The following is a 57,671-nucleotide window of genomic DNA, read 5'->3' as shown; positions in this document are numbered from 1 at the left end:
TTTTAAAATTGTACAGTAACTTAGGTTACAGAAGGATTAATAATACACAATTTTTTCACTTCCGTTAAAACACGCTGCATTCTTAAATCTGATAATCCTATATTTTTCATTTTCTCTGTTGCATTAATTAGTTCCTTTACTAAAATAACATCCAATTCAATTAGCTGATGCTTTTCTTTTTTATTTAATGTTGTTAATGCAGTCACAGGATATAAAGCCAAGGAATCTATATTTGCTTTTAATCCATTATTTTTTGGATAATCCCAACTTAACAAAGTTAAACCAACACATTTCGCATAATTAATGGCATCTTCTGTAAATCTGGTATTGGTTACCAACCAACCTTGTTTTAAATGTGTTTTATTGTCTGAATTAGAATTCCATTGCTCTTGAATATCTAAAAATCTAGAATTAATATATAAGGGAACTTTAACGTTACTTGTAGCTTTAGCATCGGAATGAAACTTACATTCAATAGCATATACATTTCCATCTTTTTCTGCCAATACGTCCATTTCATGAGTCACGCAAGCACCATTTAAAATGACACTTACTTTAGTTTTATATCCTTTTTCTTTTAATAACGCACCAACCAATCTCTCAAAAGGAAAACCTGTTGGCCCTAAATCGAAAATAGCACGTTTTAAGCTGTAACGAGAAGCAGACACTTTGTTTTGTTCTTTTAATAAGGAGAAGGCTTTTTTATAGATTTCATTGGAAGACATACCATCATAGATATCTGGTTGCATTCTTTTCACTATAGTTTCAACTAATTCTTTAGATGCTTTAGCTGATTGAAGGGATTGTCTTAATTTTTCGAATGAAAAAAGTTCGATCTCATCATTACTCTTTTTAATATAAATTTGTTTTTCCATGATACTTAAACGTTTTAAAATCTTAGAATTTCTGTCATAATTCCAAATCGAATAATTGATAATTGATGCTCAAAATATATATTGTAATAATCCATTCCGTGATAAAACTGAACAAACAAACCTATATCTTCTAAAAACTTTGGATGGTAATAAAAGGTAAGACTTGCATTGCATCTATCTAAATCAAAAACATCCAAGTCTTTATAATTATCAAGCATAAATGTTGTTTCCACTTTTAAAGAAAAATTAGCTCTATTGTTCTTCGATATTTTAAGAGGAAACTTAAACGATGTAAATGCATTATGCCATCTTAAACCACTATACTTACCTTGTAACTCATCAAGCATCCAACTTTTCGGATGAATTTCCATTGCACTTTTTAAAGTTTTTATTGCTTTAAGCTTGTTACTATATGCCGTTTTAAGAAAGCCAAATTCAACAAAATTAGTAGCAAAATTTCCTGTTTGTAAGTTGATTGCGTCCTCTTCGTTGTAAAAGTTACCATCTTGTCCGTTAGAATGATGTGCTATTTTTCCGAAGAAAACCAAATAGCTAAGTGCTTCTTTTTTGTTAGCTAGGTAATAAAGGGAAATCTGAGGAATGTAACTTGGTGTACGAACAGGATACGAATCTTCTTTATACATCCTAATGGTAATTTGCGGTGTTAACACTGCCATTAGTTTAGAATCCTTTCGTTTTCTAATAACAAATGACGGATTTAGATTTGCTTCAAACATTAAAGATTCTATATTTCCAATATCTGTTGGGAATGTGATATAACTATCTGTTTGATTGATTAATGCTATTTTGTACAAATCGAGATGTGGTATTGTATCCACATCTTTTTGCGAAAAAACAACATGTGATGAACACAAACACATAAACAAGATGTACACTTTCATTTTTATAACATGTTTACTTTAATATTGTCTTTTTATTCTTTATCCTTTGTGCCACTAACTATTCTTGAAATAATTCCTTTTTGGTTCGTAAATTCTGCAATTAATACTCCTGTTAAATGGATGACTATAAATGCTATCAAATAGTAAATACCAAGTACGTGGATTTCTTCCATTGGTTTTTTTAATTCTTTTGGTCCTAATTCTATAATTAATCCTGTAACAAGTGAAACAATGACACATACATAAAAAAGGATATAGGTCCATTTCTGAATTTTCGTTTTTGTAGTTAGTTTTGTTTCAAAAGGATTTTGAAACTTCATTTGCCCGAATGCAGGAAGTATTAAACGAATACTAAATAATCCTACCAATACATAACCAATGTAAATATGCCAATCCCACATGGGTTGTCTTATTTTTTTTGCTAATGTAATGAGCTGGTCTTCCGTTAAATTCTGCCCTGTATTACTCAAATAATCTTGAATAATAGCTGCAACGTTATACTTATTCATCCATGTTAACCGCAAAAATATCGTGATTAACAATAGTAAAAATGAAATAGCAATTCCCCAATGAATAATTCGATATACTTTAGAATACTTTGTATTTTCCATAATATTAATTTTTTATTCTGTTAAATTATTTTGATTTATTTTTATACTTTGGTTTTAGTACTTATCCTACTTTCTTTAAAATTGAAATATGCCAGAAGAGAAAAACCTAAAGTCACCAACATTCTAAAAACCATGGCTTTTATAGTTTTTACTTCGTGAATTCCTCCATTGTTGATGTAAAATTGCAAAGCAACAAAGGCAACAATTAATACAGCCAAAGCAGCTATTAAGATCCCAAAAGTCCATTTTTCTCTTTTTAAAAAACCATAAACAGCAATTAGATATAAAATGCTACAAATAAAATTTACCCAAACTATAAACAAGACATAGTTTCCTTCTTTTGCCCTAATACCAAACCAATCAAAAATCACAGAGCTACTTAAAAATAAAGTGAGCAATGCAAACAGTGCTAAAATAATAGCACTTACAGCGGTAATAATCTTTCTGTTTTTCATGTGATATTTATTTATTTATTAGTTGATTCACCAAGCCACCATTTTGGTTGGACTTGTTTTTTAATTAATCCGAATTTTTTAATAGAATGTGTTTCAATATGTGTCATTAAATCTTCCACAGAATCTGTTACAAATAGCAGTTTCATATCTTCTGGACTAATACTTTCATTTTCTGCCATTAAATGAATATGTTGGCATAATTCTTTATGATATTGCGAATCGAAAATAACAACTGGGAAATTTTGAATTACTTTAGTTTGAATTAAAGTAAGTGCTTCAAACAATTCGTCTAAAGTGCCAATTCCGCCAGGCATAACCACAAAAGCATACGAATATTTTACTAGAATAACTTTGCGTAAAAAGAAATATGGAATGTTAATCCATTTATGTAAATACGGATTTGGCTTTTGCTCAAATGGTAGAATAATATTGCAACCAACAGAATTTCCACCAGCCTCAAAAGCACCTTTATTGGCAGCTTCCATAATTCCTGGACCTCCACCTGTCATTACTGTAAATCCGGTTTTTGCTAAGGCTGCACCTATTTTTTCGGCATTTTGATAATGATCAGAATCTTTTGTAAATCTTGCAGAACCAAAAACAGTCACGCATGGACCAATAAAATGCATTTTCCGAAAGGCTTTTATAAAATTGAAGAACACTTTTAAAGCAAAGGATAATTCTTTAAAACGCGATAGAGGCCCTCTAACAAACAAAGATTCATCTGTAGATAGTTTTATTTTTTTATTAGTCTTCATACACGATATTTTTAGTTTGTTTTTTTATAACTCCAAACTGCTAATCCATTCATAACTATAGCATAAAGCAATGTTTTTAATAGCTGTGGAAGAATATCCATAAACCCAGAACCTTTAAGCATTACCATTCGCATCACTTCTACAAAGTATTTTATTGGATTAAACTCTGTAACTATTTGAGCCCATTCTGGCATACTTTCTATTGGCGTGAATAACCCACTCATTAAAATAAAAATAACGGTAAAAAACCAAGCGATAAACATAGCTTGTTGCTGGGTATCTGTAAAATTAGAAATGAATAAACCGATCCCTAAAATCACTAAAATATAAATAGAGGTATAAAAATACATGAGTGGTAAACTTCCAAGCATTGGTACATTAAATATGAGTTTTGCTAAGATTAATCCAACCGTTAATAACCCCATTCCTATGACCCAAAATGGAAAGAGCTTCCCAATAATAAACTGACTTTTTTTAATTGGAGTTACGTTAATTTGCTCTAAAGTTCCTATCTCTTTTTCACGAACGATATTCATCCCTGAAAGAAACAGCGTAATCATAGTTACCAATAAAACCAGTATTCCTGGAACCATAAAGGTTTTGTAATTTAAGGTTTCATTATACCAGAATAATGGAATGGTTTCTATATTGACTGGCTGTATTTGTTTATCTGAAACTTGAAATAAGTCTACTTTTATATTTTGGTTAAAGCTTTGTACAATTTGGGTTACATATACATTTTCTACACCTGCAGCTGCGCCATCAATTGCGTTAATGGTTATTCCTAAATTGTTGTATTTCTCTTTTTGTAAATCACGTTCAAAATATTGCGGAATTTGTAGAATAACATCTACTTTTCCTTTAAGCATTGCTGCACTTGCTATTGCTTCCGAAGGGAAATCTGTTAAAACATTAAAATAGGTGGAAGCATTAAATTTTTCTACTAAAGCTCTGGATGTGGAAGAATGATCGTTATCTATATATCCGAATTTAATATGCTGAACTTCAAAAGTAGCTGCATTAGATAAAATAACGAGTTGTAATAATGGCAAAACAAAAATGATAGGAAGCATGCCTTTATTTCTAAAGATTTGCTTGAACTCCTTTTGTATGATGTATAAGATTGTTTTCATGTGTCTATATCTATTGTTTTTCTATGGTCACATGCTGTTCGCTATTATTCATTTACTTGTCTGATAAAATTTTGAACATGCTCGATTTATATAACTTCCAGCGCAGGCCGGAATCTCTTTTATTAATTTAAAATACCTTCAAGGTTTTTAAAACCTCGCAGGAAAACGTACTTTTTTACTCTAATCTTATTTTATATTTCTTCACACTTAATGCAATAAAAAATATAGTCATTCCCAATAAAATCAAGGTTTCTTTCCATATAAATTGCAATCCTACTCCTTTGAGCATAATCCCTTTAATAATGATGATAAACCATTTTGCGGGAATAATATTACTTATAACTTGAAGTGGAACAGGCATACTTGAAATAGGAAAAATAAAACCTGATAATAAAATCACTGGAAGCATGAGTCCCATTAACGAAATCATCATTGCTGTCTGTTGTGTTTCTGAAATAGTGGAGATTAAAATCCCTAAAGCTAATGCTGAAATAATAAACAAAACGCTTTCTATTGCCAATAAAAAGAGACTTCCTTGTACTGGCATCTTGAAAATAAAAATGCTTAATAAAACAATAACTACTGCATTAATTATAGACAGAAAAATATACGGAAACACTTTACCTATAATTACCTGAATTGGTTTTATTGGCGACACTAAAAGAATTTCCATGGTACCTAATTCTTTTTCTCTAGTAATAGAAATGGAGGTCATCATTGCAGAAACTAACATTAAAATAATAGTCATTACACCAGGAACAAACATGTACACACTTTTTAATTCTGGATTGTAAACCATGCGTGTTTGTGGAACTATTTGATAAACTATAGTAATCTCTTTGTTTAATTCTTTTTGATATTTCTGAAGAATAGCATTTACATAATTACTTATCGTATTTGCAGTATTTGGGTCTGTGGCATCTGTAATAATCTGAATGCTTGCATTATGATCTTTAATTAGGTTTTTGCTGAAATTCTTTTCAAAATTTAGAACTGCTTTTACTTTTCCTTTTTTGAAAATAGTTTCAATATCTGATTCCTTTTCGATGATTTGATTAATACTGAAATATTTTGAAGCTGAAATTTTACGGATAATTTCTTGGGTAGTTGCATCTTTTGAATGATCTAAAATAGCGATATCTACATTATTGATTTCATTAGTAATTGCAAAACCAAAAAGCATGATTTGAGCAATAGGCATTCCGAAGAGTATAAACAACGAGCGTCTATCCCTAAAAATGTGGTAGAATTCTTTTTTTATGAAGCCTATGAATCGTTTCATTTCTTATTTTCTTTTTCCGCAGTTTTCACCGATTACCACAGATTTGTTAATCAAACTATATTTTTTTCTGCGTAAATCCGAGAAATCGCAGGAAACTATTTTTATAACCCGTTTACTTTTCTGCAATTCCCTTTTGTTATATCAGCAAAATTGAAGTTTACTATATAGACTTTAAAAAGTCCTCCTCTAATTATATAGGATAATTCATTTCCTGTTCTTTTTTCCATAGGTCATTTATTTTTTTCATTTCTCCCACTGATTACAACGATTACCACAGATTCTTTTAGTCTCATTTCTGCGTAAATCTGAGAAATCCGCGGGAAACTATTTTATAACCCGTTTACTTTTCTGAAAATCCCTTTTATTATACTAGCAAAATTGAAGTTTACTATATAGACTTTAAAAATCCTTCCTCTGATTATATAGGATAATTCATTTCCTGTATTTCCTTCCATAAATTACTTGTTTTTTCTCCCGCAGTTTTCACCGACTACCACAGATTCTTTTAGTCTCCTTTCTGCGTAAATCTGAGAAATCCGCGGGAAACTACTTTATAACCCGTTTACTTTTCTAAAAATCCCTTTTATTATACTAGCAAAATTGAAGTTTACTATATAGACTTTAAAAATCCCTCCTCTGATTATATAGGATAATTCATTTTCTGTTTTTTCTTCCATAAATTACTTGTTTTTTCTCCCGCTGATTTCACCGATTACCACAGATTCTTTTAGTCTCCTTTCTGCGTAAATCATAGAAATCCGCGAGAAACTACTTTATAACCCGTTTACTTTTCTGAAAATCCCTTTTGTTATATCATCAACATTGAAGTTTACTATATAGACTTTCAAAATCCCTTCTCTGATTATATAGGATAATTCATTTTCTGTATTTCCTTCCATAAATTACTTATTTTTTCTCCCGCTGATTACAACGATTACCACAGATTCTTTTAGTCTCCTTTCTGCGTAAATCTTAGAAATCCGCGAGAAACTACTTTATAACCCGTTTACTTTTCTAAAATTCCCTTTTGTTATATCAGCAAAATTTAAGTTTACTATATAGACTTTCAAAATCCCTTCTCTGATTATATAGGATAATTCATTTTCTGTTTTTTCTTCCATAAATTACTTGTTTTTTCTCCCGCTGATTACACCGATTACCATAGATTCTTTTAGTCTCCTTTCTGCGTAAATCTGAGAAATCCGCGGTAAACTATTTTTTAGACATCTGCAAAAAACTTCGTCATCCTCTTGCCAGTTTTAAAAACACATCATTCATATTATCTACCTGAAACTGTTCTTTCAATTTTTTAGGCGTATCTAAAGCTTCTATTTTACCATTTACCATAATGGAAACTCTGTCGCAATATTCTGCTTCATCCATATAATGCGTGGTTACAAAAACGGTTGTTCCTTCGCTAGCTGCTTTGTAAATCATTTCCCAAAACTGACGTCTAGTAATTGGATCTACGCCACCTGTTGGCTCATCTAAAAACACAATTTTAGGATCATGAAGTAGTGCAACAGAAAAGGACAGCTTTTGCTTCCAACCTAATGGTAATGCACCAACTAGTTTGTTCGCAACTTTTTCTAACCCTAATTCTTCAATTAAAACAGTAGATTTTTCTTTGATGCTTCTTCTTGATAATCCATAAATCCCCCCAAAAAAAGCAATATTTTCTTTAACGGTTAAATCGTCATACAAAGCAAATTTCTGACTCATATAACCAATGTTTTTCTTGATGTCTTCGGCTTGTTTATACACATCAAATCCTGCAACCTGTGCTTTTCCCGCTGTCGGTTTAGAAATACCAATCAACATTTTCATAGCTGTAGTTTTCCCTGCTCCATTTGCTCCTAGAAATCCGAATATTTCACCTTTCTCCACTTCAAAAGTAATGGCATCTACAGCTGCAAAATCTCCGTACATTTTGGTTAATCCTTCTACTTGTATGACTTTGTTCTTGTTCATATTCATTTCCCACGAAAATGGGAATCTTATTAATTTACCTGCTTTTTTTTTATACCTACAAGATTTTAAAAACCGCGCAGGATATTTTAGAAACCTGTCAGGCCTAATTAATTTATTTTGCTAATTCCATAAAGGTATCTTCAATAGTTGCTACTGTTTTTACTATTTCCACATTGGAAATATTTTTCGATTCTAAATACACTTGTAAATCTTTCGGATTAAAATCTGCTCTACGATCGGTATAATGCACAAACTCACCAAAAGGATAAACACTATGGTTATACTCGTATGCTTTTAAACTATTAATTAGCGAATACATATTATTTGCACGTACGTTGTAAATTTGTTTTGGGTAATGTTTTACAATCGCCTGAGGTGTATCTATCTGCAAAATTTCCCCATCTTGAATTAAGGCAATTCTATCACACAAAGCCGCTTCATCCATATACGGTGTAGAGACCAAAATGGTGATTCCTTTTTGTTGTAAACGTTTCAACATTTCCCAAAATTCTTTTCTAGAAACTGGATCTACTCCTGTGGTTGGTTCATCTAAAAACAACACTTTAGGTTTGTGAATTAATGCACAACATAAAGCGAGTTTTTGCTTCATTCCTCCAGATAATTTTCCTGCTCTACGATCTTTAAAAGGTTCTATTTGAACGTAAATCTCTTTTATTAAATCGTAATTTTCTTCTATCGTGGTTCCGAAGATAGTTGCGAAAAAACTCAAATTTTCTTGGACCGTTAAATCTTGATAGAGTGAAAACTTCCCTGGCATATAGCCAACGCTATTCCGAATCTTTTTATAATCTAGAACCACATCAAAACCAGCAACTGTTGCGGTACCTTTATTAGCAATTAAAAGGGTTGTTAGAATTCTAAACAACGTTGTTTTACCTGCGCCATCCGGACCAATGAGTCCAAATATTTCACCCGATTTCACTTCAAAAGAAATGTCTTCTAAAGCTTTTACATTTTTATAAGATTTGCTAATATGGCGGACAGATATACTCACAAGATTTTAATTTTGAACACTAATTTTAGTTTCCATTGTAATTTTTGAAGTAATAGAGTTTGAGATTAAACAAGCCTTTTCCGATTTCTCTAAAATTCGTTCTGTGCGTTCTCTTTTAGATTCTTCTGTAATCACAACTTCTGGAAACAATAATACTTCACTAATTACAAACTTGCCATCCACTTTTTCTAGAATACCTTTTGCCCCACATTTAAAGCTTACAAATTCTAATTTTGAATATTCCGCAATGGCTAAAAAAGTAGTCATTAAACAACTGCTTATTGCTGCTGTAAATAAATGTTCTGGAGTCCAAATGTTGGGCATTCCGCCTGGAAATTCTGGTGGTGTTGCCACTTCGATGCAATTCGTTTCGTTAGTTCCGTTATTTTTCAATTCCGGAGAACACAGCGTTCCTTTTCTGTCTTGCGTCCAATTTACATTGACGTTATACATATGTTTTTCCATAATGCTTTATTAAAATTATTTTACTGATTTTTATTGCTAATTTTCTGTGGAATTATGTATCCATAATTCCGCAGGCATTCCTATTTTTAGGCTACCATCATTTTTCACATCCACTTTTACAGCATAAACTAAAGCAACACGTTCTTCTTTCGTTTGAATTATTTTTGGTGTGAACTCTGCTTCTGAAGCAATCCAACTAATTGTCCCTTTAAAGGATTGCATAGCGTCTGCATCATCGATTTTAATTGTGACTTCTTGTCCGATTTTAATATTTGCCAATTGTGTTTCACTAATATAAACGCGTAATTGCATGGTGTTTAAATCTGCAATTTTATACAGTGGTTTTCCAAAAGCTGTAATTTCATTTGGCTCTGCGTATTTGGTTAGAACCGTTCCATTTACTGGATTAATAATTTTACTTTTTTGAATTTGATCTTCGATTTGTTTTACCTGAACATCTATGGATTTCAGTTCGTTTACCACTGGACCATTCTGTATTTCTACACTTCTAATTTGGTTTCTAATCACATCGATTTCTCCTGAAACATCATCCAATTGTTTTTGTGTTCCTGCATTATCTTTTAATAGATTCACAGCCCGATTTTTGTTGGTGTTTGCTGTTTTTAATTTTGCATTTAGCACTTGAATTTGAGATAAAACACCTTTTGATTTTGAACTAATCACAGCCTTAGCCACTTCTAGTTGTTCACGTTTTAATGCTAACGGAATGCTGTCGATATAACCTATAAATTGTTCTTTTTGAAGCACATCTCCTTCGGTGACATTAAACTGTATTAGTTTTCCATTATTCTCCGCTGAAATAGTGATCTCTATTGCTTCAAAATTTCCATAGCCATCTGCTCTTTCACTATCATTTCCGCAGGAAAATAAGCTAGAAGCCATGATGCTTAATCCTAATATGTATTTGTAGTTCTTCATGATTATTTTATTTTCTCCCGCGGATATACGCAGAATTTTTTAATTGATTATGCAAACTTTTTCTGCGTTAATCTGCGCTATCTGTAAGATTTTATTTCTTTTCTCCTTTAATAACATTGTAATTTGCTTTTGCAAGTTGTAACTGAATTTTATGTCGTACCAAAGTATTTTCATCTTCATATAAATTGGTCAATTCTGTGATATATGCTGAAGACGTAATCACGCCATTTTTAAGTTGTGAATCTGCTGTTTTCAAAACTTCCTTTCTAAGATTTATTACCTCTAAATCAGAAGTAATAAAAGCTTCCGTTTTATCTATTTCTTTTTGTTGTTGATTTAATTTAATGTTTGTATTCAGTTTAAAAATTTCTGTTTCATTATCTACAATATCTTTGTTGATAGCTAAGGATTGTCTTTGTTTTTTATTGGAATTCCAGTCGAAAACATGCCAATTCAGTTTCACACCAACAGTATAAAATGGTTGAAAGGAATTATCCAACATATTCAATCCAGGATTGCCATATCCACCAGTTGCAAAACCAAGAAGTTTTGGTCCATTTTGCTTAGACATTAGCTTTTCTGAATTTTGAATTTCTTCTTTTTTAAGCTGAAATAATTCTAATTCTGGTCTACTTAAATCTTGCTCTAATTGTGTTTCTACTATTGGATTTTGGAATTGTGTTGCAGTATTTAAAGGAAGATTTATTAAACTGGAAAGTGTTTCTATATGTGTTATTTTATTACTTGCTAATTCTTGAAACTGTTGGTTAATTTTTAATAATTCTGCCTCTAATATTTTATCAGAAGTTGGCAGAATAACGCCATACTTAATTCCGGATTGGACTTCTTTTAATTTTGCTTGTAATTGTGCTTGTTTTGCTCTTAATAACAACTCCGATTCTTGAATTAGCAAAACTGAAAAATAGATTTGGTTGATTTGCTGTTTTAGTTGATACAAGCTGACTTCTACTTGCTTTAGTTTTGTTTTTAACTGAGCAGATTTCAAATGTAATGAAGCATCTGTTGCGCCTCCATTATAAATCAATTGATTCACAGAAACCGTTGCACGATATTGATCTTTATTTAATCCTTCCATATTTGCATTTGGAATAGGAATTTCAATCACGTCTGACTGATAGGTTGCTTGTGCATCCAAATTAATTTGAGGTAATTTGGAAGTGGCTATTACAGCTGCATCTAATTCGTTTTGCGTTTCTAATAGTTTTGTTTGTTTTGCTAACGGATAATTTGACGTCACAAATAGGTAACATTCCTCCAACGTGATACTTTGTTGCGCAACACTAGGGAAAACAGTTAAGAAAATTAGAAGGATTAATAATTGTTTCATTTTATGTGTTCTTTATAGAATGGATAATAAAATTAGCAACTTCGGTTTTACGATCTTCCATTAATTGCTTGTATGCTTTATCGTCTGTATTTGTAAATGCTTTTATTAAAGGTTTGGCTACAAAAGGAAAAATATTTAAAGCCAATATATTAATGAATAAATGTTCCGCACTAATTGGTTTTAGTATCCCATTTGCAATTTCTTTATCTACTTGTTTCTTGAACTTTTCAATATTTGGAAAACCATTGGTGTCTTTCATTTTAAGAAGAAACTCTGGATTTCTATTCAATTCTTGAAGGATGAAATTTGGCAAATAAGGATGTTTAACAATGAATGTTATATAGTCTGATGTAAAGTTCTTCACCTTCGCTTCAATAGAAGAATCATCATTTAAAATAGCATTTAATTGTGGTGCTAATAAGCTAAATGCATTCTTAAAAACCGCTTCAAACAACAACTGCTTACTTCTATAATAATAATGAAGCATCGCTTTGTTAATACCTGCTTTATCGGCAATCTCTTGCATACGAGCACCATCCATTCCTTTAGACTGAAATATATTTTTAGCCGCATTTAGAATCTGCTCTTCTGTGTTTTTGTCTTTTGATTTTTTCATTATAACTACATGGTTTAACCAAGTGGTTAACAAATATATAATGAATTGTAATTGTAAAAAATGATTTATATCATGTAATCTGAATAAATCGCTATTTGTTCAGCTTTTTATAGATTAAATTAATAACTAGTACTCCTAAAGCGCCTCCTAAAGCAGAAACAATACCATTAATTATAAATAATGATGTATGAAATGTTCCGTTTTCCATTATCGATAGCGGATCAAAACCTAGTCTTCCAAAGGATTTAATTAGAAATATGCTTCCAAAAACACCTGCAATAGTATTTCCTATCACACCAAAGGAATATTTTTTAAACAACACTCCGGTACTATTAGCAGCTATTATTCCGATTAGAATACTGATTAAAGAAATTAATGTTTCTGTCATAATAGTAGGTTTGTACTAATGTCCATAATCCATTTTATCAACCTTTCCTCCCATCAGTCTTTTTTGAATAATCATGTACACAAAAAGAAGAATAAAGCCAACAATTCCCCACGTTAAAGCCACAGATAAACCATACTCAGGAGCTGCAGTATTATAAATAGTTAAATCTTCATGAATATTATTCACAGAAGGTAATATCACAGGAAATAGCGATGCTAATGAAGATGTAATTCCTCCAACTATTAATAAGGTAGATAATACAAAAGCATGACTATCTTTCTTTATTTTTTTAATAAAAAACAACCCAATTAATCCTATTAAATAAAGAAGAGGAAACACTAATAAATAAGGTCTGTCTATAAAATTATCTAAAGCATTCGGATTCACTATTTGCCATACAAAAAGAGAAAATACAGTAAGAATAGATAAGGTAATATTTAATTTTAAAATAACGTATTTAAGCTTTTTATTAACGCTGGAGTTTGTTTTTAAAATTACCCAATTCGCACCATGAATTGCTAAGGTGACCACCGAAATTAAACCAATAACAATGGTAAACCAATCGATAACTCCGGGGTTTTCGGTTAGCGGACTAAAGCTACTATTCCATAATGGCAAGAAAAAATAATGTCCTTCATGAGCAGAGATTCCGTTTTCTACACCTCCTAAATTGACACCTCTTACGATATTACCTAAAGCAATTCCGAAAAACAAGGCTAATAACAAACTAGAAACCCCAAAAGAAGTATCCCAAATATCTTTCCACATTTGATATTTAAACTGACCTCGAAATTCTAAACCAATCGCTCTAAAAATAATTAACCACAAAACGATGATTAATGGTAAATAGAATCCGCTAAAAACAGATGCATAAAAAGTTGGAAAAGCCATAAACAACATGCCACCGGCAGCCACCAACCAAACCTCATTAGAATCCCAAAAAAGACCTGCAGATTTAGCAATTACTTCTTTATCTTCTTCGGTTTTAGCAAAGAATAAATGAATAATTCCTGTTCCAAAATCATAACCATCTAAAACAAAAAACATCGCTAAAACAATTCCTATTATTATATACCAAAATATTTCCATAATTAATGTGTTTTCGGTTTTGGACCTTGATTAATAGTTTTACCAACTAAGACTAAAAAAAGCAATCCTAGTAACATATATAAAGCAACAAAACCCAATAAAGTAAATAAGGTATTACCAGAAGAAACTGTTGGAGAAACACCATCGCTTGTTTTTAATAAGCCATATACCAAATAGGGTTGCCTTCCTAATTCTGCGGTATACCAACCTGTAATATTTGCGATATAAGGAAACGGAACTAAAAACATAATAAACCAAAGTAATGGCTTAAAAGTGAACAATTTTTTTCGCCATAAAAGGAAAAGTGCCAATACCATAACCCCTATAAATATGGTCCCTAAACCAACCATTATATGATACGAATAATAAAGTGCTGGAATATTACTTGGCAATTCTTCCTCTTTAAACTGATCCATTCCTGGGATTTGTTTATCCCAATCCTGATGTGTTAAAAAGCTTAATATATTTGGGACAGCAATTTTATTATCCAATTTTTTCTCTACCATATTTGGCTGACCAACCAATACAATTTCTGCTCCAGCTTCTTCGGTTTCAAAAATGCCTTCCATAGCTGCAAAAGATGCTGGTTGGTATTTTGCTACATTTTTAGCATTCCAATCTCCTGTTGGAAAAGCAACTAAAATGCTAGAAACTAATCCGAAAGCAACACCTGTTTTCAAGAATAGTTTACCATATTCCACTTGTTTATTCCTTAAAATATAAAAAGCGCCTATACTTGCTACAACAAAAGAAGAAGTAACCACAGAAGCCATTTGATTATGTAAAAAAGCAGGTAATAACCACGGATTAGTAAACAGCGCTGAAAAGTTTTCTAAGACAAATTTTCCATTCTCTAAAATTTCATAACCTACCGGATGTTGCATCCAAGCATTGGTTGCTAGAATGAACCAACCACTTGCCCAGGAACCTAAAAACACTAAAAATCCCGTTAAGAAATGTAGCTTTTGTCCCATCAATTTTTCACCAAAAATAAAGAGTGCTAAAAAAGAGGATTCTAAAAAGAAGGAAAACATCCCTTCCATTGCTAATGTTTGTCCGATAATCCCTCCCGTTAATTCCGAAAATTTCGCCCAATTGGTACCAAATTGAAATTCCATAGGAATCCCGGTTACCACGCCCATGGTAAAATTGATAGCAAAGATTTTCATTAAAAATTTTGCTGCATTATTATATTTTTCAATTTTGGATAGTAAATATTTTCCTTTAAGAAAGACGATCAATAAAGATAATCCCATGGTTAATTGCGGAAATATATAGTGAAATGTGATAGTAAATGCAAATTGCAACCTATCGTAAAAGATCATGTCTTCCATATTCTAATTTTAGACTATAAAAATACAACACAAACGCGTAACGCTATGTAACTTTTATTACAAAAAAGCCTCTAAAAGAGGCTTTTTAAAATTAAGAAATAATAATTCAGACCTTTTTAAGAATCGTATCTAATACTAAGTCTTTATCTAATTTTTTCGTACCGAAAAACCAATCTATATAATTGGTACTAAAAGAACTTTTAATACCATTAAAATTTTTCATTTGTGCCTTTAGTGTTGCACATTAAATTCTTTAACCGCATCGCTAAGATCATATACCGCAACATTATCTATTGCATTTGAAATAATACTGCTACCTGCTGCACTTCTATATCCACCAGCGCAATGCACTACAATGGGTTTATCTGTAGGAATTTTGTTTTTAGAAGCTCTTAACTGATGTAGAGGAATTGAAATAGCATTTTTAAAAATCTTACCTTCCTCCACTTCACTAGTATTTCGAATATCAATAATAGTATATTGATTTGGGTGTTTTTTAAAGTCTTGTATATCTAATGATTTGAATGTTTCAAATGTATTAGCACCTAAAGTTATAACCGATTTGATTTGTTTTTCGTAACCAATTTTAGCTATACGGCTAAGAATGTTTTTTCTATCATCTATAGAATTAATTACTAAATGAAACGCTTCCTTAGGTGCTACAATAGAACCTAGCCATGTTTCCACTTTGTCCTCTTCGGTTTCTGCAATAATATTAATACTTCCTTTAAGATGATTTTTTTTAAAACTGGATGCACTTCTTACATCAATAATTAAACTGTTATCCTCCTTAAAATCTGTTATTCCAAACGAGAAAGGTACATCGCAAAATGCAGTTTCAAAATTATCTGCACCTTCCTTATTTATAGCAACGTTAAATCCGAAATAAGAAGGAATAAAAGGTTGATCTTTTAAAATGTGATTTTTAAACTGATCTACCGTTAAATCTTTAAAAGCCCAATTTTCATTACGTTCTCTTCCTAAGGTACTAGATGGATCTGCACTCATATTTTTACCACATAAAGAACCAGCTCCATGCGCGGGATATACTAGTGTAGCATCTGTTAAGTGATTAAACTTATCTTTAATTGTATAGTACATACTTTGTGCTAATTCTTCTCTTTTTGCTTTCATATTACCTGCTTTTTCTCTTAAATCAGGTCTTCCAACATCCCCTATAAATAAAGTATCTCCAGAGAACATGACATGATTATTATCTGCATCTGTAGCAATGATAGTAATACTATCTGGAGAATGTCCGGGAGAATTAATTGCAGCATATGTAATATCGCCAATTTTAACAGTATCTCCATCATCAAATGCCTGGTGTGTATACATAGCACCAACCAATTTACTTACATAAATTTTTGCGCCAGTCTCTTTATGTATTTGCAAGTGACTACTCACAAAATCTGCATGTGGATGTGTTTCAAAAATCGCTGATATTTTTGCATTATGTTTTTCTGCTAATTCGTAATAAGGTTTTGGATCTCTTGATGGATCCACAATAGCCATTTCATTATTACTTATTATAGCGTAAGAATAATGAGCCAATGGTTTATCTTCAAACTGTATAACATTCATAATTTTTATATTTTTATGTGTATTAATAGGATAAAAAAATTAGTGATCTTATAAATTTAAAACTAAAATGGTAAAACAGCATTATATTTTTCTATTTTGATAAGAATACACTATTACTAATGAATTAAATAAAAAAAGAGCCTTTAATATAAAGACTCTTTTTAAGTTTAAAATTATTTTACTTTTTAAGAATCGTATCTAATACTAAGTCTTTATCCAATTTCTTTGTACAGAAAAACCAGTCTTTACAATCTAAACCTTCTGTTGATGTCATTCTTTCTTCAGCAACACCACATGATCCGGCAGGAGATACAATAACATCATCTCCAGGATTCCAATCTGCCGGAGTTGCCACGTTAAATTTGTCGGATGTTTGCATTGCAATCAACGCTCTGTATAATTCATCAAAATTACGTCCTAAACTTAATGGGTAATAGATTAATGCACGAACTGTACTTTCTGGATCTACAAAAAAGACCGCTCTAACCGCTTGTGTTTTACTTTCTCCAGATTGAATCATTCCATATTTTTTGGCAACATTCATAGAGATATCTTCAATTAAAGGAAATTTAACTTCAATGTTTTTCATTCCGTTAAATTCAATTTTCTCCTTAATAGTTCTTAACCAAGCGATATGACTGTATAAACCATCAATAGATAAACCTATAAGGCTACAGTTAGCTTTTTTAAACTTATCCTCTAAATGTGCAAATGTCATAAACTCTGAAGTACAAACTGGAGTGAAATCTGCTGGATGGCTAAATAATATGGACCATTGCCCTTTATAATCTGAAGGGAAATTAATTTCACCTTGCGTTGTTGTAGCTGTAAATTCAGGAGCCTTATCTCCAATTCTTGGCATGGTAAAAACTTCTTGTTTTTCTGTTGTTTCTAAAGTATTCATAGTGGTATCGATTTTATTTATTAATAGTATAAAATTACACCACAACCAATTATTGGTCTGTAACATTTGTCACTTAAACTACAGCAAATTCTTATGCTATTATAAGGATTGACAATAGTGGATAAAAATATCCGAATTATTTATAAACATGATAAAAATCAGCTTTAAAAGAAATTCTGGATCTTATTTTTGTTGTAATGAAATTAAGCACACAAATATTCGCTATTGGTTTAACAACGCTCCTTCTATTTAATGGAATGCGAGTAACGTTAAATTATGGGTATTACCATATAGACACTATTGGTTTTATAGAAGCATTTTGCGTAAACCAGGACAAACCAGAATTAAAATGTAATGGAAAATGTCATTTAAAAAAGGTTTCCAAATCACAAGATAAAGACCAAAAAACTCCGGAAAGTATTGTAGATTTTAAAGAGCTCCTTTTATTCACAAATACAATGGAAACTATAGTATTTCAGCAAAAAATACGACTTAAAAAACAAAACCCAAGTACGTATCAAAACCTATATTCTTTCCACAATATAAACGATTGTTTTCATCCTCCAAAAGTGTAGTTTTTCATTTCCTTATTTTCAGTGAAACCCACTGCAAACACTTAAACAAAATATAAAATTACTATACATGAAAACAGTATATAGTGTGTTATTATGCACATTAATTTCAGCAATTTCTTTTGGTCAAGAACAAAACGAAATTAAACAAGACAGCACAGCACAAAAAACGACCACTTTAGATGAAGTTATTGTTACTGGAAACTTAAAAAAAGATCCCGTATTAACCGTTGTTTCCAATACCTATGACGAAAAAATTGTACAACCTAAAAACGTTGCCGATTTATTTAATAACATCAACGGTTTTTCGGTTATAAAAAGAGGAAATTACGCGATTGATCCTTCCTTTAGAGCTTCACAATACGAACAATTAAACATTCAATACGATGGAGGAACAAAAGCAATGCATGCTTGTCCGAATCGAATGGATCCCATAACCACGCATATTATTCCGGAAGAAATTTCAAAAATAGAAATCATAAAAGGGCCATACACAGTTCGCTACGGAGCAACTTTTGGAGGCATTATTAATTTGGTAACTCAGAAACCAGATTATGAAGATTATGGGTTACACGGAAAAGTTTCGGCTGGATATGAAAGCAACGGAAATTCTTTAGTAAACTTGGCACAACTTCAATATATTCAAGAAAAATATGACATCGTTGCAAATGCAGGTTATAGAGATTTTGGTAATTATGAAGATGGAGATGGTACCGAAATACCTTCGTCTTTTAAAAGTACCGACTACGGCATTAAAGTAGGTTATAACTTTACAGACGACCAACGTTTACAAGCACATTGGAGACAATCTTTTGGACGTGATGTACAGCATGCTGCTTTGGCGATGGATACCGAATACGATAATAGCAGTATTTTGTCTTTAGATTATAAACTAGATAATATTGGAGAAGTAGCAAAATCATTAACCGCAAAAGCGTATTACAGTTATGTAGATCATTTAATGACTAATGATAACAGACCTTCTTTTATGATGATGGAAGCAGCTTCTGGCGTGGATGCAACAACTATTGGAGGAAAGCTAGAACTAAACTGGAAACCTGTAGAGAAACTAAATGTATTTTCTGGTTTAGATGCCATGCATATTGCTAGAGATGGCGGAAGAACTAGATTGGTGAAAATAATGAATGGAAATATGTTACCAACACCCATGACTTTTAATGATAAAGTGTGGCAAGATTCTTATATCACAGATTTAGGAATTTTTACTGAAGCCAAGTATAATATGACTCCTAAAACCATATTTACAGCTGGTATTCGTTATGATCATGTAACCTCAGACATACAAGATCCAGAAGCAGATTTTGCTGCTATGTATGATTTAGAAAAACGCACAGAACATAATGTAAGCGGAACAGTATCTCTTAAAAACAGAGTCTCTGATAATTTCACTTTAGAAGCTGCTTATGGTCGTGGTATTCGTTCTGCAAATATGATTGAACGTTTTATAAATCATTTTACTGTTGGCCAAGATCCTTATGAATATGTTGGAAATCCTAATTTAAAAGCAGAAGTAAATAATCAATTTGAAATTGGTTTTAAAGGAAAACAAGCTTTAAAAAATGGTTTTAATAGTTTTCGATATGAAACCTCTTTTTATTATTCCTTTTTTGAAAATTATATTGTAGGTGTTATAGATCCAACAATTGCTAAAAAGTTTAATCCTACAGCAGATCCTACCAACGTAAAAGTATTTCAAAATATAGACGAGGCATACAAAACTGGTTTTGAAGCAATGGCACAAGTAGATTTTTTAAAAGATTATTATTTTAAAACAGAATTTGCTTACGTATATGCAAAAAACAAAGATTTAAAAGAGTCGCTGCCACTAACACCACCTTTTACTAGTAAGCTAAGTTTAGGATTTCAAAAAGAAAAATTCTGGGGAAGCGTTCAATATAACTTAGTTTCTAAGCAAGAAAACATTTCAAGAAGTTTTGGAGAAACGGAAACCGATGGCTACCAAACTTTAGATGTACGTTTTGGCGTGAAACCGATTAAGAACATAACTTTAGGGGTTGCCGTAATTAATGCTTTAGACGAAGCTTATAATAACCATTTAAACTTCTCTTTTACGAATCAAGCAGACTTTGGAAGAACACCAATTACAGAACCCGGTCGTAATTTCTCTGCTTTTTTACAGTATAAATTTTAGCACATACTTAATCTAAAAACAAAAAAGTAGCGTATTTAAAAATATGCTACTTTTTTTTTATAATTAAATGTTTTACATAAAATTATCTTTCTTTAGGTTCTTCATTATCTCTATCGTTGTTAGACATAGATTTTACTAAAAAACCAACAAGAGCTAGACAAACTAATCCAAAAATAGCTATCATAATTACGCCGTTATTCCAGTTCGCTAATGCAATGCTTTGAGATATCATAAAAATAGGTGTTAGTGTTTTTAAAAGTATAAAAATAATAATTATTTGTCTTAATAAATATGACTTTTATCAGCTAAAAAAAAGGATAAATATGGATTTCTTTTTAAAATTTTTATATAATAGGAATACGATATTTTCCCTTTTTCAGGAAATACATCTTTTATTAAACAGTAGTTATTATATTCTTTTTCTGAATGATAAAAAACAACTCTTTGTCTTGTCTTGATGCAATAGAATTATAGGAAGCTTCCATTATTTTAGTATCAAAATAATGCTTAAAATATTCAATATATTCTAATTTACAACCTCCAAAAGGTGGATGTGTTTTATTTAAAGGTACATTAAAAAGCAGGCCTACTACTTTTCCATTTACCTGTAACATTTCAAATGCTTTTGCGGCATAAGCTGCTCTTAAATTAGGATCTATAGCGCAAAAAAAAGTTTGCTCCATAATGACATCAAAAGTCATGTCGACATCAAAAAAATTATTTAGAATAAGATGTGAAGCAGGAAAGGAAGGTACTCTCGTTTTTATATTGTCGAGTGCTGTTTTAGACAAATCAACAACATACACATTTTTAAATCCTTTATTATGAAGGTATTCCGCTTCATAGCTATTCCCTCCTCCTGGAATTAGTATTTTCAACTCTTTATTAGATAACTGATCGATATATTTTTTTACTGGTGGAGAAATTTCGCCTAAATCCCAACCAATATCCTCAGTTTGATATCTATTATCCCAGAATTTTTCGCTTAAATCCATTAATTAGAAGTGGTAATTATTTTAATTAATTCTTCTTTTTGAAGGACTCCAGATTGTCGCCAGACTTGTTTACCATTTTTAAACAAAAGCATGGTTGGCACACCTTTTACTTGGTATTTTGCTGCTAATGTTTGATTTTTATCCACATCTATTTTAAGTATAGAAACGTTTTCGCCTAAAGCATCTTTTACTTGTTTTAAAACCGGAGCTAATGCTTTACATGGTCCACACCAAGTTGCAAAAAAATCTACTAATACTGGTTTATCTTGATTTATTATTTCTGAAAATTTACTCATAACTCAATTAATTTTATTTATCAAAAGTTACACTCCAAATACCTCTAACCTCATTAACACCATAACCGATAGCTTTATCTTGAGGATATAAACTAGAAAGTTTACTTAATGTTAGGTTCTTTATGTCTTGATCAGGTTTTCCGTGACATTGTAAACACATTGCATTGGTTGTTATAGGATAATACACATGTACTTTATTGTCAAACAGATCTACAATAGGTTCTGGTTCTTTACTTTTTTTTATATCGTTTTTAAAAGAATTAATATACGCTAATTCTTTTTTATTTGCTAAATTATTTGGATTTCTAGGTTTATCGGAAACACGTTTTATAATTGCATGATGCACTACAGACATACTATCGGTTAAAGGATATGCTTTTTCATTACAAAAAGTTAGCGCTTCTAATGTTCCTTTTTTTTGAATAGTTCCCATTAGGTTTTTACCTAAAACCGCTTTGGTAGCTAGTGCATATTTTAAACCACGTTCTCCATAGGTTAAAGAATCCTTATTAGCGTTTGCTTGTTGCTTTTGCATGCCTTGTCCATTTCTCATTCCTTTGCCTTTACCCATTCCATTACCTTTCCCTTTGTGCATGCCTTTTTCTTCGTTAAAATGGCTTTCAAACCATTCCGGTTGTTCAATATCAAAATCGAACATATAGTCTGCAATTTGAGCAATAGTTTTCTCTGGAAAAGTTTGTTTTGGCATTACTCCAAAACGTTTTACTGCTCCAAACATTTTAGCATCTTCGGTATTTGGGTTTATAATCCAAGCTTGCATATCTGCAATAAATTGTTGCTTGGTAGTACCTTTCTTGATATAATGCTTTTTAATGGCAATCATTGGTGGACCAATTCTATCTTCCTGACTTGCAGTTGGACTATGACATGTATAGCAATTAGTTTCCAATAGTTTTTTTCCTGGATGCTGGTTAGCTTCCATTTGTTTTTCGAAAGCAGTATATTCTTTTTTGGAATTGTTACAGCTAAAAATCAACGTTAAAAAGACAACGAATAGTATTACATTTTTCATGATACATTATTTTATTTAGAAAGCCTCCCTGTTGCACAGCTCACAAAAGATTTTGCTTTAGATACAATATTATTATCTTCATCAATGGAAGGATAACCTAAAGTTTTAAGTTTATCTTTTACAGCTAAAGGATCTGCTTCATTACTAAAACGAAATGAAATTCTACTTTCATCAAGGTCTATATGAATATCAGAAATATTTTTAATTTCAGATAATTTAGTAGTTATCGTATTTACGCAACCACCACATTTTAGGTTTTGTACTAGTATGGAAGTTTTCATTTTTAATTATAGTTTAGTATTCCACCTTTAAGATCATAAATTTCTGTAAAACCCATTGCTTCTAATTTTTTTGAAGCCTTGCTGCTTCTTCTTCCACTTCTACAATAGATATAAACTGCTTGATCTTTGTTTAATTTATTAAATTCCAAACTAAAATTATTAGCGTAGAAATCGATATTTATGGCTTCCGAAATATGCCCAGTCTCATACTCTCTTGGAGTTCTAACATCTATTAATTGTACGTTTAGATTTTCTGTTTGTCCTTTGAAATCTTCCGAAGAAAGCACGGTAATCACGCTACTTTCTGTACTATTTAATCCTAATAATGTTGTTATAAAAAATATGCTTATTATGTATTTCATTTCATGATTTATTTTCTATAAAAATAACGAATAAAACACTATTAGTTAGTAACCTTTGTTACACAAAAAAGCGCGTATTACCATAATGCAATACGCGCTTTTATTAACTAAAAACTAATTTTATTTTAAGGTACTAGGACAAACATAGTCCGTTGTTGGTACATTTGTTTTTTTAATAGCGCCATAACCACCAGCAACATCGATTAAGTTATGAATACCTCTACTTTTTAAAATAGAAGCTGCAATTACCGATCTATAACCACCAGCACAATGAATATAGAAAGGTTTATTTTCTGGAAACTCGCTTAGATGGCTATTAATAGTATCTAACGCTGTGAGTTTTGCACCATCTACATGCTCTGCAAGATATTCGCCATCTTTTCTAACATCAAAAATAACATCTTGGTTGGCTTTATAGCGTTTTGCAAATTCTTCGGCAGATATAGAAGTTATAGAATCATATTCCATTCCTGCTTTTTTCCAAGCTTCAAAACTACCCGCTAAATAACCAATAACATTATCAAAACCTACACGAGAAAGTCTGGTGATTACTTCTTCTTCTCTTCCTATTGGCGCAACTAATAATATAGGCTGACTTACATCTGCAATTAATGCGCCTACCCAAGGTGCAAACCCACCATCAATACCAATAAAAATAGAACGTGGTATATGTCCTTTAACAAAATCTGCTTGATTACGTACATCTAAAACAATAGCTTCCGTTTCATTAGCTGCGGCTTCAAAAGCTTTTGGTGTTAATGGCTTTTGGGATTTTGTCATTACTTTATCAAAACTTTCATACCCTTGAATATTCATCATTACGTTTTGAGGAAAATAAGCTGGTGGTTCTGACAAACCATCTAAAAGTTCGGCAATAAATTCCGCTTTAGTCATATTTGCACGTAAAGCATAATTCACCTTTTTTTGATTCCCTAAAGTATCGGTAGTTTCTTTACTCATGTTTTTACCACAAGCAGAACCTGCTCCATGCGCTGGAAAGACAATAATATCATCTGGAAGCGTCATAATTTTATTTCTTAGAGAATCATATAAATAGCCCGCTAGCATTTCTTGCGTTAAATTTGAAGCTATTTTTTGCGCTAAATCTGGTCTACCAACATCCCCAATAAAAAGTGTATCTCCTGTAACGATACCATATTCTATTCCGTTTTCATCCATTAGCAAATACGTGGTACTTTCCATAGTATGACCTGGCGTATGGATTACTTTAATTTTGTAATCTCCCACTTCAAAGACCTGTCCATCGGTAGCTATTATAGCGTCATACGAAGGTTTTGCTGTAGGGCCAAATACTATTTGTGCTCCAGATTTCGCCTTTAAATCTAAGTGACCAGAAACAAAATCTGCATGAAAATGCGTTTCAAATATATACTTGATTTTTGCATTATCACGCTTTGCTCTATTAATATATGGCTGTACTTCTCTCAATGGATCTATAATAGCTGCTTCGCCTTTACTTTCTATATAATACGCTGCATGTGCTAAACAACCGGTATAAATTTGTTCTATTTTCATTTTTTAATTCTATTTAATTTTGGTAAAAATGTATTCGCCTTTCGGCTTGGTGCATTTTTTAATTCTATTTAATTTTGGTAAAAATGTGTTCGCCTTTCGGCTTGGTGCATTTTTTAATTCTATTTAATTTTGGTAAAAATGTGTTCGTATATGAGACATTCCAATTATTTTACTACTTCAAATTTACTACTATTTTTATTCTTTTTTTGCAACATAAGTTACATTCTTAAAAAACCAACTCCTTGAAAACAATATAAATAGACATGACCAATACAAACCACCCAAAGCTCTTTTTTAGTTTTTTACTGGATATAAATTTAGAAAAATAACCACCTACTAAAATTCCTATAATGGTTAAAAGAGAAAATATTAATAAAAACGACCATTCTATTTCTAAGACTTGTACATCTCCATAAAAACCTATTAACGAATTTATTGCTATTATTATTAAAGACGTACCTACGGCTTTTTTCATATCTAAACCAGCCCAAAGTACTAATGCTGGCACATATAGAAATCCGCCACCCGCTCCTATAAGACCTGTAATAACACCAATAATAACACCTTGGATAAAAGTTTTATAATAGGGTTGCGAACCACTACTAATTTGCTCTTTCTTTTTTGATTTAATCATAGAAAAAGCAGCTAAAAACATGATTATTCCGAAAAATATCATGATTGCCATTCCTTTTGTTAAAGAAAATGCTCCAATAGTAAAAAGTGTTTCTGGAATTGCTGGAACAAGAAATCTTCTTGAAATATATACCGCCATAAACGACGGGAAACAGAATGCTAATCCTGTTTTAAAATCTACCAATCCTTTTTGATGCTTTTGAATAACACCAACTAGTGAGGAAGAACCTACCACAAATAAGGAATATGCTGTCGCTATTACAGGATTATATCCTAAAAAATAAACCAATAATGGCACGGTAAGAATAGATCCTCCTCCACCTATTAAGCCTAATACTGCTCCAATTAAAAAAGCACTTAAATACGTTATTATTTGCTGTACATCCATATGAATAACAAAGGTAATTTATATAAATTAACAGTGTGTAACATGCGTTACAAATCTAAAATTTTAATACTATTTCTGTGTAATTCAATTTTTCCTAAATTTTCTAGTGCTTTAAGTAATCTAGAAATGACTACTCTTGAAGTATGTAAATCTCTAGCTATTTCTTGATGTGTTACCACAATAACCTCATTATGATTTACCATTGCTTTATCTTTTAAATACTTAAACAAACGTTCATCCATTTTTAAAAAAGCAATAGTATCAATAGCTTCAAGCAATTCTGTCATTCTGTTATGGTAACTCTGTAATACAAATTGTTGCCAGGATTTATATTTACCCAACCATTCTTCCATTTTTGCAATAGGTATCATTATTAACTTGGTATCTGTTTCGGCAATTGCTCTAATTTCACTTTTAGAATTTCCCAAACAACAAGATAATGTCATGGCGCAAGTATCTCCTTGCTCAATAAAATATAAAAGAAGCTCATCTCCATCTTTATCTTCCCTTAAAATCTTAATGGCTCCGCTTACTAAAAGTGGCATGGATTTTATATAATCTCCAATTTCTATTAGTTTAAAACCTTCCGGAATGTCCTTATAAGTACCTACATTATTAATTTCTTGAAGCAATGCATCTTCAAATAAATAACCATAATACTGTTGTAATTCGTCTAACATAATAAAATATTCTTCTTCACAAAGTTATATAAATAACTTCGTTGTAAATTACTATTGCCATATTATTGAAGTAAGTACTTCGTAGTTATCTAAAACCACAGCCTTATGGCGTTCTTATTTGCTTTTCATCGATTAGAAATAAAATAAAATATATAGATAAGAAACAAACCATTTATTTTTTTAAAATTGCAATATGACTAATAATTACTCCATTAATTGCACCCTCTTAATTGATGACGATAAAGTTATCAATTTTTACAATGAAAAAATTGTAAACAGACATAATGATTTCGGACAAGTAACCTCTGTTAACAGTGGCCAAAATGCATTAGATTATTTAAAAGATGCTAAGAATGGATTAATAGCAAAACCAGATTTAATATTTCTAGATATTAATATGCCTGCTATGAATGGTTGGGAATTTTTAGAAGAATTTAATAAAATAGATTCTAACTTCACGAACTCTATAAAAGTTATTTTATTGACTACTTCTAATAATCCGGATGATTTTAAACGTTCTAAAACCATTGAAATAATTTCAGATTTTATTAACAAGCCACTAACTTCTGATATTTTAGACCACGTTAAGCAAAGTCATTACATATTAGCTTCCAGTAAAAAAACGTAAAGCCCTCTTCACTTTACAAAGATTTTTTTATACTTGAAGTTTTTACTTACAAGTAATTATTTTTTCTTAATTTAGTATTGCATGTTAAAACTAAATAATTCGGTGCCATATTTTAATAAAAATGCTTTAATTTTCTTAGTTATATCACTCTTTACCTTTTCTGCATTTTCGCAGAATAAAGTTAAAATAACAGGAAAAATATCAGATCAATTTGGAAGTCTTCCTGGAGCTAAAATTAGCATTGAAGGGTCAAACACGTCTACTACTAGTGATGTTAATGGAGATTACGTTTTAAATATTGAAGAAGGTGATGTTATTATTCATGTAGCCTTTATTATGTACAAAACAGCAACCAAATCGGTACACGTTAACGCTGGTGAAGAAGTGGTTTTCGATTTTATTTTAGAAACTGGTTTTTCTATAGAACAGCCTGTTTCCTTAGGCTCTAGGGCAGAACCTAGTTCCGTATTAAAAACAACTGCCCCTGTAGATATTATTTCTCCACAAGATATTACGAACTCACCTCAAATAGAGTTAAGCCACATATTACATTACTTAGTACCTTCTTTTCACTCTACAAATCAAACCATATCGGATGGAACAGACCATATAGATCCTGCTACTTTAAGAGGTTTTGGTCCAGATCAAATATTAGTATTAGTAAATGGTAAACGTAGACATAACAGTTCCCTTTTAAATGTGAACGGAACCGTTGGTAAAGGAACGGTAGGTACCGACTTTAATGCAATTCCTGTGGCATCGATTGAAAGAATAGAAATTTTAAGAGATGGGGCAACCTCACAATATGGATCGGATGCTATTGCGGGAGTTATTAATATCATACTAAAAAAGCAAACGCAATCTATAGATGTACAAGGACGTGCGGAACAAACGACGGCAGGAGATGGTTTTACTACTTATTTTTCGGCAAATTTTGGTTTTGAAGTAGGAAAAAAAGGATTTATAAATATTACTGGAGAATACCGAAATAGAGAAGCATATAATAGAGCTGGTGATTATAATGGTTTAGTATATTCTAATGATCCGGATGAAGATGCAGACTTAATTGCTGCAAATAATTTTTACGGGCAAAATGAGTACTCCGGGAAAAGAGTCATGGAAATTGGTAATGCTTCTACACAAAATCTTGCATTATCCTTTAATGGAGAATTCCCCATTTCAAATAATTCTTTATTTTATTTTCATGGAGGGCGAAATTACAGAGAAGGAAAATCTAAAGGTTTTTACAGGTTTCCGAAAGAGATAGATCGTGTGGTATTAGAATTATTTCCGAATGGTTTTTCTCCAGAAATATTAACCGACATACAAGATGATGCCATTTCTTTAGGATTTAAAGGAGAAAAAAATAATTGGAAATTAGATTTTAGTCATACCATTGGTATTAACACTCTAGATTATACGGTAAACAATTCAAATAATGCATCCTTAGGGATTACCTCTCCTCGAACTTTTTATTCGGGTGGATTTTCTTATAAACAAAACACATCTAATCTAGATATTTCTAGAGGTTATGATTGGTTATCTGGAGTAAACATCGCCTTTGGAGGAGAATTACGTGTAGAAAACTATAACATTATTGCTGGTGAAGAAGATTCTTATTTGGATGGAAACAACACCTATATAGATAGTGATGGTATAGAACAGCAAAGTATTGCTGGTGCTCAAGTATTTCCAGGTATTCAGCCTGAAAATGAACTAAGCAGATTTAGAACCAACAGTTCTGGATATATAGATGTAGAAGTAAATACATCGAAAGAAACCTTACTTAAAGCTACTGCTAGATACGAGGCTTACAATGATTTTGGAGCACAGTTTGTTTGGAAACTATCTGGAAGATATAAAATAAGTAAAGATTTAAATTTTAGATTAGGCTTATCTACAGGATTTAGAGCTCCTTCCCTACACCAAGTATATTTTCAAAGTATAAGTACACAATTTATTGATGGAGAAATTGTACAAGTGGGAACTTTTAATAATGAAAGTGCCGTTGCTAAAGAAGCTTTTCAAATTAAAAATTTAAAACCAGAACTTTCCAACCACTTTAACGCAGGTTTTTCTGGTAAACTAGCTGAAAAATTATCCTTTACTGCAGATTATTACAATATAAAAATTAAAGATAGAATTGTGCTTTCTGGACGATTTGATGAAGGCTACGAAGCAACCCTAGAACCATTTAATGTTGGTGCTGCTCAATTTTTCTCTAATGCCATAGATACAAAAACGATTGGTTTAGATGTGGCTGTACATTACAAAAACAAAATTGGTAATGGTGAATTAAACGCATCTTTAGCAGGAAATTTAAAACAAACGGAAGTTATTGCTCTTAATAAAGTTTCTGATTTTTTAGAAGGTCAAGAAAGCACTTTGTTCAATCGTGAAGATATAGCTAGAGTAGAATTTGGACAACCAAATTATAAAGTAAATTCTATCATATCCTATCATTTTGATAAATACAGAATACAATTAGGAAACACCTTTTTTGGAAAAGTAAAATATGTAAACGCAGAAGATGGTATTCAAGAAAATTGGGTATTAAATGAATTTTCTGGAGAACTGGAAACTAGAGACCAAACGTTTTCTTCTAAATTGGTAACAGATTTAGCACTATCTTACACCTTTGAAAAAATATGCAATATCACACTTGGAGGAACAAATATCTTTAATGTGTATCCAGATAAACACACACACGCTGCCAATACAGAAAACGGTAATTTTATTTATAGTAGAAGGGTTCAGCAATTTGGTGTTAAAGGTTCTAATTATTACGTTAGATTTTTATTAAAATTATGATAATAATTACAACTAAATCCTCCTTAAATTTAAAAGCTATTTTAGCCTTTTTGTTCGTCTGTTTTCTTTTTAATTTTACTGCACAATCCCAAGAATCCAATAATGAAGAGATTAAACGTATACAACGAAGTATCTTTATTTTTAATTTTGCACAACAAGTAAGTTGGTCTAACCTAGAGGAACTTGACCAATTTAAAATTGGAGTTCTTGGTCCCGATAGAACCATTATAGACTTAAAATCCTTATCCTTAAAACGAAGAATTTTTAATAAACCTGTTCAAGTTGTAAATTTTAATGCTGTAAAAGACATTGGGAATATTCAGGTGCTTTACGTTAATAATCACTACAATTATAATATTAACTACATTCTAAACAAAATAGCAAATAAAAACATTTTACTTATTACAGAAGATTACAACTATAATACTTCTATGATTAATATGGTTAATGTAGATAATTCTTTTGAATACGAAATAAACGAAAAAAGCATAGAACGTGAAGGATTTCAAACTGCTGAAAGTTTAGGTGAACATGCAATAACTTCTTCAGACAAATGGAAACTTCTTTATAAAGATGCAAGTAAAAATTTAAACAAAACAAAAGATACCTCAGCATTACAAGAAGTAATAATTAAAAATAGTGAAAAGGAGATTCGAGATAAAACAAAAACGATCCTAGATAAAAATAATGTAATAGACACTATTTCTATAAAATTGAATGATCAGAAAAACTGGATAAATCAATTAAACAAATACAATAGAATACAAAACAAAAAGATAGAAGATAAAATTGCTATAGAAAAACAGTTAGAGCAAATTATAGACTCACAAATAGACACCTTAAAATCGCAAAGTGAAACGATAAGAGAAAGTAACGAAAAAATTAAAGTTCAGAATGATTTTCTAACAACGCTATATCAAGATATTGAAAAAAAGCAAGCTATTCTAAAAGAAAATGATAGTCAAATAAGCAAACTAAAGCTATTTAATTATTTATTAGCAGCATTAGCTTTGTTAACGCTTATTGCCTTTTATAGCATCTATAGAATGTATGTTTCTAATAAAAAATACCTGCAAGTATTAAAACAAAAAAATGCTGTTATTTATAAGCAAACACAAGAATTAGCCTCGCAAAATAAAGAGCTAGAACAATTTGCTTATATTACTAGTCATGACCTTAAAGAACCTTTAAACACCATTTCTGGATTAATTGTATTGTTACTAGATGAATACGAAGACAAATTAGATGAAGACGGACAAATGAGTTTAAACTTTATTAATGAATCTAGTTTAAGAATGAAATCACTCATTGATTCGCTTTTAGAATATTCTAGATTAGGAAAAATTAAAGAGTACAACGCCATAAATACTTCTACATTAATGGAAGCTATAAAAATAGATTTAGGGAGCATGATATCTAAATCTAATGCTAAAATAACCACTAAAAACCTACCAATTATCACTGGTTCTGATATAGAAATACGCTTATTATTTCAAAATTTAATAAGTAATAGCGTTAAATTTATAGATGCAAACACTACGCCCAATATAATGATTTCATGCATTAAAACCGAGGATGAAGAATCTCAAGAATATTGGCAATTTGCGGTAACAGATAATGGTATTGGTATCCCAGAAAACTACCAAGACAGAATATTTGCTATCTTTCAACGGTTACATAATAGAGAGAAATATGAAGGAACTGGTATTGGATTAGCACATTGCAAAAAAATTGTAGAATCGCATGGCGGAAAAATTTGGTTACAATCTAAAGAAGGAATCGGAACCACTTTTTATTTTACAATACCAGTGGAAACAAACGCTACTTTTTTGGCTGCTGAAAACAAACGGAAAGCATAGCATACAATTCGGGATGCTTCTGTTTAAAAAGCTTTGGTCTTTCAAAAAAATACTCCGAAGCTACCGCAAAAAATTCAATGTCACTTGTACCTCCATAATTTCTAATATCCGATGCATCGTTATTAATAGCTTCCATTTCTTTGTGCATTAATGCTAACCAAGGCGCAATATATTCTTTACCTAGAAAAAACGCAGGAATACCATCGGTTTCCCCATCCATTTTATCTAACAAATGTACAAACTCATGCACTGGCGTATTGTGTTTATCTGTTTTGTTATTAAAGGCTAATCGGATTGCCTTTTTAGAGAGAATCATTTGTTTCTCAAAACGACCAGTTCCTACCATTCCAAGAATTTGTTTATTTTCATCTGTATCCGAAAACTGTAAATCCGCATTAAAACTATCGGGATAAACAATAATACCAGACAAGTTATTGTAACTCCAATTAGAAAACCCAAATACCGGAATAATAGCACTAGAAGCTATTAAAATCTTATCTAGTTCTTCTATTTCTGTATTTACTCCATCAATATGTATTTCACTTAAAAAAAGCATAATCCGTTTTCTAAATATTGTTTGATTTTCTGGAGTTAAATTTTTATAAAAAAGTACCTTTTCCATTAAAATAGCATGCCAATGTTTTGGCGTTTCTTGTACCTTTTTAGCTTTCATGACATAGAAAGCATAGCAAACAAAAATTACAAATACTATAAAAACAAATGTGTAAATCATATTCTTAAATTGTATTTGCAAAATATTCTATTTTTTAGAGAATAAAAAAATATACGATCACTTATCTTCGTAAAAAAAACAAAATGCTAAAAGCGGTTTTATTTGATATGGATGGTGTTATTGTAGATACAGAACCACTACATCACAAAGCGTATCACAAGATGTTTAACGACTACAACATAAAAGTAAACAAAGATTTATACGAAAGCCTTACCGGACAATCCACAAAAAATGTTTGCAAAAAATTATGTAACCATTTTGATTTGAACGAAAACCCAAATGCACTTGTAGATAGAAAAAGATACCATTTTAAAGATCTTTTTTTTAACGATCCTAGCCTAAAGCTAATAGATGGTGTACATGATATTATTAAAGAGTACCATAAAAATGGAATCACCTTAGTACTTGCCTCTTCTGCTTCTATGCTTACCATAAATAATGTGTTTACTAAATTTAATTTGGACCAATATTTTGTAGCCAAATTAAGTGGGGCAGATTTAAAAGCATCTAAACCGCATCCTGAAATATTTATAAAAGCAGCGGAAGCTTCTGGTTTTAAAAGAAAGGAATGTTTGGTAATTGAAGACTCGACTAGCGGAATTAAAGCTGCTTTTGACGCGGGAATTTATTGTGTTGGTTATGATAGCTTAAACTCTAAAAACCAAGACTATTCTTTAGCAAACAAAGTAGTTTCTAACTTTAATGAGATACCTTTTGAGAAGGTTATGAATTTAGTATAGAACGATACAATCATTTATGTATTTACTTCTAAAAAGGAATGTATTTACTAGAAGTCAAGCATTATAATTTCATTTAACCTTAAAAAATATAATGCTTAACAACAGATAACTCTTTTATTTTATATACTTATTAAGGAGACTTTTAAGAAGTCTTACATCTTTATCTTTTTCACGACTTAGATTCTTTTTACTATCGCATTCAAATAAAGAATAATCAATTTCGATGAAATGGATTTCCTTTTTTTCAAGAACATCTCTTCGTCTTTTATTATACTTTTTTATTTGTTCTCCTCTAGTAATACCACTAACTGTCATCACATCTAGTTTTTCTAAATGCTCCTTTGTTTGGTTTTGCTTTTCTGAAAATTCAACCACTAAATTAGCTCCTTCATAAAAGGCTGCTAAAGGTAATTTTGTTCTTGTTTTTCCTTTTTTATGCATATCGCCAAACAAAAAAGAAAAGGTATGTTTACGGGAAGCTTTTTCTTTAAGTATTTCGTCACAAAGATCTAAAATGTAGAACTCATCACTATTCTCTCTAACTTCTTTGGATCTTTCTTTTTTAGAAATAGTACTTACAGTTTCACTCTTAGGAAACGTAACTCCTTCTCGTACCAAATACCAATAGACAGCTGTCTCTGTTCTTTCTGCATGCACAAAAGGTATCGTGTTTAATGTATTCTCTTTATCTAAAGCTCTTAATACTTTTCTAAGCGGTAAGCCTTTTTTTTGATCCTTTGTAAAAACACCAGCTTCTATTAAATCAGACATGATGTCTTTTGCAGGAATCCAATCTTTATCCGTATTTGTAGTAAAGTAATTCTCTATTACCTTATTTATTTGCGTTACTCTATCTTCGCTATTACTTCTATTCTCCATGATTATCACTTTTATATTACTTGCATGGACTGCAAATAAAACGGCTGCAAGATAAGTGAATATTATCACGAAATAATTATACTACCTATTTAATTCTATACTAAATAGTATATGTACTTACTTCTGTTGGTTTTACGCTTTTTAGAACGCCATAATATAAACCCTTTGTGCTTGCTATTCCTTTAAATCTAAACAGTATTTTATATAAAACAGGTAGTAAAAATCGCCCATATATTAGAGCGATAAAAAACGTCATACATCGTATTATAGAAAGCTTTAAAGAGTAATTAAGTAGTTTAACGATTAAATTCTTTTTGTGGAAGAACTCCACTTATTTTCGCTTCTCTCATTAAGATTAATAGCAAATTATTTAATGAACAAGATTTTGTCATGGCGTTATGCCAATGGCTTGACCTATAAAATGATTGCTATTATGAAAAAAAATCTACTTTTTTTTACGCTTGTTATAACTATTTTTACACATAGTTTTAATGGATTTTCGACAAATGTTAAGCACCTATCCCTTGACACAACTTCAACTAGCGCATACAACAATACGTCTTTAAATACGGAAGCCGCTTTGTTTTCTGAATATAAAACGGATACTCTAAATAATTCGACATTTAGAACTATTACAACTTGTCCAGGTCCAAATATTTCTAGAAATGTAGATCCAGGAGTTTGTAGTGCAGTAGTAACATTTGCACTTCCAACGACAAATATAAGTGGTGGCTCCATGGTTTTAAGAACTCCTTCTTTAGGTGATGGCGACACTTTCCCTGTTGGTATAACCTCTGTGACTTATGATGAACATGATGCTGCAGGTCACGCAACGGGAAACAGCTGTACTTTTGATGTAATAGTTACAGATAATGAAGCTCCTATTCCTGACGTAGCAACTTTAGCTAACATAACAGCCCAATGTGAAATAACTACTTTAACGTCGCCAACGGCAACAGATAATTGTAGCGGAATGGTAACTGTTACAAACGATGCTACACTTCCTATTACAACACAAGGAACAACAGTGATAACTTGGACATATACAGATGTTAATCTAAATGCTTCCATACAAACGCAAAACATAGTAATTACAGATGTTGCTGCTCCTGTTGCTGATCTTGCAACTTTGGCAAATGTAACGGCACAATGTGAAGTAACTACTTTAACACCCCCAACTGCAACAGATAATTGTGGTGGAATAGTTACTGTTACAAACGATGCAACACTTCCTATTACAACACAAGGAACAACCTTCGTAACTTGGACATATACAGATGTTAATCTGAATGCTTCCACACAAACACAAAACATAATAATTACAGATGCTACTGCTCCTGTTGCGGATCTTGCAACTTTGCCAGATGTAACGTCACAATGTGAAGTAACGACTTTAACTGCACCAACGGCTACCGATAATTGTGGTGGAACGGTAGCTGTTACCAACGATGCATCACTTCCTATTACAACCCAAGGAACAACTGTTGTTACTTGGACATATACGGATGTTAATTTGAATGCTTCCACACAAACACAAAATGTAATAATTACAGATGTTACTGCTCCTGTTGCTGATGTTGCAACTTTAGCTAACGTAACGGCACAATGTGAAGTAACTACTTTAACCGCACCGACTGCAACTGATAATTGTGGCGGAACAATAACAGGAACAACAACCACTACTTTTCCAATCACAACGCAAGGAACAACAGTTGTTACTTGGACATATACAGATGTTAATTTAAATGCTTCCACACAAACACAAAACATAGTAATTACAGATGTTATTGCTCCTGTTGCTGATGTTGCAACTTTAGCAGATGTAACTTCTGAATGTGAAGTAACTTCGTTAACTGCTCCTACTGCGACAGATAATTGTGGTGGAACGGTAACAGTAACAAATGATGCAACACTTCCTATTGCAACCCAAGGAACAACTGTTGTTACTTGGACGTATACGGATGCCAATTCAAATGCTTCTACACAAACACAAAATGTAATTATTGATGATCTTTCTGCTCCGACTCCAGATGTAGCAGTATTATCAAATATTACTGCGGAATGTGAAGTAACTAGCCTAACTGCTCCTACTGCTACAGATAATTGTGGTGGAACAGTAACTGTTACAAACGATGCAACTTTGCCAATCACAATCCAAGGAACCTCTATTGTTACTTGGACATATAATGATGGTAACGGAAATAGTAGTTCACAAACGCAAAATGTGATTATTAATGACACAACACTCCCTGCAGCTGTTTGTCAAAATTTCTCAGTGACATTAGACGTTACTGGTAATGCAACTATATCAGTTTCGGATATAGACAACGGTTCTTCTGATAATTGTGGAATTCAATCCATGTCATTAGATAATACACTGTTCGATTGTTCTAATTTAGGAAGCAATACTGTAATATTAACGGTTAGAGATTTATCTGGTAATATATCAACATGTACAGCTACGGTAACCGTTATAGACCCTGCAGCTAGCGCAAGTGTAAGTATTCTTTCTGATGACGCTAATAATGAAATTTGTAATGGCGAAAGTTTAACTTTTACAGCAACACCTTTTGATGGTGGTGCCACACCTATATATGAATGGTTTATTAATGGTACTTCTTTTGGGACAAATAGTCCAACATTTACACCGTTTACACCTTTGCCTGTTGGTACAAATACTATTTATGTAGAAATGCAATCGAGTTTATCTGCTTGTATTTTACCTAAACCGAGTAATACGATTTCTGTTATAGTACATCCAGCACCAACAATAACAGCTCCTACACAAATTTGTATGGGGAATTCGCGAACGCTAACACCAAATACAGGTGGAACGTGGACAAGTAGTAATACCGGTATTGCTACGGTAACTAACGCTGGTGTGATTACACCTGTTGCTCCTGGAAACGTAACCTTTACGTTTCAAGATAACACAACAATATGTGCAAGTACTACGAATACTGTGGTTATTAATGCATTGCCAATAGCATCTGCACCTACAACCATCTGTGTTAATGAAATAAATAGTGCTTCACCTGCAACTGGTGGTACATGGACTAGTAGTAATTCTAGTGTTGCAACCATAACAAACACAGGATCTATAACAGGTGTTACTCCTGGGTTTGTAACTTTTACCTTCAATGATGCTAATGGATGCAGTGATACAACCAATAGTATGGAAGTGTTAGATATACCCGTAATTACTTCTGTAACGGTTTCAGAGGATCCAGTTTGTGCTGGTGATCCTAGTATTTTAACGGCCACTGTATTAGGTGCAGGAGGAAACAACGTAACTTTAGTAAACTATAATTTCAATACAGGTAATGGATATACCTCACTAGATGGTCAACCTTTGCCTGGCATAACTACTAGTGTAGCTGGAAGCATTGATTATAACAGACCTAATCAAGGAGTTACAACAACTCCCGCTGCTTTTACACAGAATAATACGGCAGGTAGAGCATTACGTCAGATTGATGATTATAGTGACGGACAATGGTGGGCAGGAGGCGCTCCTGATGACGGATATTGGTATTTCAATGTAGGCGGTGCAAACTTAGCTAATTATCAGAATTTCGGTGTTTATTTTCAAGCCAAAAGAGCAACTAGATTTGGAAATAATAAATTTATACGTGTACAATACAGAATTAATAACGCAGGACCTTGGAATAATATAGGAGTTCAATTAAATATAAACAATAACACAAATTGGCGAACATTTAACGAAAATTTACCTGTAGAAGCAAATAATCCAAACGTATTAAATTTTAGACTTTATGTAAATGATGGATCAACTGGCCCATTCTATAATCCAAGAGAACCGCACATACTTTTAGATAACTTCCAAGTACAGGGTGAAACTGCTGGAAATTCATTTGATTATGCTTGGACTGCAAATACAGGTGCAAATGCAGGTCTACCTGCAGGAGTAGGAACACCCAGCCCAACGAACAGTCAAATAACAGTTAATCCACTAGTTACTACAAACTATACCGTAACCGTAACCAATAGTGATGGTTGTCCAGTATCAGCTACTGAAACAGTCAATGTATATCCTGTACCAGACTTAACCATTTTTACGGATTACTGTCCAGCACCACCTAATCAAAATACCGTACAATTAAATGCAACTGGACTTGGTTTTGTTAGTTATGAATGGAATACGGGAGAAACAACGCCGTCTATATTTGTTGATATTGCTGGACAATATCAAGTTTTTGGCACAACTGCAGATGGTTGTTCCGTAGGAGCAACAATAAATGTCGCACAAGAACTAGTTGTAAATGGAGATTTTTCTCAAGGTGATGTGGGCTTTAGCAGTGATTATTTATTTATTCCAGATGTGGGCGGAAATAATGAACTGGTGAATGATTCTGGTAATAGAGGTTATTCTATAACAACAAATGGTAACAATGTTCATCCTAATTTCTGGGGCGATGATCACACCAATGATGCCGTTGGTAATTTTATGGCTGTTAATGGTCATGGTAATACTTTGGTTGTATGGGAGCAGGATAATTTGATAATAGAACCAAACACCACATATTATTTTTCTGCTTGGGGAATGAGTTTAAATAACTCAAGTCAAAGAGCACAGCTTACATTCAATGTCAGAGGAAACAATGATGCAACAGATACTAATATTGGTACTGCTCCTGTTTTACCTACTCATCCAAATAATAACAATCCAGGTTCTGATAATTGGACACGATTTTATGGTACTTGGAACTCTGGAACAAATACTTCTTTAGATATAGAAATTAGAAATTTAAACAATTCTCTAGGTGGAAATGATTTTGGATTAGATGACATATCATTCGCTACATTATCCACATTTATTCGATTAACAACTCCAGTAGGAACAGATAATCAAATCGTTTGTCAAAATGCACCAATAACGGATATTACTTATGATATTGGAGGAGGTTTAACACCACCAAGTATTTCGGGATTACCAGCAGGCTTAACCACAACTTTCGATGGATTAGAATTTGTTATTACAGGAACACCGACTCAGGTAGGGACTTTTAATTATACCCTTCAAACCACCTCCAGTTGTGATGTTAAAACAGCCACTGGGATTATTACAGTTAATGAAGCACCTGTTGTAGCTATTAATACTTTACCACAAACAGTTTGTCAATCTAATGCATCCATACTACTCGCAGCTAATCTAACATTTGGAGCTACGGTAGGAAACGCAGGGTCTGGTTGGTCCACTTCAGGAACTGGTACATTTGATGATATCTATAACTTAGCACCAACCTACACTTTTGGTGTTGGTGAAACAGGAACTGTAACGCTTACGTTTACCTCAAATATACCAACAGGTCCTTGTTTAGAGACTACAGATAGTATAGATATAGAGATTACACCTTATATTATTGCAGCTGCTGGTCCAAATCAATTAACAACTAATTGTTCAGACACAACTGTTACATTAGCCGCAAATAATACTACAGGAAACTGGACAGCTACTCCTAATACAGGATATTTTTCAGATCCAACAGCTTATAATGCATCTTTTACGGGAGAAAGCGGGGAAACATATATATTAACATGGACAGTAACTAACGTTTCGCCTTGTAGCGACACAACAGATACAGTAGAAATTACGATTCCTAATTGTGCGGATAACTTAGTATTTGATGGAACAGATGACAATATAAGTTTTGCCGATAATTATGGTTTAGATACAGGTTCTTTCAGTATAGAAGCTTGGATAAAACCAAATACCGTTTCAGGAACACAAACCATTATATCTAAACGAAATGGGAATAATTTAAATTCTGGTTACGACTTAAGTCTAATAGGTAATAGACTATATTTCCGTTGGAATAACAGTGAAATATTTGCAACACAAACTATGAATAACACCAAATGGTATCATGTAGCTGTTACCTATGATGGTGCAAATTACACCATGTATATTGATGGTTTTGTTATCCGAGCAGCAACTGCAGGTGCCTCTCCAATAGTAAATACGAATAAAGCACTTATTGGTGCAATGGATAGAACAAACAATAGTGCTACAAATTTCTTTGGAGGTGGTATTGATGAAGTTCGAATCTGGAACAGCTCCATATCCCAAACGCAAATTCGTGAAATGATGAATCAGGAAATTGAAGCTAATGGTACCGATGTTTCAGGTGTTGTTGTTCCTTTAAATATAAGTGGTGGTTTACAATGGAATAATTTGATTGGTTATTACCAAATGAAGTCAGGATCACAAGCATCTGTTTCAGGAGGAATGATTCAAGATATTTCTACAGCAAATCCAATAGCTGGAAATCTGAATAAAATGACTACTGATCAGTTAGAAACGGCTCCTATACCATATGTATCTATTGCAGGCACAGATTGGGATTTAAGTACGACATGGTCAAGTCCTTCAGTTCAACAAATACCAAACTCTAAATTAAATAGTATAAATGGTTTTGAGCAAACATGGAATATTGTACAAACCGAAACGAATGTCATTACAAATAGACCAGCAACCGTGTTAAGCAAAACAGTTTTGCTCGGATTAATCGTTGAGAATAATACATTAAGTATTGCAAATGATCAACCATTAATAGTGAATAAATACCTCAAAATAAATGGAACTTTAGATTTACAAGGTGAATCGCAGTTGCTACAACCAATTGGAAGTATAGTCGATTATACAGGAAATGGTAACTTACACAGGGATCAACAAGGAACAACCAACTTATATAATTACAACTACTGGTCATCCCCTGTAAGTTCAGATGGGAATACGTATCAAATTGGAAGTGTGCTATATGATGGTACTTCTCCTGTAAATTGGACGCCGGCTCATGATGCAAATGGAGGTTCTCCGGTAACTATGAGTAGTCGTTGGTTATATTTATTTGAAAATTACGCATACGATTCTTACATCAATTGGCACCGAATTGATCAAACCTACGCTATTAATGTTGGTTTAGGTTTCACCATGAAAGGAAGCGGAAATTCAACTGCCTATCAAAATTACACCTTTGTAGGCCAGCCTAATAATGGAGATATAACACATGTCATAAGCGCAAGTATAGATCCTGTAATTGGAAATGAGTCTTTAATTGGAAATCCATACCCATCCGCAATAGATGCTAATGCAGTCATTGCAAGTAACCAAACTACATTACTAGATGGTACGATAAGATATTGGGAACATGCACCAAGCAATAATTCGCATGTAACAGCGGCCTATGAAGGTGGATATGCCTATTACAATCTATTAGGTGGTGGAGTTGCTGCCGTTTCTCCTCCTGAAATAAATGGCGTTGGAAATGCTACCACATTGCCTAAACGCTTCATTCCAGTTGGGCAAGGTTTTATGGTAACTGCTAAGCCGGCTGGTGGAACATTCGAGTTTAATAATAGTCAACGTGTTTTCATAAAAGAAACGAGTGGTAATTCCGTTTTTATGCGAACAGAAAATAGAGATCAGGAATCTGATGATCATGGAAATGAAAATCAATTAATCCGTATTGATTTTAAATCACCGGAAAATGCCGTTCGTCATTTACTATTAGGTTTCACACCAAACAATGAAGCTAGTGAAGGAGTGGATTATGGCTACGATGCACTAAACACCGATTACTTCGCAAGCGACATGTCCTTTATCATAGAAGGTGAAAAATATGTAATTCAAGGTGTTGGAGCATTCCATGACGAGAATATGTATCCGGTAACCATAGATTTGGGTACCACTGGAAACATACAGATTAAACTAGCAGAACTAGAAAATTTTAACGAAGAAATTGATGTTTTTGTATTTGATGCTTTATTAGAAACGTACACGCGGATCAATGATACTCATTATCAAATTACATTAGATGCAGGAAGCCATAGCGATAGATACTTTATTAGTTTCAAAGATGGAAGCGCATTAAATACTCCTGACGCGCAATTCTCTAACGTAGTGATTAACTATTTAACGGATACAAGTGAAATTTATATTAATGTACCAACTTCTGTAGATATTAAACAAGTCTACTTGGTTAATTTATTAGGACAAACGGTTAAATCTTGGAATGGAACAAACGCACCTCTATCCCATGAATGTAAACTTCCGGTTAAGAAAATATCAGAAGGCACCTACATAATTAAAGTACGAACTTCGGATAATGCGCTCATTAACAAGAAAATTGTAGTAAAACAATAACGAATACATCCGAAATTACAAATTAAAATAGCGATCCTTTTGGGTCGCTTTTTTTTTGCTAAATAAGTATAGAAACGTCAACTATATCTAAGACTTCAAAGCTACTATCTAAACAAAAAAAAGCACAAAAATACAGCTACAACTAATACACAATTTTAAACCGACAAGAAAAAAAGATGTATTTCGTCGATTATTTATGCTTTTAATAGATTTTTTTGTTAAAATCACATATCTTCGCAGTCCCAAATCATATCAATTCATTTAAAACCTAACAAAATGAATAAACAAACCTACTTATGCCTTATTGTGCTTTTTACTAGCACATTAATGAGCGCCAATCCATTTTCCAAGAACACAGCAACAGCTATGGCTTATAGCGATATTCAACGTGTTAGAATCGATTTCACCATGCCAACCGGCTATATAAAACACTTACTTTTAGGCTTTACGCCTAATAATGCGGCTTCCGATGGAGTAGATTACGGCTACGACGCATTAAGTATCGATGATTTTCCAGATGACCTTAACTGGATTATAGAAGATCAAAGTTACGTAATACAAGGTGTTGGTGCTTTCAATAGCTCGAACCAATATCCTTTAGGTATGTTTATTTCTAATGCTGGCGATATATCTATATCTCTGGATGAATTAGAAAATTTTGAAACTGACATTGACGTTTTCTTATTTGACTCCTTATACAACACCTACACTTTACTTACGGAAATCGATTTTCAAGAATATGTTAATGAAGGAACCTATTTAGATCGTTATTTCATTTCTTTTGGAAACAACACAAACGGTTCTGTTTTTAATAGTTATACGATACAGCTTGCTGTAGATGAAAACAATATGGAGGAAACTTCTATTTCTTTTTTAAGACAATCGAAAGAAATCTACATCCACTCTAACCAAAACATTTCTAAATTAGAAGTGTACAACTTACTGGGAAAGCGTATTTTAAATAAAGAAGATCTAAATACAAAAACATTGAAACTACCAACACGGTTTACTAACCAAACATATGGTATTGTTAGGGTTTACAGTAACCAAGGCGTCACTAACAAAAAACTGTTGTTTAAGTAAGTATAAAAATATCCAGAAACTTTTGAAGAAGTTTATAGTTACTTTCCAATACAGAAGTTAGCAAAAATATTACCCAGCAAATCATCGCTAGTAATTTCACCTGTAATTTCACCAAAATGATAAAGTGCTTGTCTAATATCTATAGCTAGTAAATCCCCTGACAAATCAGATTCTAGACCATATTTCACTTTGGTAACCTCTTCAAAAGCTTTTAGCAATGCATCATAATGTCTAGAATTAGTAACTATAGTTTCATTATTACGCAACGCTCCAGTATTAACAAAACCTAAAAGTTTATCCTTTAGTTCTTCTACTCCAATTCCTGTTTTTGCAGATAATAAATGTAGATTTTCAATGGAAGTTTTTAAAGCTTCCACTTCAGTATCGGAAAGGATATCTAATTTATTAGCAATCACTAATAATGGTTTTAAAGGATATTTATTTTTTATTTTTTCTATTTCAACGATAAACTTTTTACTATTGGTTTTAAATTTTTCAGCATCAAATAAATAAACGACTACCTGTGCTTGCTCAATTTTTTCAAAAGTTTTTTTAATCCCAATACTTTCAACAACGTCTTTAGTTTCTCTAATTCCTGCGGTATCTATAAACCGAAAGCCAATTCCGCCAATAACAATTTCATCTTCAATAGTATCTCTTGTCGTTCCAGCAATCTCACTAACAATAGCTCTTTCCTCATTTAAAAGGGCATTGAGTAATGTCGATTTACCAACATTTGGTTCTCCAACTATAGCAACAGGAATCCCATTTTTAATAACGTTTCCAACAGCAAAACTGTCTATTAAGCGTTTTAGCACAAAAACAATTTTTTCTACTAAAGACTTAAATTGTGTTCGGTCTGCAAATTCAACATCTTCTTCTGCAAAATCTAATTCTAACTCAATTAAAGAAGCGAAATTTAAAAGTTCTTCCCGTAGTTTGGCTATTTCCGAAGAAAAACCACCTCGCATTTGCTGCATCGCAATTTGATGCGAAGCTTCATTATCACTCGCTATTAAATCTGCAACTGCTTCGGCTTGACTTAAATCTAGTTTTCCGTTTAAAAAAGCACGCAAAGTAAACTCTCCGGCATTAGCCATCCTGCACCCATTACGTAAAAATAATTGTATAATTTCCTGCTGAATAAATATAGATCCATGACAAGAAATTTCTACTACATTTTCACCGGTATAGGATTTTGGATTTTTAAAAACAGAAACCAAAACTTCATCCAGTGTTTTCGTTTTTTCTTTAATATGGCCTAAATGAATAGTATGCGTCTTTTGTTTCGTTAAATCTTTGTTATGAATAGATTTAAAAAAAGCAGCACAAATGTTAATCGCTTCTGGTCCCGAAAGTCGTATTACAGCTATTGCTCCAGCACCTGAAGGTGTTGCTAATGCAATTATAGTATCATTTAATATCATGTAGCAAAAGTAAGCAATTGTTAAAATAAAACTAACATATTTACATTTTGAAAATAAATAAGTATTAACTGTTATATTTGCATAAAAAAAATAATTTATGCAACGTATTCTATCCTTATTATGTATTTCTCTTTTTATTATTTCTTGTACTAAAGAAAAAACAGATGGTTTTGTGGTTAATGGAAATGTAGACAACGCTAAAAATAATAGCTTGGTTAAATTAATTAGAACAGAGAATAGACAGGAAATTCTTTTAGACTCTGCTAGGGTTACAGATAATACTTTTACATTAAATGGAAAAATAGAAAATCCCGATATGTATTTTTTAACTATCGAAGGTGTTAGAGGAAGCCTTCCTTTTATTGTTGAAAATGAAACTATAGATTTAACTATCGTCTCGGACAGTATTTTCACTTCTACTATTAAAGGAGGAAATGAAAATGATTACCTAAATGAATACCAAGAATTCATTAAAACACTCCGATTAAAAAACAATAATTTAACCAAAGAGTTTCAAGCTTCCCAAAGCGCAAAAGACACTGCTCAAATGTCTGTTTTACGTAATAAATATGAAGCGATCATGGCTGAAAATGATGCCCACGATATACATTTTATTACAGAAAACAATAGCGCTGTTTTGTCTGCTCTTATTTTAGAACGTGCTTTAATGTCTAACAAATTAGAATTTGCGAAAATTAAAGAACTATACACTAATTTTGAGGAATCTTTAAAAAACACAAGACCAGGAAAAGCAATTGCAACCTATATTGAATCAAACGAAAAAACAGCTATTGGTAGTGTAGTACCAAATTTTTCTGGACCAACTCCTGAAGGAAAAACAATAGCTCTAAATGATATCAAAGGAAAAGTTACGCTTATTGATTTTTGGGCTGCTTGGTGCGCACCTTGTAGAAAAGAAAACCCAAACGTTGTAAACGTTTATAATAAATATCATGAAAAAGGCCTAGAAATCATTGGGGTTTCTTTAGATGGTACGCCACAACAAAAAGATGCTAAGCAAGCTTGGACAGATGCTATTCAACAAGACAAACTAACTTGGAATCACGTTTCTAACTTGCAATATTTTAATGATCCTATTGCTAAGCAATTTAATATTAACGCTATTCCTGCAACCTATTTAATTGATGCAGAAGGAAAGATTATTGCTAAAAACCTAAGAGGTCCAGCACTAGAGGAAAAAATAGCTTCCTTGCTAAACTAAAAACGATTAGCACTTTTACTTTCTGAATTTATTTTCAGAAACTACGTATTAGATATAAAAAATGCTGAAATAATTTTTCAGCATTTTTTATATCTTTTTTTGTCATTTTAAGCAAAATAGAAAAATCTTGTTAGCGAATTACGAGTAAAGAGACTTCTCCACTTTAGTCAAAAGGACATTTTTATTTATATCTTATTCATTCGTTTTAAAACAAACAATAATACAATTGGTATAGCTAATAAACCTATCATTAATAGATTCGTTTCAAATAGCCATGTTGCTAAAAGTAGTGTGATTACGTAACCACCAATAGCACCACCAAAATGCGCGTCGTGACCAATATTACCGGATCTTGTTTTCATTCCGTAAATAGAATATAAAAGATAACCAATTCCAAATACATAAGCTGGGATTGGTATAGGCACAAAAAACATATACAAGCTCATTTCTGGTCGTAATAAAATAGCCGAATATAAAATTCCTGTTACTGCTCCACTTGCTCCAACGGCACTATAATGATATTCATCTTTATGAAAATATAAGGATAATACACTACCAAGAATCAAGCTACCAATGTACACAAGTACAAAACTTAAGGTTCCTAAATCTTGTACAACAATATCGGCAAAAAAGTATAACGTAAGCATGTTAAACAACAAATGCTGCGTGTCTACATGTAAAAAGCCAGAACTAAACATTCTAAACTTCTCCCCTCTTTTTATACTACCAACATTGAATTTATATTTTTCAAAAAAGTTAAAATCACTAAACCCTTTGTAAGATATTAATACATTTGCTACAATAATTACTATTGTTACAATACTTAAATTGCCCATAAATTTGAAACGTTTAAATCAAATATAACATATATTTGTTCTTGCAAATCTAAAATTATTTCATGCAATTCCTTGCTTACATTTTAATTTATCCGCTTTTGTGGATTATTTCTATTCTTCCGTTTAGAATTTTATACGTTGTTTCCGATATTTTATATGTTTTGGTATACTATATCATTGGTTACCGAAAAAAAACAGTAAAGTACAATCTAAACCTTGTCTTTCCTGATAAATCGGAAAAAGAAATCACTACAATTTCTAAAAAATTCTACCATCATTTATGTGATATGATCTTAGAATCTGTAAAATCTTTAACCATTTCTGAAGCGGAAATGATGAAACGTTTTAAGCTTACGAACATTGAAGAAATACACAAACTAGAAAAAGAAAATAGAAACATTGTTCTAATGTGTGCGCATTATGCCAATTTTGAGTGGATTTTTATTACTCAAAAATTTGTAAAACATAAAGGATATGGTGTTTATAAACGTTTGGCAAATAAATATTTTGATCGCTTAATAAAACGAAAAAGAGCTAAATATAATACACAACTTATCACCACAAAAGAAACCATTCCTGTTTTAATGGAGTCTATTAAAAATGGTGAATTATCTATTAGTGGCTTTGTATCTGACCAATCACCAAAAGTAAATAAAGCATATCATTGGAATGATTTCATGGGAATTAAAGTTCCTGTCCATACCGGAGCAGAAATGCTTGCAAAGCGCTTAGACTCTTCGGTTGTTTTCTTTGGCGTTAAAAAAATAAAACGTGGTTACTACGAAACTACTTTTAAAACCTTAGCTAAAAATGCCAATGATTATAAAAACTACGAAATTACCGATATGTTTTTAAAATTGGTAGAGGAACAAATTTATAGCGCTCCAGAATATTATTTATGGACACATAAACGTTGGAAACATAAAGACAAAGTTCCAACTGAATTTCAATAAACAATTGCCTTTTCCACATAAAAAAACAGCGTACAAATTATAATGCATTTGTACGCTGTTTTTATTTTATAATGTAAGCTTTATACTACTTTGAAATAGCTTCTATTTCACCAATAAATCGATCTGCTAAAGCATCTGCAATTTCTTGTGATTTTGCTTCTGTATAAATTCTAATGATCGGTTCTGTATTACTCTTACGTAAATGCACCCAGTTTTCAGCAAAATCAATTTTCACACCATCTACAGTAGTTATGTTTTCTTTAGCATAACGAGCTTCCATGGTTTTCAAAATAGCATCGACATCAATTTGTGGTGTCAATTGAATTTTCTTTTTACTCATAAAATAGCTCGTATACGTTTTACGCAACTCACTTACTTGCATATCTTTTTCGGCTAAAAGACTTAAAAACAAAGCAACACCAACTAAAGAATCTCTACCATAATGGCTCGCCGGATAAATAATTCCGCCATTACCTTCACCACCAATTACGGCGTTATTTTTCTTCATCAATGCTACAACATTTACTTCTCCTACAGCACTTGCTTCGTAGGTTCCGCCATGTTTTTCAGTAACATCACGTAACGCTCTAGAAGAACTCATATTACTCACTGTATTTCCTGGCGTTTTACTCAACACATAATCTGCACAGGCAACCAAAGTATATTCTTCCCCAAACATTTCGCCATTCTCGTCTACAAAAGCTAACCTATCTACATCTGGATCGACAACAATACCCAAATCGGCACGTTCTTTAACCACCATTTCCGACAAGTCTGTTAAATGCTCTTTAAGAGGTTCTGGATTATGAGGAAAATGTCCCGTTGGATCACAATACAATTTTATTGGATGCACTCCTAAACGTTCTAATAACTCCGGAATAGCAATTCCTCCTGTAGAATTTACGCCATCTACAACTACTTTAAAATTAGCGTCTTTTATCGCTTTTACATTTACCAAGTCTAAAGCTAAAACAGCATCAATATGTAAATCTATGTAGGCCTGATTTCTAGTTATTTTCCCTAAATCATCTACTCCTGCAAATTGCATCGTGTCTGCTTCTGCAATATTTAAAATCTTCTCTCCTTCCACGCCATTTAAAAATTCCCCTTTCGCATTTAAAAGTTTTAATGCATTCCATTGTTTTGGGTTATGGCTGGCCGTTAAAATAATTCCGCCATCCGCATGTTCCATTGGTACAGCAATTTCAACCGTTGGCGTTGTAGATAAACCTACATCTACTACATGAATGCCAAGACCAACTAACGTATTCATTACCAAATTCTGAATCATCTCCCCAGAAACTCTAGCATCTCTACCAACAACAACTTTATAATTTTCTTTATCACGTTGCTCTTTTAGCCAAGTACCATAAGCCGCCGCAAACTTTACCGCGTCAATTGGTGTAAGGTTTTCACCTACTTGTCCGCCAATAGTTCCTCTAATTCCAGAAATTGATTTTATTAAGGTCATAAATATTATTTTAAAATTGAATTACAAATATAGTATTTCAAAAGGGGAAATCTTAAATCGGTTTTTGTAAATTTACATTCATGTCTAACGAATTAAAAGATTCCCAATTTCGTGGGAAAAAATTATGAATTTTCTCGCACACATCTATCTTTCTGGAAATAATGAATCTGTAACCATTGGTAATTTTATTGCGGATGGTATTCGAGGTAAAAAATACCAGCAGTTTCCTAAAGAAATTCAAACCGGAATATTATTGCACCGACAAATAGATACATTTACAGATGCGCATAAAACGGTAAGAGAAAGCACCAAACGATTGCATAAAAATTACGGGCACTATTCTGGTGTGATAGTCGATATACTCTACGACCATTTTCTTGCGAAAAATTGGAGCAACTATTCTGATATTCCATTAGATATCTATGTCGATACTTTTTATGATTCTTTGCAAGACAATTTCGAGGTTCTACCAAGTAGAATTCAGAAAATGATGCCGTATATGATTGCAGATAATTGGTTATTAAGCTATGCCACTATTGAAGGTATTTCTAAAGTTTTAGTTGGAATGAACAAGCGAACAGAAAACCGTTCTAAAATGAATTTAGCAGTAAACGAATTACAAGAGTTTTATAACGAATTTGAAGATGAATTCACACGCTTTTTTGAAGAATTAATTCAGTTTTCCAAGGAGAAATTATTAGAAATTCAAACGAAACAAAACAACTAATTGTCATTGCGATGCGCTTTTTTAAGCGACTTAGCAATCTCATTAAACTATAGAGAGGTATGAATTTAAGAATTATTTTTATAATACTAGTATTTAGCTTAACCGCTTGTAAAACAGAAACTAAAAAACAAGTTACTGGACTTATCACAGAAAAAGCAATGGTTGTTTCTGCCCGTGAAGAAGCTTCTAAAATAGGAAGTGCTATTATGCAACAAGGCGGAAATGCTTTTGATGCTATGCTTGCCACAGATTTGGCTTTAGCGGTTGCATATCCGTATGCCGGAAATCTTGGTGGTGGTGGTTTTATGGTCTATCGTTTAGAAAATGGAGAAACTGGTGCCTTAGACTACAGAGAAAAAGCTCCTGCAGCGGCGACAAAAAACATGTATTTAGATTCGCTTGGTAATGTAATTCCTAATTTAAGTACTCGTGGCGCACTTGCTGTTGGTATTCCTGGAACCGTTGCAGGAACTTTTGAAGCACATAAACGTTTTGGTAAATTACCAATAGAAACCATTATGAAACCAGTAATTGCCCTTGCAAAAAGAGGGGTTGTGGTTACCAAAAATCAGGAATTACGTATTGCTGAAAAACAAGAGGACTTTAAAATTACGAATACGGAAGATTTTCTATTTACTAAAGCTTGGAAAGAGAACGATACCATCAAATACAATAGTCTTGCAGAAACGTTAACCAGAATCATGCAAAATGGTCCGGATGAATTTTACAAAGGAGAAACAGCAAAAATACTAGCAAAGCATATTCAAGATAATGGCGGCATTGTAACCGAAGAAGACCTAGCAAACTACAAACCAAAGTGGCGTAAACCTATTAGCTTTTCGTATGATGATTTAAATATTATTTCTATGTCGCCTCCTTCCAGTGGTGGCGTTTGTTTGGCACAAATCATGAAAATGATTGAACCTTATCCTTTAGAAGAATTTGGTCACAACTCTGAAAAAGCGATTCAGATTATCACAGAAGCAGAACGTCGTGCCTACGCCGATAGAAGTTTCTATTTAGGAGATCCTGATTTTGTAACAGTACCTCAAGAAGAATTAATTAGTGCACGTTATTTGCAAGATAGAATGCAAGATTTTTCATTTGAAAAAGCGACTAAATCTTCCGAAGTATCCCACGGAAAAGTACAAATTATTGAAAGTGATGAAACCACGCACTACTCTATTGTAGATCCGTTTGGTAATGCTATTTCAGTTACTACAACTCTAAATTCTGGTTTTGGTTCTAAACTATTCTGTAGCGAATTAGGTTTCTTTTTAAATAATGAAATGGACGATTTTTCTAGCAAACCCGGAGTCCCAAATGTATATGGATTAATTGGTGCAGAAGCAAATAGTATTCTTCCAGAAAAACGCATGCTAAGTTCTATGACACCAACTATTGTAGAAAGAAATGGAAAATTACACATGGTTGTTGGTACTCCTGGTGGCTCTACCATTATCACTTCCGTAATGCAAACTATTTTAAATGTACATGAATACAAAATGGGCATGCAAGAAGCAGTAGATGTTTCTCGCTTTCACCACCAATGGTTACCTGACGTAATTATGATGGAACCAAATTCTTTTGCTATAGAAACCATAAAACAATTGGAATTAAAAGGGTACAACATTAATGAAAAAGATGCTCCTATTATTGGAAAAGTGGATGCTATTTTAATTTTAGAAGATGGGAAACTAGAAGGTGGTGCAGACAAACGCGGTGATGATACCGCTGTAGGTTTTTAATTAAATTCCTTTCTTTATAAAAACGATAACAAACACAAAATCCAGTGGCTAAAAAAACAAGCATAAAAAAAATAGTAAAAATAATTGCAGGAGTAATCATTTTCTTCACCTTACCAACCTTCCTTTTCTTTGGATTTTTATATTTTAAATATAACGAAGAATTACCTTTAGGAATACAAGATCAACAAGCAGATGCTTTGGCATACAAAATGCTTGATGCCTTAGATCATAAAAAATATGAAGCTACAGATTATATAGAGTGGACCTTTAAAAAAAGGCATCATTTTAAATGGAATAAAGAAGCAGCTAGTAGTGAAGTCTATTGGAAAAATTATAGAGTAGATTTAGACTTTAATGATAATTCTAAAAGCGAAGCCTATATAGGCGAAACAAAAATAGAAACAAGTGAAGCAGAGGAATTAATACAAAAAGCAACAGACTATTTTAATAACGATTCTTTTTGGTTAGTCGCACCATATAAAGTTTTTGATGCAGGAACAAAAAGAAGTTTAGTAACTTTAGATAATGGAAAGCATGCGCTTTTAATCACCTATACTTCTGGAGGATCTACTCCAGGAGATTCCTATTTATGGCTATTGGACGACTCTGGTAAGCCTACTAGTTTTAAAATGTGGACTTCCATTCTGCCCATTGATGGTCTAGAAGCTTCCTGGAGCGACTGGGAAACTACCGAAACTGGAGCAATGCTTCCTACTTTTCATAAAATGCTAGTTTTAGGATTGGAGATTGAAGATATTAAAACCAAATAAAACGCATTTATTTTAAGACTATATTATCCTAATAAAACCCATCATGATTCAATCTTATAAAAAGAAACTAGCCCTTCAAGAAAATTACGATACTATTATTATTGGATCCGGTATTGGCAGTCTTGCAACTGGCGCTTTATTAGCAAAGCAAGGGCAAAAAGTCTTAATTCTAGAACGCCATTATGAACCTGGCGGATTTACACATACTTTTAAACGTAGAGGCTATGAATGGGATGTTGGTATTCACTACATTGGGGATATGGAACACCCAAAAAGTATTTTAAGAAAATTATTTAGTTATATATCTGATGATAATTTACAATGGGCAGATATGGGAGAAGTATATGATAAAATCATCATAGGCGACAAAGAATATGATTTTGTTAAAGGTGTTACCAATTTTAAAAACAAAATGATTTCCTATTTTCCCAAAGAAGAAAAAGCAATCACCGAATACATCAATACTATTTTTAAAGCTAGTAAAACTAGTAAAAAATTCTATTTAGATAAATCACTTCCGCCGGTATTAAGTAAATTAATAGGTGGTTTTATGCGTAGACCTTATAATACGTATTCTGATAAAACCACTTATGAAGTATTAAGAAATCTTACCGATAACGAAGAATTAATTAAAGTTTTAACTGGTCAATATGGTGATTATGGTTTAGCACCTAAAGAAAGTAGTTTTGTCATGCATACCGCAGTTGCTAAACATTATTTTGCTGGTGGTAGCTTTCCTGTTGGCGGATCTTCACAACTTGTAAAAACCATTGTTCCTGTAATAGCAAAAGCTGGAGGAACACTTTTAATAAGTGCCGAAGTAGATAAAGTTATCATTGAAGATAATACGGCGAAAGGTGTGAAAATGAAAGATGGAAAATCTTTTTATGCTAAAAACATTATCAGCGGAGCTGGTATTATGACTACGTACAACAAATTACTTCCCGAAAATATAGTAGCAAAACACAATTTAAAAGAGCAATTACAAAAAGTAAAACGATCTGTTGCTTCTGCTTGTTTATATATCGGTTTAGAAGGTTCTCCTGAAGAACTTAAATTACCAAAAACGAATTACTGGATCTATCCCGAAGATTTAGATCATGATGCGTGTATTGCTCGCTATTTAAAAGATACAGACCAACCTTTTCCCGTTGTTTATATTTCTTTTCCTTCGGCTAAAGATCCAGATTGGCCAAATAGATATCCTGGAAAAAGTGCTATAGATATTATTACCCTTATGCCTAGCACTACTTTTAACGAATGGAAAGGTAGCAAGTGGAAAAAAAGAGGGGAAGATTACGACCTGTTAAAAGAAAAAATAGCCCAAAGATTACTAGAAGCCTTATTTAAAAAACTACCACATCTTAGAGAAAAAGTGGATTGTTATGAATTGTCTACACCATTAACCACACAACATTTTGTGAATTATGAAGAAGGAGAAATTTACGGATTAGATCATAGTCCGAAACGTTTTAGACAAAAGTTTTTAAAACCTAGAACACCAATTAAAAACTTCTATCTTACTGGACAAGATATTATGACTGCAGGAATTGGATCGGCACTTTTTTCTGGTGTTTTAACCGCTACTGCTTTAACAGGAAAAAACATCTTAAAAAAAGTGCAAGCTTCTAAAAATTAATTGCAATCGCAATATTTAGAGGAATACATATCTTATACCAAAAACGAACACTGCAAACGGCATACTTATTTACTCTTTTGTCCAACAAACTGTTGTTCCTTTACTTTAAATAACACATTAAACGTGGTTAAGCTTCCGTAAATACGCGTGATGTATTGTTGTAAATCTATTTTTTCTTGTTCTTCAAGACTACTAGAATTCACCTTTTGTTCCATAACACGAAGTCGGTCTCTAACCATCGTTATTTTATGAAAAAAGTCTTCCACTTTAATTTCTTTACTTTTTAAATTGCTATCTCCTGGTTCTAAAATAAGTTTTCCGCCTTTCCACTTATCTCCTATCGAAATTACTTCCGAAACATCGCTCCATTTTTTTAAAATTTGGACTAAACTACTTTCTACATCAAATAAACTCACGGTATCGACTTCCTTTTCTGCTGCTTCAATAACTTCAAATTCGGTATCTAATTCTATTTCTTCTAATCCGTTCTCGATAAAAGTTACCCAATAATGGGTACTATCGACATTTGTAATTACTCCTTTTCCAAATTCGTCGTGGTTTATTCTGGAACCTATTCCTAATATTTTCATATAAAATTCATATTTAATTTCCGTGAAAACGGAAAACGGTTTATACATATTCTCATTACAATATTAATAAAATCCTAACTAAATACCTTTCAAAAGGATAAGTAAAAAGCGTATCTTTGCAACTTTGTTTACCAAACAGTCAGGTTGCTTAATTTATGTCTAAATTCGAAGAAAATATAGAAGTTCAAGGTGCTCGTGTTCATAATTTAAAGAACATAGATGTTACTATTCCCAGAGAAAAACTAGTGGTTATTACTGGCTTGTCTGGTAGTGGTAAATCGTCATTAGCTTTCGATACTATTTATGCCGAAGGGCAACGAAGATATATTGAAACGTTCTCTGCCTACGCAAGACAATTTCTTGGAGGTTTAGAGCGTCCGGATGTGGATAAAATTGACGGACTTTCGCCTGTAATTGCCATCGAGCAAAAAACAACGAGCAAGTCACCACGATCTACTGTTGGTACCATTACCGAAATTTATGATTTTATGCGTTTGCTTTTCGCAAGAGCTAGTGATGCGTATAGTTATAATACGGGCGAAAAAATGGTTAGCTACAATGATGATCAAATAAAAGCTTTAATTATAGAGAGTTTTTCTGGTAAACGTATAAACATTCTTGCTCCTGTAGTTCGATCCCGTAAAGGACATTACAGAGAATTATTCGAGCAAATTGCAAAACAAGGCTTTGTAAAAGTACGTGCAGATGGTGAAATAAAAGACCTTGTAAAAGGCATGAAGCTCGACAGATACAAGAATCATGATATTGAAATTGTAATCGATAGATTGAAGATTGATGCTTCCGTAGATAATGATAAACGCTTAACCGAAACCATAAATACTGCCATGTATCATGGTAATGATGTATTAATGGTTTTAGATCAAGATACGAACGAAACACGTTTTTTTAGTAGAAGTTTAATGTGTCCTAGTTCCGGAATTTCATATCCAAATCCAGAGCCTAATAACTTTTCATTTAACTCCCCAAAAGGTGCTTGTCCTAAATGTAATGGTATTGGAACGCTGTATCAAGTAAACGAAAGTAAAATAATTCCTGACGATTTGCTTTCCATTAAAAATGGCGCTCTTGCTCCGCATGGACCAGAAAAAAATTCCTGGATTTTTAAACAGTTAGAACTAATAGCGCAGCGTTATAATTTTAAAATTAGCGATGCGTATAAAAGTATACCTGAAGAAGCGAAACAAATGATTTTGTATGGTGGAAACGAAAAATTCACAGTAGATAGCAAAACACTTGGTATAAAAAGAGATTACAAAATAGATTTTGAAGGGGTTGCCAACTTTATAGAAAACCAATATGTAAACGCAGATTCTACGTCATTAAAACGTTGGGCAAAAGACTATATGGATAAAGTAGATTGTAGCGAATGCCATGGCGCACGTTTACGTCAAGAATCTCTATATTTCAAAATAAACGATCAAAATATTGCCGAACTAGCAAATAAAGACATTGTAGATTTAGCGGAATGGTTTAAAGAATTACCAAAAAACCTTTCTAAAAAACAATTCAAAATTGCAGAAGAAATTATTAAAGAAATAACAAACAGACTACAATTTTTGTTAGATGTTGGTTTAGATTACCTTTCTGTAAACCGAAGTTCTAAAACACTTTCTGGTGGTGAAGCGCAACGTATTCGATTGGCGACACAAATTGGATCACAACTGGTTGGAGTGCTTTATATTTTAGATGAACCTAGTATTGGTTTACACCAACGCGATAATGAAAAACTAATAAACTCTTTAGTTGCTTTGCGGGATGTTGGTAACTCTGTCATTGTTGTGGAGCACGATAAAGATATGATTTTACGTGCAGATCACGTGATTGATATTGGTCCGCATGCAGGAAAACATGGCGGTGAAATTATTAGCCAAGGCACACCGGAAGAAGTTTTAAAACACCATACCCTTACTGCAGATTACCTTAATGGAACTAAAAACATTGAAGTTCCAAAAACGCGTCGGGAAGGTAACGGTAAATTCATGGAGCTTAAAGGCTGTACCGGAAATAACTTAAAAAATGTTTCGGTTAAATTTCCATTAGGAAAAATGATTGGGGTAACTGGAGTTTCTGGTAGTGGAAAATCTACTTTAATTAACGAAACGCTCTATCCTATTCTTAATGCATATTATTTTAATGGTGTAAAAAAACCAATGCCTTACAAAAGCATTAAAGGTTTAGAACATATAGATAAAGTAATCGATATTAACCAATCACCAATTGGTAGAACACCGCGCAGTAATCCTGCAACTTACACCGGTACTTTTAGTGAAGTACGTAGTTTATTCGCCAAAATACCAGAAGCAATGATTCGTGGTTATAAACCAGGAAGATTTAGTTTTAATGTAAAAGGAGGACGTTGTGAAACCTGTCAAGGTGGCGGCTTACGTGTTATTGAAATGAATTTCCTTCCTGACGTATATGTAGAATGTGAAACCTGCCAAGGCAAGCGTTTTAATCGCGAAACCTTAGAGATTCGTTATAAAGGAAAGAATATTAGTGATGTTTTAAACATGACAATTAATGAAGCAGTGGACTTTTTTGAGCATATCCCAAAAATTAACAGAAAACTAAAAACCATTAAGGATGTTGGTTTAGGATATATCACATTAGGACAACAAAGCACAACGCTTTCTGGTGGTGAAGCACAGCGAATTAAACTAGCAACAGAATTAAGTAAACGCGATACAGGAAATACTTTTTATATTTTAGATGAACCTACCACAGGATTGCATTTTGAAGATATTAGAGT

The 57,671-nt window shown here is 32.4% G+C and carries 48 protein-coding genes (1 of these 48 only partly in view); 15 read left to right on the top strand and 33 right to left on the bottom strand.

The window, feature by feature from the left end; genetic code table 11:
* Positions 1-20: 20 nt before the first annotated feature.
* From ACVCXO_RS01600 to ACVCXO_RS01515, 18 genes are all read right to left on the bottom strand, one after another.
* Complete coding sequence (locus ACVCXO_RS01600; RefSeq protein ID WP_452227853.1) at positions 21-875, bottom strand: restriction endonuclease; 855 nt, start codon at positions 873-875, stop codon at positions 21-23.
* A 14-nt stretch (positions 876-889) separates the two neighbouring features.
* Positions 890-1,777, bottom strand: coding sequence for a hypothetical protein (locus ACVCXO_RS01595; protein WP_452227852.1), 888 nt, complete (start codon positions 1,775-1,777; stop codon positions 890-892).
* Positions 1,778-1,809: 32 nt separating this feature from the next.
* A complete protein-coding gene (locus ACVCXO_RS01590; RefSeq protein WP_452227851.1) occupies positions 1,810-2,388 on the bottom strand; it encodes a cytochrome b/b6 domain-containing protein in 579 nt (192 codons plus the stop codon).
* A gap of 41 nt (positions 2,389-2,429) precedes the next feature.
* On the bottom strand, positions 2,430-2,843 hold the full coding sequence (locus ACVCXO_RS01585) for a hypothetical protein (RefSeq protein ID WP_452227850.1): 414 nt from the start codon (positions 2,841-2,843) through the stop codon (positions 2,430-2,432).
* 11 nt (positions 2,844-2,854) lie between these two features.
* Positions 2,855-3,601, bottom strand: coding sequence for an LOG family protein (locus ACVCXO_RS01580; RefSeq protein ID WP_452227849.1), 747 nt, complete (start codon positions 3,599-3,601; stop codon positions 2,855-2,857).
* Positions 3,602-3,612: 11 nt separating this feature from the next.
* On the bottom strand, positions 3,613-4,734 hold the full coding sequence (locus ACVCXO_RS01575; RefSeq protein WP_452227848.1) for an ABC transporter permease: 1,122 nt from the start codon (positions 4,732-4,734) through the stop codon (positions 3,613-3,615).
* A 175-nt stretch (positions 4,735-4,909) separates the two neighbouring features.
* Positions 4,910-6,016 (bottom strand): ABC transporter permease, encoded by a 1,107-nt coding sequence (locus tag ACVCXO_RS01570; RefSeq protein WP_452227847.1) that lies wholly within the window; start codon positions 6,014-6,016, stop codon positions 4,910-4,912.
* Between the two features lie 1,242 nt (positions 6,017-7,258).
* A complete protein-coding gene (locus tag ACVCXO_RS01565; RefSeq protein ID WP_452227846.1) occupies positions 7,259-7,987 on the bottom strand; it encodes an ABC transporter ATP-binding protein in 729 nt (242 codons plus the stop codon).
* Between the two features lie 112 nt (positions 7,988-8,099).
* Positions 8,100-9,002 carry an ABC transporter ATP-binding protein gene (locus ACVCXO_RS01560; protein WP_452227845.1) on the bottom strand — a complete coding sequence of 301 codons (903 nt, stop codon included), beginning with the start codon at positions 9,000-9,002 and terminating at the stop codon, positions 8,100-8,102.
* Between the two features lie 6 nt (positions 9,003-9,008).
* Positions 9,009-9,467: an OsmC family protein gene (locus tag ACVCXO_RS01555; RefSeq protein WP_452227844.1), complete on the bottom strand. Its 459-nt coding sequence runs from the start codon at positions 9,465-9,467 to the stop codon at positions 9,009-9,011.
* A gap of 36 nt (positions 9,468-9,503) precedes the next feature.
* Positions 9,504-10,406: an HlyD family secretion protein gene (locus ACVCXO_RS01550; RefSeq protein ID WP_452227843.1), complete on the bottom strand. Its 903-nt coding sequence runs from the start codon at positions 10,404-10,406 to the stop codon at positions 9,504-9,506.
* Positions 10,407-10,497: 91 nt separating this feature from the next.
* On the bottom strand, positions 10,498-11,754 hold the full coding sequence (locus ACVCXO_RS01545; RefSeq protein WP_452227842.1) for a TolC family protein: 1,257 nt from the start codon (positions 11,752-11,754) through the stop codon (positions 10,498-10,500).
* Position 11,755: 1 nt separating this feature from the next.
* Positions 11,756-12,370, bottom strand: coding sequence for a TetR/AcrR family transcriptional regulator (locus ACVCXO_RS01540; RefSeq protein WP_452227841.1), 615 nt, complete (start codon positions 12,368-12,370; stop codon positions 11,756-11,758).
* Between the two features lie 91 nt (positions 12,371-12,461).
* A complete protein-coding gene (locus tag ACVCXO_RS01535) occupies positions 12,462-12,758 on the bottom strand; it encodes a hypothetical protein (protein WP_452227840.1) in 297 nt (98 codons plus the stop codon).
* A gap of 15 nt (positions 12,759-12,773) precedes the next feature.
* Complete coding sequence (gene cydB, locus ACVCXO_RS01530) at positions 12,774-13,847, bottom strand: cytochrome d ubiquinol oxidase subunit II (protein ID WP_452227839.1); 1,074 nt, start codon at positions 13,845-13,847, stop codon at positions 12,774-12,776.
* 2 nt (positions 13,848-13,849) lie between these two features.
* Complete coding sequence (locus ACVCXO_RS01525; RefSeq protein ID WP_452227838.1) at positions 13,850-15,181, bottom strand: cytochrome ubiquinol oxidase subunit I; 1,332 nt, start codon at positions 15,179-15,181, stop codon at positions 13,850-13,852.
* Positions 15,182-15,412: 231 nt separating this feature from the next.
* Complete coding sequence (locus ACVCXO_RS01520) at positions 15,413-16,765, bottom strand: MBL fold metallo-hydrolase (protein ID WP_452227837.1); 1,353 nt, start codon at positions 16,763-16,765, stop codon at positions 15,413-15,415.
* Between the two features lie 178 nt (positions 16,766-16,943).
* On the bottom strand, positions 16,944-17,669 hold the full coding sequence (locus ACVCXO_RS01515; protein WP_452227836.1) for a peroxiredoxin: 726 nt from the start codon (positions 17,667-17,669) through the stop codon (positions 16,944-16,946).
* A gap of 197 nt (positions 17,670-17,866) precedes the next feature.
* Between ACVCXO_RS01515 and ACVCXO_RS01510 the strand changes: the two genes are divergently transcribed.
* On the top strand, positions 17,867-18,244 hold the full coding sequence (locus ACVCXO_RS01510; RefSeq protein ID WP_452227835.1) for a hypothetical protein: 378 nt from the start codon (positions 17,867-17,869) through the stop codon (positions 18,242-18,244).
* A gap of 67 nt (positions 18,245-18,311) precedes the next feature.
* Positions 18,312-20,414, top strand: coding sequence for a TonB-dependent receptor (locus ACVCXO_RS01505; protein WP_452227834.1), 2,103 nt, complete (start codon positions 18,312-18,314; stop codon positions 20,412-20,414).
* Between the two features lie 82 nt (positions 20,415-20,496).
* Here ACVCXO_RS01505 and ACVCXO_RS01500 read toward each other — a convergent pair whose 3' ends face one another.
* The 9 genes from ACVCXO_RS01500 to ACVCXO_RS01460 all read right to left on the bottom strand — a co-directional run bounded on the left by ACVCXO_RS01500 (position 20,497) and on the right by ACVCXO_RS01460 (position 26,618).
* Positions 20,497-20,646, bottom strand: coding sequence for a hypothetical protein (locus ACVCXO_RS01500; protein ID WP_452227833.1), 150 nt, complete (start codon positions 20,644-20,646; stop codon positions 20,497-20,499).
* Between the two features lie 163 nt (positions 20,647-20,809).
* Positions 20,810-21,409, bottom strand: coding sequence for a methyltransferase domain-containing protein (locus ACVCXO_RS01495; protein WP_452227832.1), 600 nt, complete (start codon positions 21,407-21,409; stop codon positions 20,810-20,812).
* A complete protein-coding gene (trxA, locus tag ACVCXO_RS01490; protein WP_452227831.1) occupies positions 21,409-21,705 on the bottom strand; it encodes a thioredoxin in 297 nt (98 codons plus the stop codon). The genes ACVCXO_RS01495 and trxA overlap by 1 nt, the downstream gene beginning before the upstream one ends.
* Before the next feature lie 13 nt (positions 21,706-21,718).
* The gene (locus ACVCXO_RS01485; RefSeq protein ID WP_452227830.1) at positions 21,719-22,738 is read right to left on the bottom strand and encodes a c-type heme family protein; all 1,020 of its coding nucleotides are present in this window, start codon (positions 22,736-22,738) and stop codon (positions 21,719-21,721) included.
* Between the two features lie 11 nt (positions 22,739-22,749).
* Complete coding sequence (locus tag ACVCXO_RS01480) at positions 22,750-23,019, bottom strand: heavy-metal-associated domain-containing protein (protein ID WP_452227829.1); 270 nt, start codon at positions 23,017-23,019, stop codon at positions 22,750-22,752.
* Positions 23,020-23,021: 2 nt separating this feature from the next.
* Positions 23,022-23,381 carry a rhodanese-like domain-containing protein gene (locus ACVCXO_RS01475; RefSeq protein ID WP_452227828.1) on the bottom strand — a complete coding sequence of 120 codons (360 nt, stop codon included), beginning with the start codon at positions 23,379-23,381 and terminating at the stop codon, positions 23,022-23,024.
* Positions 23,382-23,501: 120 nt separating this feature from the next.
* Positions 23,502-24,917, bottom strand: a complete 1,416-nt coding sequence (locus tag ACVCXO_RS01470) for an MBL fold metallo-hydrolase (protein WP_452227827.1) — start codon at positions 24,915-24,917, stop codon at positions 23,502-23,504.
* A 226-nt stretch (positions 24,918-25,143) separates the two neighbouring features.
* A complete protein-coding gene (locus ACVCXO_RS01465) occupies positions 25,144-25,938 on the bottom strand; it encodes a sulfite exporter TauE/SafE family protein (RefSeq protein ID WP_452227826.1) in 795 nt (264 codons plus the stop codon).
* Between the two features lie 47 nt (positions 25,939-25,985).
* Complete coding sequence (locus ACVCXO_RS01460) at positions 25,986-26,618, bottom strand: Crp/Fnr family transcriptional regulator (protein WP_452227825.1); 633 nt, start codon at positions 26,616-26,618, stop codon at positions 25,986-25,988.
* Positions 26,619-26,811: 193 nt separating this feature from the next.
* Between ACVCXO_RS01460 and ACVCXO_RS01455 the strand changes: the two genes are divergently transcribed.
* The 3 genes from ACVCXO_RS01455 (at position 26,812) to ACVCXO_RS01445 (ending at position 31,916) form a co-directional block, all read left to right on the top strand.
* Positions 26,812-27,246: a response regulator gene (locus ACVCXO_RS01455; protein WP_452227824.1), complete on the top strand. Its 435-nt coding sequence runs from the start codon at positions 26,812-26,814 to the stop codon at positions 27,244-27,246.
* An 81-nt stretch (positions 27,247-27,327) separates the two neighbouring features.
* The gene (locus ACVCXO_RS01450) at positions 27,328-30,057 is read left to right on the top strand and encodes a TonB-dependent receptor (RefSeq protein WP_452227823.1); all 2,730 of its coding nucleotides are present in this window, start codon (positions 27,328-27,330) and stop codon (positions 30,055-30,057) included.
* Positions 30,054-31,916 carry a YfiR/HmsC family protein gene (locus ACVCXO_RS01445; RefSeq protein ID WP_452227822.1) on the top strand — a complete coding sequence of 621 codons (1,863 nt, stop codon included), beginning with the start codon at positions 30,054-30,056 and terminating at the stop codon, positions 31,914-31,916. The genes ACVCXO_RS01450 and ACVCXO_RS01445 overlap by 4 nt, the downstream gene beginning before the upstream one ends.
* Here the strand turns inward: ACVCXO_RS01445 and ACVCXO_RS01440 are convergent.
* Complete coding sequence (locus tag ACVCXO_RS01440; RefSeq protein WP_452227821.1) at positions 31,879-32,649, bottom strand: M90 family metallopeptidase; 771 nt, start codon at positions 32,647-32,649, stop codon at positions 31,879-31,881. The two genes, ACVCXO_RS01445 and ACVCXO_RS01440, sit on opposite strands and share 38 nt — an antisense overlap.
* Positions 32,650-32,732: 83 nt before the next feature.
* Here ACVCXO_RS01440 and ACVCXO_RS01435 point away from each other — a divergent pair, with 83 nt between their 5' ends.
* Positions 32,733-33,389, top strand: coding sequence for an HAD family hydrolase (locus ACVCXO_RS01435; protein WP_452227820.1), 657 nt, complete (start codon positions 32,733-32,735; stop codon positions 33,387-33,389).
* Positions 33,390-33,503: 114 nt separating this feature from the next.
* On the opposite strand, the gene ACVCXO_RS01430 is transcribed toward ACVCXO_RS01435, so the two are convergent.
* Positions 33,504-34,268, bottom strand: coding sequence for a hypothetical protein (locus ACVCXO_RS01430; protein WP_452227819.1), 765 nt, complete (start codon positions 34,266-34,268; stop codon positions 33,504-33,506).
* 433 nt (positions 34,269-34,701) lie between these two features.
* On the opposite strand from ACVCXO_RS01430, the gene ACVCXO_RS01425 reads away from it, so the two are divergent.
* Positions 34,702-42,435, top strand: a complete 7,734-nt coding sequence (locus ACVCXO_RS01425; protein ID WP_452227818.1) for an HYR-like domain-containing protein — start codon at positions 34,702-34,704, stop codon at positions 42,433-42,435.
* A gap of 276 nt (positions 42,436-42,711) precedes the next feature.
* Positions 42,712-43,518, top strand: a complete 807-nt coding sequence (locus tag ACVCXO_RS01420; protein WP_452227817.1) for a hypothetical protein — start codon at positions 42,712-42,714, stop codon at positions 43,516-43,518.
* A 38-nt stretch (positions 43,519-43,556) separates the two neighbouring features.
* On the opposite strand, the gene mnmE is transcribed toward ACVCXO_RS01420, so the two are convergent.
* On the bottom strand, positions 43,557-44,945 hold the full coding sequence (gene mnmE / locus ACVCXO_RS01415) for a tRNA uridine-5-carboxymethylaminomethyl(34) synthesis GTPase MnmE (protein WP_452227816.1): 1,389 nt from the start codon (positions 44,943-44,945) through the stop codon (positions 43,557-43,559).
* Between the two features lie 97 nt (positions 44,946-45,042).
* On the opposite strand from mnmE, the gene ACVCXO_RS01410 reads away from it, so the two are divergent.
* Positions 45,043-46,167 (top strand): redoxin domain-containing protein, encoded by a 1,125-nt coding sequence (locus ACVCXO_RS01410; protein ID WP_452227815.1) that lies wholly within the window; start codon positions 45,043-45,045, stop codon positions 46,165-46,167.
* A 185-nt stretch (positions 46,168-46,352) separates the two neighbouring features.
* On the opposite strand, the gene ACVCXO_RS01405 is transcribed toward ACVCXO_RS01410, so the two are convergent.
* Positions 46,353-47,003 carry a rhomboid family intramembrane serine protease gene (locus tag ACVCXO_RS01405; RefSeq protein ID WP_452227814.1) on the bottom strand — a complete coding sequence of 217 codons (651 nt, stop codon included), beginning with the start codon at positions 47,001-47,003 and terminating at the stop codon, positions 46,353-46,355.
* 62 nt (positions 47,004-47,065) lie between these two features.
* Here ACVCXO_RS01405 and ACVCXO_RS01400 point away from each other — a divergent pair, with 62 nt between their 5' ends.
* On the top strand, positions 47,066-47,956 hold the full coding sequence (locus tag ACVCXO_RS01400) for a lysophospholipid acyltransferase family protein (protein ID WP_452227813.1): 891 nt from the start codon (positions 47,066-47,068) through the stop codon (positions 47,954-47,956).
* Between the two features lie 85 nt (positions 47,957-48,041).
* Here the strand turns inward: ACVCXO_RS01400 and glmM are convergent, their stop codons facing one another.
* Positions 48,042-49,427 carry a phosphoglucosamine mutase gene (gene glmM, locus ACVCXO_RS01395; protein WP_452227812.1) on the bottom strand — a complete coding sequence of 462 codons (1,386 nt, stop codon included), beginning with the start codon at positions 49,425-49,427 and terminating at the stop codon, positions 48,042-48,044.
* Between the two features lie 124 nt (positions 49,428-49,551).
* Here glmM and ACVCXO_RS01390 point away from each other — a divergent pair, with 124 nt between their 5' ends.
* From ACVCXO_RS01390 to ACVCXO_RS01375, 4 genes are read left to right on the top strand one after another with little or no spacing between them, the layout of a single operon-like run.
* Complete coding sequence (locus ACVCXO_RS01390; protein WP_452227811.1) at positions 49,552-50,154, top strand: acyl carrier protein phosphodiesterase; 603 nt, start codon at positions 49,552-49,554, stop codon at positions 50,152-50,154.
* 59 nt (positions 50,155-50,213) lie between these two features.
* Complete coding sequence (gene ggt, locus ACVCXO_RS01385; protein WP_452227810.1) at positions 50,214-51,902, top strand: gamma-glutamyltransferase; 1,689 nt, start codon at positions 50,214-50,216, stop codon at positions 51,900-51,902.
* A gap of 44 nt (positions 51,903-51,946) precedes the next feature.
* Positions 51,947-52,672: a hypothetical protein gene (locus ACVCXO_RS01380; RefSeq protein ID WP_452227809.1), complete on the top strand. Its 726-nt coding sequence runs from the start codon at positions 51,947-51,949 to the stop codon at positions 52,670-52,672.
* A 43-nt stretch (positions 52,673-52,715) separates the two neighbouring features.
* A complete protein-coding gene (locus ACVCXO_RS01375; RefSeq protein WP_452227808.1) occupies positions 52,716-54,311 on the top strand; it encodes a phytoene desaturase family protein in 1,596 nt (531 codons plus the stop codon).
* Positions 54,312-54,376: 65 nt separating this feature from the next.
* Here ACVCXO_RS01375 and ACVCXO_RS01370 read toward each other — a convergent pair whose 3' ends face one another.
* A complete protein-coding gene (locus ACVCXO_RS01370) occupies positions 54,377-54,901 on the bottom strand; it encodes a hypothetical protein (protein ID WP_452227807.1) in 525 nt (174 codons plus the stop codon).
* A 155-nt stretch (positions 54,902-55,056) separates the two neighbouring features.
* Here ACVCXO_RS01370 and uvrA point away from each other — a divergent pair, with 155 nt between their 5' ends.
* Positions 55,057-57,671, top strand: the 5' portion of a protein-coding gene (uvrA, locus tag ACVCXO_RS01365; protein ID WP_452227806.1) for an excinuclease ABC subunit UvrA. 217 nt of this gene lie beyond the right edge of the window; 2,615 of the gene's 2,832 nt are visible here — the first part of the coding sequence; the start codon lies at positions 55,057-55,059; its stop codon lies off the right edge, out of view.

The sequence above is a fragment of the Lacinutrix sp. MEBiC02404 genome, from assembly GCF_053601575.1.
The sequence above is the reverse complement of the archived record's forward strand: the minus strand, read 5'-3'. Positions and strand labels throughout refer to the sequence as shown.

Excerpts from the sequence above, each read along its gene's own strand:
- ACVCXO_RS01600 (WP_452227853.1), bottom strand. The coding sequence starts at position 875 with ATGGAAAAACAAATTTATATTAAAAAGAGTAATGATGAGATCGAACTT.
- ACVCXO_RS01595 (WP_452227852.1), bottom strand. The coding sequence starts at position 1,777 with ATGAAAGTGTACATCTTGTTTATGTGTTTGTGTTCATCACATGTTGTT.
- ACVCXO_RS01590 (WP_452227851.1), bottom strand. The coding sequence starts at position 2,388 with ATGGAAAATACAAAGTATTCTAAAGTATATCGAATTATTCATTGGGGA.
- ACVCXO_RS01585 (WP_452227850.1), bottom strand. The coding sequence starts at position 2,843 with ATGAAAAACAGAAAGATTATTACCGCTGTAAGTGCTATTATTTTAGCA.
- ACVCXO_RS01580 (WP_452227849.1), bottom strand. The coding sequence starts at position 3,601 with ATGAAGACTAATAAAAAAATAAAACTATCTACAGATGAATCTTTGTTT.
- ACVCXO_RS01575 (WP_452227848.1), bottom strand. The coding sequence starts at position 4,734 with ATGAAAACAATCTTATACATCATACAAAAGGAGTTCAAGCAAATCTTT.
- ACVCXO_RS01570 (WP_452227847.1), bottom strand. The coding sequence starts at position 6,016 with ATGAAACGATTCATAGGCTTCATAAAAAAAGAATTCTACCACATTTTT.
- ACVCXO_RS01565 (WP_452227846.1), bottom strand. The coding sequence starts at position 7,987 with ATGAACAAGAACAAAGTCATACAAGTAGAAGGATTAACCAAAATGTAC.
- ACVCXO_RS01555 (WP_452227844.1), bottom strand. The coding sequence starts at position 9,467 with ATGGAAAAACATATGTATAACGTCAATGTAAATTGGACGCAAGACAGA.
- ACVCXO_RS01550 (WP_452227843.1), bottom strand. The coding sequence starts at position 10,406 with ATGAAGAACTACAAATACATATTAGGATTAAGCATCATGGCTTCTAGC.
- ACVCXO_RS01545 (WP_452227842.1), bottom strand. The coding sequence starts at position 11,754 with ATGAAACAATTATTAATCCTTCTAATTTTCTTAACTGTTTTCCCTAGT.
- ACVCXO_RS01540 (WP_452227841.1), bottom strand. The coding sequence starts at position 12,370 with ATGAAAAAATCAAAAGACAAAAACACAGAAGAGCAGATTCTAAATGCG.
- ACVCXO_RS01535 (WP_452227840.1), bottom strand. The coding sequence starts at position 12,758 with ATGACAGAAACATTAATTTCTTTAATCAGTATTCTAATCGGAATAATA.
- cydB (WP_452227839.1), bottom strand. The coding sequence starts at position 13,847 with ATGGAAATATTTTGGTATATAATAATAGGAATTGTTTTAGCGATGTTT.
- ACVCXO_RS01525 (WP_452227838.1), bottom strand. The coding sequence starts at position 15,181 with ATGGAAGACATGATCTTTTACGATAGGTTGCAATTTGCATTTACTATC.
- ACVCXO_RS01520 (WP_452227837.1), bottom strand. The coding sequence starts at position 16,765 with ATGAATGTTATACAGTTTGAAGATAAACCATTGGCTCATTATTCTTAC.
- ACVCXO_RS01515 (WP_452227836.1), bottom strand. The coding sequence starts at position 17,669 with ATGAATACTTTAGAAACAACAGAAAAACAAGAAGTTTTTACCATGCCA.
- ACVCXO_RS01510 (WP_452227835.1), top strand. The coding sequence starts at position 17,867 with ATGAAATTAAGCACACAAATATTCGCTATTGGTTTAACAACGCTCCTT.
- ACVCXO_RS01505 (WP_452227834.1), top strand. The coding sequence starts at position 18,312 with ATGAAAACAGTATATAGTGTGTTATTATGCACATTAATTTCAGCAATT.
- ACVCXO_RS01500 (WP_452227833.1), bottom strand. The coding sequence starts at position 20,646 with ATGATATCTCAAAGCATTGCATTAGCGAACTGGAATAACGGCGTAATT.
- ACVCXO_RS01495 (WP_452227832.1), bottom strand. The coding sequence starts at position 21,409 with ATGGATTTAAGCGAAAAATTCTGGGATAATAGATATCAAACTGAGGAT.
- trxA (WP_452227831.1), bottom strand. The coding sequence starts at position 21,705 with ATGAGTAAATTTTCAGAAATAATAAATCAAGATAAACCAGTATTAGTA.
- ACVCXO_RS01485 (WP_452227830.1), bottom strand. The coding sequence starts at position 22,738 with ATGAAAAATGTAATACTATTCGTTGTCTTTTTAACGTTGATTTTTAGC.
- ACVCXO_RS01480 (WP_452227829.1), bottom strand. The coding sequence starts at position 23,019 with ATGAAAACTTCCATACTAGTACAAAACCTAAAATGTGGTGGTTGCGTA.
- ACVCXO_RS01475 (WP_452227828.1), bottom strand. The coding sequence starts at position 23,381 with ATGAAATACATAATAAGCATATTTTTTATAACAACATTATTAGGATTA.
- ACVCXO_RS01470 (WP_452227827.1), bottom strand. The coding sequence starts at position 24,917 with ATGAAAATAGAACAAATTTATACCGGTTGTTTAGCACATGCAGCGTAT.
- ACVCXO_RS01465 (WP_452227826.1), bottom strand. The coding sequence starts at position 25,938 with ATGGATGTACAGCAAATAATAACGTATTTAAGTGCTTTTTTAATTGGA.
- ACVCXO_RS01460 (WP_452227825.1), bottom strand. The coding sequence starts at position 26,618 with ATGTTAGACGAATTACAACAGTATTATGGTTATTTATTTGAAGATGCA.
- ACVCXO_RS01455 (WP_452227824.1), top strand. The coding sequence starts at position 26,812 with ATGACTAATAATTACTCCATTAATTGCACCCTCTTAATTGATGACGAT.
- ACVCXO_RS01450 (WP_452227823.1), top strand. The coding sequence starts at position 27,328 with ATGTTAAAACTAAATAATTCGGTGCCATATTTTAATAAAAATGCTTTA.
- ACVCXO_RS01445 (WP_452227822.1), top strand. The coding sequence starts at position 30,054 with ATGATAATAATTACAACTAAATCCTCCTTAAATTTAAAAGCTATTTTA.
- ACVCXO_RS01440 (WP_452227821.1), bottom strand. The coding sequence starts at position 32,649 with ATGATTTACACATTTGTTTTTATAGTATTTGTAATTTTTGTTTGCTAT.
- ACVCXO_RS01435 (WP_452227820.1), top strand. The coding sequence starts at position 32,733 with ATGCTAAAAGCGGTTTTATTTGATATGGATGGTGTTATTGTAGATACA.
- ACVCXO_RS01430 (WP_452227819.1), bottom strand. The coding sequence starts at position 34,268 with ATGGAGAATAGAAGTAATAGCGAAGATAGAGTAACGCAAATAAATAAG.
- ACVCXO_RS01425 (WP_452227818.1), top strand. The coding sequence starts at position 34,702 with ATGAAAAAAAATCTACTTTTTTTTACGCTTGTTATAACTATTTTTACA.
- ACVCXO_RS01420 (WP_452227817.1), top strand. The coding sequence starts at position 42,712 with ATGAATAAACAAACCTACTTATGCCTTATTGTGCTTTTTACTAGCACA.
- mnmE (WP_452227816.1), bottom strand. The coding sequence starts at position 44,945 with ATGATATTAAATGATACTATAATTGCATTAGCAACACCTTCAGGTGCT.
- ACVCXO_RS01410 (WP_452227815.1), top strand. The coding sequence starts at position 45,043 with ATGCAACGTATTCTATCCTTATTATGTATTTCTCTTTTTATTATTTCT.
- ACVCXO_RS01405 (WP_452227814.1), bottom strand. The coding sequence starts at position 47,003 with ATGGGCAATTTAAGTATTGTAACAATAGTAATTATTGTAGCAAATGTA.
- ACVCXO_RS01400 (WP_452227813.1), top strand. The coding sequence starts at position 47,066 with ATGCAATTCCTTGCTTACATTTTAATTTATCCGCTTTTGTGGATTATT.
- glmM (WP_452227812.1), bottom strand. The coding sequence starts at position 49,427 with ATGACCTTAATAAAATCAATTTCTGGAATTAGAGGAACTATTGGCGGA.
- ACVCXO_RS01390 (WP_452227811.1), top strand. The coding sequence starts at position 49,552 with ATGAATTTTCTCGCACACATCTATCTTTCTGGAAATAATGAATCTGTA.
- ggt (WP_452227810.1), top strand. The coding sequence starts at position 50,214 with ATGAATTTAAGAATTATTTTTATAATACTAGTATTTAGCTTAACCGCT.
- ACVCXO_RS01375 (WP_452227808.1), top strand. The coding sequence starts at position 52,716 with ATGATTCAATCTTATAAAAAGAAACTAGCCCTTCAAGAAAATTACGAT.
- ACVCXO_RS01370 (WP_452227807.1), bottom strand. The coding sequence starts at position 54,901 with ATGAAAATATTAGGAATAGGTTCCAGAATAAACCACGACGAATTTGGA.